Below are 42509 nucleotides of genomic sequence, written 5' to 3' on the forward strand. Positions count from 1 at the left end.
GGCTTGCTGCTGATGCACCAGTCCTGGTCCGCCGGCACCGAGCACCGGGCCGGTCTCCGCCGCGAGCAGGCGTGCACCGGACGGGTCCAGCACCAATCCCCGGCGAGCGGCCCGCCCACCCCGCCCCGAATCTCGAACAGGAGCACAGACCATGACCACACTTGTCGCCCAAGCCGTGTCCACACCGGCATCCGCTGTGCCCGCGCTGCTCCGACTGCCCTGCACAGTCCGACGACGTTCCTCCGGTGCCAGCCCACCCAGCCCGTGGTTCCCCGGCCCCTGGCGCCGATGGCTCCCCTGGTGGTGGTTCCGGTGAGTGCTCCGCCAACCGAGCCGCCAGCCCAACCTCCAACCACGCCACCAACTGCGTCTCCGGCCGAGCTGTCGACCCAGCCACCAACGGTGCCGCTAGCTGCGTCTCCGGCCGAGCTGGCGACCCAGCCACCAATGGCGGCGCCACCAACCACGTCGCCGGCGGAACTGGCCGAGCGGCCGACAAAGCCACCGGCCGAGCCACGGACGGAGCCACCGGCTGCGCCCTCTACGGAGCCGTCGGCCACATCCCGGACCGCGCCATCACCCGCAGCACTAACGGCCGCTTCTGAGACAGAGCCGCCGACCATGCCACCAACTGTGCCGCCAGCTACTTCATCGACCCAGCTGTCGACTCAGCCACCAATGGCGCGACCAGCGGAGCCACCAGTTGCGCCCTCGACGGAGCAGTCGACCGGACCCCGGACCGCATCACCACCGACAGCATCAACGGCCGGGTCTCCGACAGAGCAGCCGACCATGCCACCAACGGTGCCGATAGTTGCGTCGTCGACCCAGCAATCGACTCAGCCACGAATGGCGCCAACAACTACGCGGCCGACAGCCTCTCCGGCAGCGCCGCCCACGGAGCCGCCGGTCGAGCCACCAGTTGCGTCCTCTGCGGAGCCGTCGACCAAATCCCGGACCACGCCACCTGCGGCCGCGTCTCCGACGGATGCTGTTCGCCTGGCCAGGGCCTACCTCTCCCGCGTGGCCGAGCCCTATCCGGCGGCGCTCGCGGCACTGGTCGCCGAGGTCGGGCCGGTCGAAGCCGCGGAGATGGTGCGGGCCGGCGAAGTTTCGCCGTCCGTTGCGAGCCAGACCTCGGCTCGGCGCACCGAAGAGCGCGTGCACGAGGACCTTGAGCTCATCGGCAAGCGTGGTGGGCGCTTGCTGATTCCCGAGGACGACGAGTGGCCGCGGTGGCCGTTCGTGGCGCTGGGAAATGTGTCCGGGCAGCGGAGTGGGGGTGAGCCGCTGGCGTTGTGGGTGCGCGGGCCGCACGACCTTGCGGAGGCTGCGGAGAAGGCTGTGGCGATCGTCGGGTCGCGGGCGGCCAGCGGGTATGGCGAGCACGTGGCCGGTGAGTTCGCGTACGGGTTGGCCCAGGCCGGCGTGACTGTCGTGTCCGGTGCCGCGTACGGGATTGACGGCGCGGCTCACCGGGGTGTGCTCGCGGCCGGTGGGCTGACGGTCGCGGTGCTGGCGTGCGGCGTGGACTTCGCTTATCCCGCTGGGCATCAGGGGTTGCTCGGAAGGATCGCGCGGGAAGGGCTGATCGTCAGCGAGTACCCGCCTGGGGTCACACCCGCGCGGCATCGGTTTCTCACGCGCAACCGGCTCATCGCCGCGCTCGGTGGCGGCACCGTGGTCGTGGAGGCGGGACGGCGCAGTGGAGCCAAGAACACGGCTGCCATCACGAAAGCGTTGGGGCGGCCCTTGATGGTGGTGCCCGGGCCGGTGACGTCGGCCAGCTCGGTCGGGTGTCACGAGTTGCTGCGGGATCGGCAGGCCGATTCGGTCAGTTCGGTGGCCGAGATCATCGAGTCGGTGGGGCGCTTCGGCGACGACCTCGCCACCGAACCCGCCGAGAAGGAGAGCGAACTCGGTGCGCCGCAAGGAGAAGCCATGCGTGTGTACGAGGCGCTGGGCAAGCGGTGCGCGGTCGGTGACGAGGTCGTGTCGGTGGAGTCAGGCGTGCCGTTGGACCGGGTTCGGGCGCTGTTGCCCGAGCTGGAGCTCGCCGGTTTGGCGCGGCAGCTCGACGGCGGCTGGCAGAAGCTGGAGGTGAGGTGATCAGGTGCCGCGGATGGCGTCCGCGATCTTCCTGGCCTGGTCGAGGGTCGTGAACGGGCCCGGAAGCTGCGCCGAGCCGCCGGTCAGCGGCTGAGAGATCTCGGGCGCGGAGAGAAGTTCGTCGTTGACGAGGAAGGCGATGCGTTTGCCGACGTTCGCCCGAGTCAGCTCCTCCCAGCGTTGCCGGCCTTCGGAGGTGAACTCGATGCGAATGGCGTAACCCGTGGTGGTGTCCTCGGCCGTGGCGTCCGATATGTCCACTGTGGATAGAGAAGCTGGGGCCAGGGTCAGCTTCTCGCTTCCGTCGGCGGCGCACCTCACGTTGTCCGACAACGGTTTGGTGCAGTCGTCGGCGTGCACCGCGACCGAGTCCGTGACCACGCGGAACTCGGCGCGTGCACGGTTCAGCGGTGCGGTCGGACGCGTTGTCCACAGCGCCGCCAACGCGATCAGGATTGCCACCACGGCGAATGCTGCCGGCCGGAGCGTCCGAGTGCGGAGGTAGTGCGGGACGGCGAGCGTGGCCGTGACCACCAGGACGGTGAGAATCGACCAGAACGTGAAGCCGAAATCCGCGGCCACCTTGAGGGCGACGTCGGACTGCGGTGTGGCGGATTGGCAGATCGGCGCCGCCTTCGCCTCCTCCGTTGGGCAGGCGAGGTAGACGCCGCGCAGGCGGGCCGACCACGTCCACAGGACGGCGAACAGCCAGCCGCCGGCCAGGCAGGCCGACGGGACCGCGAACCGGAGGAAGGCAGGCACTCGGGCAGCACCTGGATCGGACTGCCGCCAGGAGGTGCTCAGCGCGTCGAGCCACCAGCACAGGCCAAGGCAACCAAGAGCCAGCGGAAGGAGGACGGACGGCGCGATCGGGATGCCGATCGGAGCCTGGTCGAAGATCCGGGTGTAGAGCGGCAGGTGGCTGCCGATCACCAGGCCGGACAGCAGCGCGGCAGCGGCCAGGAGCGGGCGCAAGCGGTTGCGGTCCTCCTGCCAGGCACCGCGCCACAGGTCGAAGGCGGCGAACAACGTCAGCGGAATGCCGATCACGACACCGGTGATGACCGGGGTCGCCTTGTCCTCGGTGCTGCCGCTGAGAAGGAGGTCCTGCAACGTGACGAAGGCGGCGCCCGCTGCGGCGGCGCCGAGGAAGGCCTGACCGATCGGCGAAGCCAGCAGGCGCATCGGGTTCGCCAGGGCCTGGGAGCGTTCGTCGGCGCCGGGGTGGCGGCGCAACCAGGTTCGGACGACCGAACGCGTCTGCGCGGTTTCGTGAACCTGGACGGCGGCCAGAAGGCCTTCCACGCCGTACTCGGCGGCGTGCAGGTCAGCCGAGTGTTCGCGGGCGCGCAGGAAGGCGCGCGCGATCAGTTCCGTGAGAAGGGTCAGTGCGACCAGGCGAAAGGTGCTCACCAGGAAGGAGGTGACGTCACCGCGGTCGAACAGGACGTTCAGCCACAGCACCAGCAGTGCGAAGAAACCCGTGCCGAGGTTCGAGAACCTCAGCACGGTGGCCAGCTGGTACCACCACAGGTCGCCTGCGTGCACATGTGCGAGCTCGTGGCGCACCACGGCGTCGAACACGGCCTTGCGTTCGCCGGGCATCGAGTGCAGCGCCAGGAGTTCCGGGCCGAGCACGACGATCGGCTTGCGGGGCGCACCGGTGACGTAAGCGCGGCTGCCCAGGCGTTTGCCGAGGCGGATGTCCACCTGGCGCGGAGGGTTGACCTGTGTGACGAGGTCCGTGACGGCCTTGCTGGCGTCGCGGAGGCCCGATTCGGCGAGAGGGACGGAACGGCGGACGCGGACCGCCGTGTAGATGCCGTAGACCGCGAGGCCCGGCGCCAGCAGCATCTGCAGTTTCTGCAGCAGGCCACCGGCGCCACCTCTTTCGAGGCCGGACAACCAGTTCGCGACGAAGAAGACGTTGAGCAGCACCGTCGCCGCGAGGAGGAGAAGCAGGAGGATCATCTCGGACGGGAACGCCCTGGGGTTGACCTGCGGCTTCGCTTCCGTCATCTGGAGGCGTCGCCGGACTCGTGACCGGTGTCCCGGTTGTTCTCGCGCAGCACGAGGGCGACGACGACGGCGTCAGCGAGTGCCTCGGCCTTCGGCTGCTCCATGCCGAGCGCGAGAGCGCGGTCCAGGGCGATCTGGCGCACTTCGGCCAGCTGGGACGTGGTGAGATCCGTCGACGGCAGTTCCAGCGGTTCTTCCGGCTTGCCGCGGACTTTGCGCCAGGCCTTGCGCACGGCGTTGGTGGTGCCGTCCTGCACCGCCTTGCCCACGCTGTCGGAGACCGCCGTGATCACGCTGCCCGAGACGAGGGCGATCACGGGCGTCGCCATCGCGACGATGTCGCCCAGGCCGAAGCCCAGCGGGTCGTCGTAGGCCCGGCGCAGCCTGCGTTCGGCCTGCTCCGGGGACTCCAGATAGGGAGCGGCGACGATGTCGAAGGAAGGCAGCTCCTCGGGAGCGATCTTCCGCACGACTCGGCGGGCTAGCTCGTCGGCTGTTCGGACGGTGGTGCTGGCTACCATCGCTACTCCGAAAGGTGATCTGTTCGTGCCACCAAACCCCTGGTCGTCACAGGGAGTTGAAACGTTATCGTGTTCCTGATCATGAGAGCGCTCTCAACTGGCGCGAGGGTGTGGCGATACTTGACCAAACGCCCCGACTGGCGCAGCGTCTTGGCCTATGTCCCCGCCGCCGCATGGTCGGACACGCCGTGTCGATCTCGTTCGCCTGCGCGAAAAACTGCCGGCATCCGTCGCGGACGTGGTGCGGCAGTACGAACGGCACCTGACTTTGGAGCGTGATCTGTCGCCGCACACCGTTCGCGCGTACATCGGCGATTCGGTGGCGCTGCTTGGACATGTCGCGGGGAATAACCCTGAACAGGCCGATGTCCAGCGCATCGACCTGACGAGCTTGCGCTCATGGCTTGCCGCACAACGCACAGCCGGTGCCAGCCGCACCACGCTCGCCCGACGTGCCGCCGCGGCGCGCACGTTCACCGCCTGGGCGCACCGTGCCGGGCATTTGCCGGCGGATCCCGGGCCGCGTCTCGCCGCGCCGCGACCACATCGGACGTTGCCGTCCGTGTTGCGCGAGGACCAGGCGAAGGACGCCATGGCAGCCGTATCCTCTGGCGCTTCCGAAGGCGATCCGGTTGCGCTGCGTGATCAGGCCGTGGTGGAGTTGCTGTACGCCACAGGTATCCGCGTGGCCGAACTCTGTGGTCTTGATCTCGACGACGTGGACTACTCCCTAAGGGTGATTCGAGTTCTGGGCAAAGGTGGACGCGAGCGCAGCACGCCGTTCGGCGTGCCGGCCGAGCGAGCGCTGCGACGGTGGCTGGACGAGGGCCGAAACGCCCTGGTGGCACCGGATTCGCCACCGGCGGTGTTCCTCGGCGCTCGTGGTGGCCGGCTGAACCAGCGGGCCGTTCGCACTCTGGTGCACGAGGTGGTCGCCGTGGTACCGGATGCGCCGGACATCGGGCCGCACGGGTTGCGCCACTCCGCTGCGACCCATTTGCTGGAAGGAGGAGCGGACCTGCGCACCGTCCAAGAACTGCTTGGTCACGCTACGCTCGCAACGACTCAGCTTTACACACACGTCACTGTCGAACGGCTGAAGGCGATCCATGACCGAACCCACCCCCGTTCCTGACGCCGCAGGGGGAGGATCGCGTACGGCGACCGTGCCCCCTGAACCCGTCGTGCCCGCACCAGCTACGAAGCAGGCGAGCAACGGGCACCGTCAGAACGGCGCGCCGCGCACCGAGGCGAGCACCGGGGAGACTTCAGAGCCCGGTGCGGACACGCATGTCAACGGCACGCCCGCGGCCGTTCCGACCGCTGCCGTGACGCGCGCGGACGCCCGGTCCGGTGACGACGTCGAGGCCGGCATCGTCGCGCTGTGGCGCAGCTACGGCGAGTCGCACGACCAGGGCCAGCGCGACCGCCTGGTGCTGCACTACGCACCGCTGGTCAAGTACGTCGCCGGCCGCGTCGGCACCGGCCTGCCCGCCCACGTGGACGTGGCCGACCTGATCCAGTCCGGCATCTTCGGCCTGGTCGACGCGATCGAGAAGTTCGAGCCGGAACGCGGCCTCAAGTTCGAGACCTACGCCATGCAGCGCATCCGCGGCGCGATCCTCGACGACCTCCGCTCCCAGGACTGGGTGCCGCGCTCGGTCCGCAGCCGGGCCCGCGACGTCGAGCGCGCCCTGGAACGCCTCGGCGCCAAGCTGCAGCGCACGCCCACCGACCGCGAGCTCGCCGCAGAGCTCAAGATCGGCCTGGCGGAGCTGCGCGAGCTGTACGGCCAGCTCCAGCTCACCAGCGTCGTCGCCCTGGACGAGCTGATCGCCCCGAACAAGGGCGGCTCCTCCCTCGCGGAGTCGCTGCCGGACGACGCCGCCGAAGACCCGGTGGCGAGCCTCGTCGACCAGGACAGCCGCCGTCAGCTGGCCGACGCGATAGCCCAGCTGGCCGAGCGCGACCGCGTGGTCGTGACCCTGTACTACTTCGAGAACCTGACCCTCGCCGAGATCGGCAAGGTCCTCGGCGTGACCGAGTCCAGGGTCTGCCAGCTGCACACCCGCGCTGTCCTGCGCCTGCGCACCAAGCTCAACGAGCAGTCCGAGGCCTGACCGCGCCTCCTCTCGCACCCGCAACCCGGCCGTAGCAGCCGGGCTGCCGCACGGCCGCACCGTCACGCCGCCGCACGTCGGGATCGCCCCCGCGCGGACGCGTTGAGAAGCCGTACGAGCCTCACACCACGTCTTCACACCTCTTTCCGCCCCTTGCCAGGGCTAATTCACTCGAACGGGTGGGTCTTGGAGCTGCTCCAAGCACGCCGTGTGCGCATCACAGCCAGTGCACACCAGCAGCCTCGGCAGAGCGTTCAGCACGTGCGGACGAGGTCAGGGCGGCTGGCGTGCCACGAGGGACACGGGTCGCGGTTGGAGGAAGACGGGTGTGGCGGGGGTTCGCTGGCTGAGCAGCAGGGCGAGGCGTTCCGGCACAAGCCGCTGGCGTGCGGCGAGGGACACGGGTCGGCGGCGAGCGCGCGCACTTGGGCGAGCGGTGCGGGTGGGGAACGGCGCGGGCGGCATCGTTGGCTGACGGTCGATTGGTGAGCGAGGGCGTGTGGTGGGACAGGGGCGCTGGAAGACGGCTGGTGGAGTGCTTGCGGGCTCGGCTGGGCATCTGATCACGTGCGGAGGCAAGAGCTGCTGGCGTGCGGCAACGGGTGCGGGTGGCGGCCGGTGATCGTGCTTGCGGGCTCGGCTGAGCCTTCGGCACGTGCTGGCGAGGCAAAGACCGCCGAGGGGTCGGAGTGGACAGGCCGGGCTGCGCGTTGGAGTCCGGACGGGGAGGGGCCGGAGCGGGGCGTTGGAGTCCGGACGGGGAAGGGCCGGGGCGGGGCGTGAGAGGCGCCGGGAGGCGGGCGGACGTCGGCGGACACAACCGCCTCCCGGCAACCTGACGGGCGCTCGCGGCGCGCAACGGGGACGCGCCGCTCAATCAACCGCCGACGGGAGCGGCGGGAAAGCGCCCCTCTCGGACCGCTGCGGGCGGGGTCGCGCCACCCTGCAGCGGAGGTTCTAGCTGCCGCGAGGAGGGCCTGTGGCGTTCAACGGCAGCAGGCGGACGCGGCCCCACATCACCAGGCGCAGCGGGTCGAGGTACTCGTCGCCCCGGCGGACGCCCCAGTGCAGGCACGGCGAGGGGCAGTGGCCCTCTTGCAGGTGCCCGATGACGTCGCCCCGCCGCACCGGACGACCGGCCGCCACCGTCGGCGTGACCGGTTCGTAGGTCGTCCGGAGGCCGTTGGCGTGCTGCAGCGACACCAACGTCCGAGCCGCGACGGCGCCCGCGTAGACCACCACGCCATCGCCTGCGGCCAGGACCGGCGAGCCCAGGGCCGCGGCCAGGTCGGCACCTCGGTGACCAGGCCCGAACGGGGACAACGGGGCCAGGAACGCGCGCACCACCGGGTGCGGTGGAGGCAGCGGCCAGGAGAAGCGGGCGGGGGAGGGGGCCAGCAGGGTCGTGAGCACCAGGGCGGTGGGCAGGAGGGGCATGGGTCAACGGTCTGGCAGATCGTGCCCTGGGACCAGCGGGTATCGGGGAACTGTGGACAACTCGCCGGTTGTGGATAACTCCCGGCGGGATGCAGGGGGCGATTCGAAGTTTGTCGGGGGTGGGGAGTAGACTTTTGGGCGCGTCCCGTCTGTCGCGGGACGACTTCGCGTGCCAACGCAGATCCGACCAGCTGATCCCAGCCGGGTCGAGTCACGACGTCCGACGGTCCTGACGGTGGAGAGATCCTCCGCGGGTGCGGGCGGCGGCATGGGCACCAGGGCTTCGAGCCACCGGCTCGGAGCGGCAACCGAACGACGCGCGAGCGTCCTACAGATGAGGTGCGAACCGGCCATGGCCGTCGTAACCATGAAGCAGCTGCTCGACAGCGGCGTGCACTTCGGGCACCAGACCAGGCGCTGGAACCCGAAGATGAAGCGCTACATCTTCACCGAGCGCAACGGCATCTACATCATCGACCTGCAGCAGACGCTGACCTACATTGACAGGGCTTTCGAGTTCGTCAAGGAGACGGTCGCGCACGGCGGGTCGATCCTGTTCATCGGCACCAAGAAGCAGGCGCAGGAGGCCATCGCCAACGAGGCCCTCCGCGTCGGCATGCCCTACGTGAACCAGCGCTGGCTGGGCGGCATGCTCACCAACTTCTCGACGGTCCACAAGAGGCTTCAGCGCCTCAAGGAGCTCGAGTCGATGGAGCAGACCGGCGGTTTCCAGGGTTTCACCAAGAAGGAAATCCTGATGATGAACCGCGAGAAGGACAAGCTGGAGCGCACGCTCGGCGGTATCCGCGACATGTCCAAGGTGCCCAGCGCCGTGTGGATCGTGGACACCAAGAAGGAGCACATCGCGGTCGGTGAGGCTCGCAAGCTGAACATCCCGATCGTCGCGATCCTCGACACCAACTGCGACCCGGACGAGGTCGACTACCCGATTCCGGGTAACGACGACGCGATCCGTTCCGCGGCTCTGCTGACCAAGGTCGTGGCCGAGGCCGCCGCCGCCGGTCTCATGCAGCGCTCCGGTGGCCGCCGCGACGCCGCGGACGGCCAGGACAAGCCCGAGGTCGCGAGCGACGAGCCGCTGGCGGAGTGGGAGCAGGAGCTCCTCACCACCAACGCCGCCGTCGCGACTGAGGCCCCGGCCGAGGCAGCCCCGGCCGAGCAGCCCGTCCAGTCCTGATTTCCCCCACGAGGTGCCCGCCGACAAGCGGGCACCTCGTGACCTAAGCGCGTACATCGCAGAAGGAAAACGATGGCGAACTACACCACCGCGGACGTCAAGAAGCTCCGCGAGCTGACCGCCGCCGGCATGATGGACTGCAAGAAGGCGCTGGACGAGGCTGACGGCGACTTCGAGAAGGCCGTCGAGATCCTGCGCATCAAGGGCGCCAAGGACGTCGGCAAGCGCGCCGAGCGCACCACGTCCAACGGCCTCGTCGCGGTCAAGGACGGCGCGATGGTCGAGCTGCGCTGCGAGACCGACTTCGTGGCCAAGAACGCCGACTTCATCGCGCTGGCCGACGACATCGTCGCGCTCGCCAAGGCCAACAAGGTCGCCGACGTCGACGCCCTCAAGGCCGTCGAGGTCGACGGCAAGACCGTGGACGCGCTGGTCCAGGAGTTCTCCGCCAAGATCGGCGAGAAGCTCGAGCTGGCGAAGGCCGTCGACTACGACGGCACCGTCTCGGTCTACCTGCACAAGCGTGCCGCTGACCTGCCGCCGGCCGTCGGCGTGCTGGTCGAGTACACCGGTGACAACGCCGAGGCCGCCAAGGGTGCCGCGATGCAGATCGCCGCCATGCGTCCGAAGTACGTCACCCGCGAGGACGTCCCCGAGGAGCTCGTCGCCAACGAGCGTCGCATCGCCGAGGAGACCGCTCGCGAGGAGGGCAAGCCGGAAGGCGCGCTCCCCAAGATCGTCGAGGGTCGCGTCAACGGCTTCTTCAAGGACGTCGTGCTCCTCGAGCAGGCTTCCGTGACCGACAGCAAGAAGACGGTCAAGGCTCTTCTGGACGAGGCCGGCGTGACGGTTACCCGTTTCGCTCGGTTCGAGGTCGGCCAGAGCTGATTCGCATGAGGGCGGGGTTGCGGACATCAAGCGACCCCGCCCTTAGCGTGTCCGACGGACTCTCTCAATGCCGCGAGGAGAAGGACCAGTGAGCGAAGAAGGTAGCCACGGCTACCACCGGGTGATGCTCAAGCTCGGTGGCGAGATGTTCGGCGGTGGTGGCGTCGGCGTTGACCCCGACGTCGTCCAGACAGTCGCCCGGCAGATCGCGGCCGTCCACGAGTCCGGCGTGCAGGTGGCCGTCGTGATCGGTGGTGGCAACTTCTTCCGCGGCTCCGAGCTCCAGCAACGCGGCATGGACCGTTCGCGCGCCGACTACATGGGGATGCTCGGCACGGTCATGAACTGCCTGGCCCTGCAGGACTTCCTCGAACGAGAGCACGGCATCGACACCCGCGTGCAGACCTCGATCCAGATGACGCAGGTCGCCGAGTCGTACATCCCCCGCCGCGCGATGCGTCACCTCGAGAAGGAACGCGTGGTGATCTTCGGTGGTGGCGCGGGCCTGCCGTACTTCTCCACCGACACGACCGCCGCCCAGCGCGCGTTGGAGATCGGCTGCGAGATCGTCCTGATGGCCAAGGCCGTCGACGGCGTCTACACCGCCGACCCCAAGACCGACCCCGACGCGTTGATGTTCGACAACATCACCCACCGCGAAGTGCTGGAACGCGGCCTCAACGTCGCCGACGCCACGGCCTTCAGCCTCTGCATGGACAACAACATGCCGATCCTCGTCTTCAACCTCCTCACCGAGGGGAACATCGCGCGCGCGGTGCGTGGTGAGAAGATCGGCACCCTGGTCAGCACCCCCGGTGGCCGCCCGGCGTTCTAGACCTGCTGGGATCTGATCAGGAACCGGGAAGAAGCACACGCAGAGCAAGGAGCAGTCGTGATCGACGAGACCCTCCTCGACGCCGAGGAGAAGATGGAAAAGGCGGTTTCGGTGGCGAAGGAGAACCTCTCCTCCGTCCGGACCGGTCGTGCGACTCCCTCGATGTTCAACCGCATTCACATCGACTACTACGGCTCGATGACGCCGCTGAACCAGATGGCCAGCATCACGGTTCCCGAGGCGCGCATGGCGGTCGTGAAGCCGTACGACGCGGGCCAGCTCAACGCCATCGAGAAGGCGATCCGGGACTCCGACCTGGGCGTCAACCCGAGCAACGACGGCAGCATCATCCGCATCGTCATCCCGCAGCTCTCCGAGGAGCGCCGCCGGGACATGGTGAAGGTCGCGAAGCAGAAGGGCGAGGACGCGCGCGTCTCCGTCCGCGGTGTCCGCCGCAAGGCGAAGGAAGAGATCGACAAGCTCGTCAAGGACGGCGAGGTCGGCGAGGACGACGGCGCTCGTGGCGAGAAGGAGCTCGACGCGCTGACCCACAAGTACACCGCGATGGTCGACGAGCTCGTGAAGCACAAGGAAGCCGAGCTTCTCGAAGTCTGATGTTCCTGATGGTTTCGCCCGGCCGAATCGCGCCGCAGGCGTGAGAGCCCTGGCCGGGCGGAGGTCGTGATGGGAGCACAGGTGGCAGGCAGTCCCGCGGACGTGCCCGCGTCGAAGCCTTCGCGGGCGGGACGCGACCTGAGGTCGGCGATCCTGGTCGGCGTCGGGCTCGGTGCCGTGATCATCGTGTCGCTGCTGACCGTGCGGCAGACCTTCATCGCCATCGTCGCGGCAGCCGCGGCGGTGGCGACGTGGGAGCTCGCGTCCGAGCTCAAGAAGAGCGGTATCAACGTCGCCCTGTGGCCGGCGCTGATCGGTGGCCAGGCGATCATCTGGTTGTCCTGGCCGTATGAACGCGCGGGCATCACGACCGCCTTCGTGATCACCGTCCTGGTGTGCATGGCGTGGCGGTTCCGCGGCGGCTCGGACGGCTATCTGCGCGATCTCAGCGCGTCCGTGTTCACCGTCGCCTACGTGCCGCTGATGGCGGCGTTCGCGGCGATGCTGGTCGTGCCCGAGAAAGACGGTGCGGGCCGCGCGTTCGCGTTCCTCATCGGTGTGGTGCTGTCGGACGTCGGCGGCTACGCGGCCGGTGTCTTCCTCGGCAAGCACCCGATGGCACCCACGATCAGCCCGAAGAAGTCCTGGGAGGGCTTCGGCGGTTCGCTCGTCGCGGGCATGGTCGGCGGGGCGCTCACGCTGACGCTGCTGCTCGACGGCCAGTGGTGGCACGGCGTGCTGTTCGGTGCCGCGCTCGTCGTCACGGCCACGGCGGGCGACCTGGTCGAGTCGCTGATCAAGCGCGACCTCGGGATCAAGGACATGGGCACGCTGCTGCCCGGTCACGGCGGGATCATGGACCGGATGGACTCGCTGCTGCCGTCCGCCGTCGCGTCCTGGCTGCTCCTGCACCTGTTCATCCAGTGACGTTTTCCGCGCAACGCCGCAACTAGTGGTTGTGAGAGATCACGAGGCACTGGCGGCGTTCGAGCGGATCTACCGCCGACAACGTCGGCGCGACCACCCGGTTCTTCGCGCGGCGGTGCGTGGATCCGCAGCTCGTCGGCGACCTGACCGCGGACACCTTCGTGCGTGCGATGACGTCGTTCGCCACGTTCGACGCGGCCAGGGGATCCGCGGCGAGCTGGTGCGCAGGGTCGGCGGACGGCGTGAGCTAGACCGCGACGAACTCGCCGAGCTCGAAGCCCGCATCGACGCCGAACGGCCTGGCCGCGCGCTGCACCGAACTCGCGGTAGCGGCCGGCCCACCGCTGCGCCGTGCTGACCGACACTTGAACCGCTCAGCGGCCCGCCGAACAGGCCATTCGTCCTCGACGACACACCGGGCCAGGCGCAGGCGGCACAGCTCGGTCAGTGGTGCGTTAGCGTGAGTGATCGAGGGCTTCCTGGCTAGCCGGTGCAGATGTCGCAATCCACACCGAACCCGGAGGCCCTCATTCCAAGATCATCCGATCACGTGTCGGACCGTTCGCAACCTCGCTGGGCAGTACAGCTAGTCGTCGTACGGGTCGTCCGCCTCGATGCGCGGCTCGGCCTCGATCACGCGGGACTGGTCGATCACCGAGAACGCCACTCCCGCGTGGTCCTCGACCACGGTGATGCGACCGTACGGGGTGTCGTAGGGCTCGACGGTCACCCGGCCGCCGAGCTCCAGCACCCGGTACGCCACCGAGTCGGTGCCGATCTCGGGCGCGGCGTTGAAGTACACCATCCAGTGCGACTGCTCCCCGTACGGGAACTCGCGCCCCATCTTCTGCCGGCCGATGACCTCGGTGCCTTCGACGGACCACGTCGCGTAGTCCAGCCGGTGCCCGTCGCCGATCTGCGTGATGTCGTAGTGGCAGAGTTCACCGAAGAACTCGTCGGCTGCCGCGCCGTCACGCGTGTTGAGCTCGGCCCACGCGTAGGAGCCGTGCCCGCCCATGCCGAACCGCCAGTCCGGTGGCACGTGCCGGAACCCGACGACCGCCCCGGACGGGTCGGCGATCACGGTGCTCTGCGTGTGGTCGGCGGCGTCCTCGGGGTTGCGCAGCACCGATCCGCCGAGGTGGAAGGCCTTCTCCGCGGTCGCCCGAGCATGGGGTGTGACCAGGTACAACCGCCACGGTTCCGGCTCGCCCTGCGGCAGTCCGGCGACGGGGATGCCGTCGACCATCGCCACGGTGTAGCCCGCGTCGTCGGCGTAGTGCCAGCCGAAGAGGCCTGTGTAGAACTCGATGGAGCCCTTGAGGTCGTCCACGGTCCTCTCGACCCAGCACGGGCTTCCTCCGAGCAACGGCGCGAGCTGGGGAGTGTTGGGCGCGATCGACACTGCCGCCTCCTGCTGGGGAGAGATGCGATCACGCTACGCCGTAGTTGGACGAATTCGAACGGTCACCGGCAAATCGAGGCCCTACAGTGTCTCCGTGAGGGGATTCGTGCGGGCGGCGCTGAACGCGGTGCGCCCGGTGGACGTCGTGCCAAGTCCGAACATCTGGCATTGGCCTGACGTCTACGAGGTCGAGAACCGCGCGCAGGACGTCCACGGCGCGCTCTGGTCCGCGTTGCAGTCGGAATGTCCGTTCGCCGGACTCGACGTCGTGGACATCGGCTGCGGCGACGGCTTCCACCTGCCTCTGTTCGCTTCGTCCGCGCGCTCGGTCGTGGGCGTCGAACCGCACCCGCCGCTGGTCGTGCGCGCGCGGAACCGTGTTGCATCGCTGTCCAATGTGCGTGTCGTTTCCGGTCCCGCGCAACGGTTGCCGCTCGACGACGGTTGTGCCGATCTGGTGCACGCCCGTACCGCCTACTTTTTCGGTCCGGGCTGTGAGCCGGGTCTGCGCGAGGCTGATCGCGTGCTGCGGCCGGGCGGTGCGTTGGCGATCATCGACCTGGATGGCGCTGCCTCGCCGTACGGACCCTGGCTGTGCGTCGACGAGCCGCGCTACGACCCGGCTGCGGTCGAGAAGTTCTTCGCGGACAACGGGTTTTCACTCACGCGCGTGGTCGCCGAGTGGCGCTTTGAGCGCCGCGAGGACCTGGAGTCCGTGCTGCGCATCGAGTTCTCCGCTCAGGTCGCCGAACGCGCGATCGCCTCCGTCGACGGGCTGAGCTTCCCGGTGGGCTACCGGCTGCACGTTCGCCGCAAGCCCACGGGGTTGATCGTGTGAAGCTGCGGTCGGGGTTGTGGTTCGGTGAGAATCTCGATGCCGTGCGCGCCGAGGCTGTGCGGTGCCACTACCCGTTGTACGAGCTGTCGATGAACGGGACGCCGGACCGGGAGTCGTTCTTCACGGCGGTGCGGTCGACGTTGCCCCAGGACCCGGTCTTGGTTTCGTCGCGCAGCTGGGACGCGCTGGTGGACAGCGTGCGGAACGGGATCGGGGATGCTCGCGGCAACCGGCACGTGGTGGTGTGGCCGGATCTGCGGGAGTTCGAGGATCCGCTCGGGGTGAGCGTGCTCGAACAGGTCATTTGGCACCTGGAAACGTGGCGTCCCGCCAACTACCTGTGCATTTATGCGGACTAGGCTTTGGTTCGTGGAGAAGCGAATCGCAGGCAGGTTGAACCGCCAGGTCGGCGTCGTGGGACTGGGCTGCTGGCAGCTCGGCGCCGACTGGGGCGAGGTGGACGAGTCCGAGGCGCTCGCACTGCTGCACGCCGCCGCCGACACGGGTGTCGACTTCTTCGACACCGCGGACGTGTACGGCGACGGGCGCAGCGAGTCGCTGGTCGGCCGCTTCCTCAAGGAGCGCGAGGACGACGGCATCTTCGTGGCCACGAAGATGGGGCGGCGGCTGCCGGCGCAGACCACGGAGGGGTACGACCGGGAGAACTTCCTCGCGTGGAACGACCGGAGCCGCCGCAATCTGGGTGTCGACACGCTGGACCTCGTGCAGCTGCACTGTCCGCCCACGCCGGTCTACAGCCGGGACGAGGTGTACGACACTCTGGACGAAATGGTTGAGCAGCAACGGATCGCTGCTTATGGCGTGTCGGTGGAGAAGGTCGAGGAGGCGCTCGCCGCGATCCAGAGGCCGCACGTGGCCAGCGTGCAGATCATCCTGAACGCGTTCCGGCTCAAGCCTCTGGAAGAGGTGCTCCCCAAGGCGGCTGAAGCGGGTGTCGCGATCATCGCGCGGGTGCCGCTGGCGTCCGGGATGTTGTCCGGGAAGTACACAGCGGCAACGACTTTTGGCGCGGACGACCACCGCAACTACAACCGCAACGGTGAGGCGTTCGACGTCGGCGAGACCTTCTCCGGGGTCCCGTACGAGGTCGGGCTGGAGGCGGTCGAGCGACTGAGGCCCTACGTGCCCGAAGGTGCCACGATGGCGCAGTTCGCGCTCAGGTGGATCGTGGACCAGCCCGGCGTCACGGTGGTGATTCCCGGTGCTCGCAACGTGGAGCAGGCACGGGCCAACTCACACGCCGCTGGTCTGCAGCCCGTGGACGGCAAGGCTGTCGCCGAGGTGTACGACGAGCTGATCCGGCCGCACGTGCACGACCGGTGGTAGGTCACTCCTCGGCGAGGATGGCGTAGAGCTTGCGCCGCAGGTCGTTGTAGAGCTCGACGGCGCGTGCCTTCTGCTCGGGCGTGCCGGCGTGGGAGATCTGCTCCATCGCGCTGCCGAGCAGCCGGACCGCGGAGCGCAGTTCGCCGTCGACCGGGTCGAGCTGGATGTCGATGTCGCGCCAGGGCGGGGCCGTGTGCTCCGTTCTGCCGTGTTCGGTGACCGTGAACAGCTTCTTGCCTCCTTCTTCCGCTGAGGAGATGAGGCCTTCGTCGGCCAGCATCTGCAGCGTCGGGTAGACCGAGCCGGGGCTCGGGCTCCACACGCCGCCGGTGCGCCTGGCGATCTCCTGGATGATCTCGTAGCCGTGCATCGGTCGTTCTGCCAGCAAGGACAGAACCGCCGCCCGGACGTTGCCGCGCCTCTGGCGGCCGCCCCTGCCACCGCCCCCGAAGGGACCGTGGCGATGCCTGTGGTGGTGCTCTCTGTGGTGTGGTCTCATCATCATGTCGCTAACGATATATCGGAACCTATCGCGATGCAACGGTCTTGTGCTGCCGAAGTTCGTGGGACACTAGATGTGCTATGACCTCGCTTCCCCTTGTCTTCGACGCGCCCAAGCGCGGCCTGCCGCCGCGCCACCTCGTCGACCTGTCGCCGTCCGAACGCGCCGAAGCCGTTGCGGCTCTTGGTGAAAAGCCGTTCCGCGCCAAGCAGCTGTCGAACCACTACTTCAGCCGCCTGACGGTCGACCCGGCCGAGATGACCGACATCCCGGCCGCCACGCGCGAGAAGCTGGTCGCCGACCTGATGCCGCCGTTGTTCACGGTCGTGCGCAAGGTCACAACCGACGAGGGCACCACGGCGAAGACGCTGCTGCGCGCCCACGACGGCACGCTCATCGAGTCGGTGCTGATGCGCTACCCGGACCGCGCGACGCTGTGCATCTCGTCGCAGGCCGGCTGCGGCATGGCGTGCCCGTTCTGCGCGACCGGCCAGGGCGGCCTGCAGCGCAACCTGTCGACCGCCGAGATCGTGGACCAGGTCCGCCTGGGCGCCGCGGCCATGCGCGACGGGGAGATTCCTGGCGGGCCGGGAAGGCTCTCCAACATCGTCTTCATGGGCATGGGCGAGCCGCTCGCGAACTACAAGCGCGTGATCGAGGCCGTCCACCGCATCACCGCTCCGGCGCCCGACGGGCTGGGCATCTCGCAGCGCACGGTCACCGTGTCGACGGTCGGCCTGGTGCCGGCGATCAAGAAGCTGACCGAGGAGAAGCTCCAGGTCCGGCTCGCGGTGTCGCTGCACACGCCGGACGACGAGCTGCGCAACACGCTGGTGCCGGTGAACACGCGCTGGGACGTTTCCGAGGTGCTGGAAGCGGCCCGCGGCTACGCGGACCAGACCGGGCGGCGGGTCTCGATCGAGTACGCGCTGATCCGCGACATCAACGACCAGGGCTGGCGCGCGGACCTGCTCGGCAAGAAGCTGCGCAAGCACCTCGGGCAGCTGGTGCACGTGAACCTGATTCCGCTGAACCCGACGCCGGGCAGCAAGTGGGACGCGTCGCCGAAGCCGGTGGAGCGGGAGTTCGTGCGGCGGGTTCGTGAGCAGGGTGTCGAGTGCACGGTGCGGGACACTCGTGGCCAGGAGATCGCGGCGGCCTGCGGTCAGCTCGCCGCTGAGGGCTGAAATCGGTCGCTGAGAGCGGCCACCACCTCTACCGTTTCCCGCGATGAAGCTCGAAGGGGAACGCTGGCGCACGCTCGTCAGCACGGTCAGGCTGGGGCGGGACGAGTACCGGGTGGTGCAGCCCGGCCGGCCGCTCAAGCACGCGCCGTTGTACGAGGGGTACCTGGGCGTGGAGGCGAGTGTGGACAAGGCGTCCGCGCGGGAGATCGCCATGGCCTGGGAGTTCGCGATGCGGTCGCCGCGGACGTTGGTGTACTTGCCGCTCAAGCAGAGCGATGCCGAGTGCCGCTGGAGTGATGGGCCGCTGCTGGATCTGGTGCTGGTGCACCACAGTCTCGGGTTTCGGCTGTCCCAGTGGAAGCAGGTGCGGGCCAAGCTCAGGAACGGGCGGCCGCACACCGTTGTGTGCCAAGGGTTTCCGAAGGAGCCTGACTACGAGCGGCTGCATCGCAAGGACAACAGGGATCTGCTGCGCGGGGAGATCGTGGCCGACACCGTGTTCGTGGTGGGGAGCAGGTTCGCGTTCGACGTCGGGGGACAGCAGCTGAAACGCCTCGTCGAGGATTGTCCGCGGCACATGCACGAGAGCCCAGGTACGCACTGTTGTGCGGAGATCACTGAGGATCGGCAGCACTGGAAATGGCTGCACGTCGTGTATTGCGACGAGCATCGGGTTCATGCCTGAGTGGCCCCCACTCTGGCATGAGTGGGGGCCGGGGCGGCTAGAGCTGCCAGTTCTGGTTGGCGCCGCCCGAGCAGGTCCAGATGATCAGGCGGGTGCCGTCGGCCGAGGAGCCCCCGGAGGCGTCGAGGCACTTGCCGGACTGGGGGTTGCGCAACGTGGTGCCCACGCGAGACCACACCTGGGCGCCGCTGCCGTTGCAGGACCACAGTTGCACAACGGTTCCGTTCGCGGTGCCGGAGCCGGCCACGTCAAGACACTTCCCCAAGGCCTGCAACGTGTCCCCGGAGCGCGACCACTGCTGGGCGCCGCTGCCGTTGCAACCCCACAGCTGGACAGCGGTGCCGTCAGCGGTGCCGGAACCGTTGACGTCAACGCACTTCCCGCCGATGCCCACGATCGAGCCACCACCGGAGGAGGACACCAGGAACTGGCTGCGGGCCACGTTCCAATGTGTTGCCAGGTAAGAACCCGCCGCCGGGTTGGTGTGGAAGTAGTCGTCGCCGTTGCAGTCGATCTGGTTCTCCGGCGCGCCGGGACAGACGTTCACCAGGCCACCGGGCGGCGACGGGATGCCGCCGTCGTCGTAACACATGATGTCCTGGTCGTCCCAGCAGTGACCGTAGGCCGTGGAGTGCGGGGCGGAACGTTGCACGGCGCCCAGCGTGTGCAGCAGCTCGTGCCCGCTGGCCTGCCACGTCCAGCAGCCCGTACCCACTGCGGCGTAAGAAGGTCCGGAGTTGTAGCCGTTGTCGGCACCTGGGCGGTCGTCGCCCGGTGCGCCCCACGCCACGCCGCAGCCGTCGGAGTCGTGCCAGAACAGGTACTTGCGATCGGTTCGGTTGTAGCCGCGCAGGGCGAGCTGGTCGGCGATGAGAGACGGCGAGGACATCGCGGACTGCGGCACGACAACGTTGTCCACGGACGCACGGCAGGCCGAGTTCGTCACGAAGCGCACATGTCGAACGCCGCCGCCCAGACGTGAGGACGCCTCGACGAACGTGTTGTCGATCTGGTCGGCGAACGTCTGGAACTGGCCCACGAACTGGGAATACCGGTCCGCGGACTGGTCGCCGCGCACATAAACAGTCTGTACGCGCTTACCGCTCACGCCGTCACCGTCGCAGACCACGGACTGGATCGACACCGCGGGCGCCGACGGCTCGCGGAACTCGGCCGGCAGGTCGTCGACCACGGGGGTGAGCAGCGCCAATGCGCTGAGCAGGGCAGCTAAAGGCATCACAGGACCGCCTTCGAGAGGTGAAGAACAGGGAAGCGGTCTAGACCAATGAAGACGGTAGCGAATCGGACACGCGCTGTCAGCGGACAGAACCGGACAGGAAACCGGTCGGCGCGGGCGTGCGGATACCATGCCGCGCGTGGGGGAACCAGCGAGGCTGGTCGCGGGCAGATACGCGACGATCAGAGAGCTCGGCCGGGGCGGCATGGGGGTCGTCTGGCTCGCGGAGGACCGGGTCATCGGCCGGCAGGTCGCGCTCAAGGAACTGCGGACCACCGAGACCGAGCGCGTGCTGCGCGAAGCCCGCACGGCAGGGCGCCTGAACAGCCCGAACGTCGTCGGCATCTACGACGTCATCGTCGAGGACGGCGTCACGTACCTGGTCATGGAGCTCGTCGAGGCCCCGACGCTCTCCGAGGTCATGACCCGCAAGAGCCTCACCGAGGACGAGGTCGCGGACATCGGGCTGCAGACCCTCAGCGCGCTCGAGGCGGCCCACGCGGCGGGCATCATCCACCGGGACGTCAAGCCCAGCAACATCATGGTGCTGCCGGACGGACGCGTGAAGCTCGCCGACTTCGGCATCGCACGGGCCATGGACGACCCCGGGCTGACGGCCACCGGCGGCATCATGGGTTCGCCCGGGTACATGGCGCCGGAGTTGTTCGCCGGCAAGGCTCCCTCGCCCGCGAGCGACCTGTGGGCGTTGGGCGCCACCATGTTCCACGCCGTCGAGGGCCGCGCACCGTTCCAGCGCGACACGACCGCGGCCACGATGCACGCGATCATGTACGAGGAGCCGGTGCTGCACCGCACCCAGGGCCCGCTCGCCGCCACGATCATGTCGCTGCTCACCCAGGACGACGCCCAGCGCCTCACCGCGCCCCAGCTGCGGGAACGGCTGAGCGACCGCACCAGAACGGTCAAGCCGCCCACGCAGTCCGAGCAGACCGTCGTCATCGAACCCGTCACCGCCTTCGTCGCGCCCCAGCCGACGCGCGATGACTGGGAAGACGACAAACCCAAGTCCCGCAAGAAGATCGGCATCTTCGCCGGTGCCACGGCGGCTGTTGTGGTGATCGCGCTCGCCGCCGTCTTCCTGCTCAAGCCGACCACGCCGGGCTCAGCCTCGGCGCAGCAGGGCCCCGGCTCCAGCGAGCAGCCGACGAGCCAGACCAGCAGCACCGCCTCCAGTGCGCCGTCCAGCAGCAGCGCGCCCCCGAGCAGCAGCAGTGCGGCGCCGTCGTCCAGCCAGGGCCCGAAGCCGACCCAGGGTCAGCCGCCGCCGAACCAGCCGCAGCCGACCACGGCGCCGCCGAAGCCACCGAGGGAGACGCTCGCGTTCTCCCGTTACCGCAACGGCGGTGGCTGGCACTACAGCGGCACCGCGCGCGTGCCGGTGCCGGCGGGCTTCAGCGTGGAGAACACCGGCGGCCTCGGCAAGCTGCTCGCGAAGTCCGAGCCGAACACCGTGGCGTTGTACGCCTGCCAGGTCAACAACTCCGAGGACCGCATGACCTCGGCCGCGTCCGACTGCGAGAAGCAGCAGATCTCCAACGCCACCCCGCTCGGCTACGTCTTCAAGAAGGACGCGAAGCCCGCGGACGTGAACGTGCTGCCGCTGTGGCGCTGCAACATGGGCGGCCACCACTTCGACTCCGTGACGGACAACTGCGAGGGCTACACGAAGGAGTTCCAGTTCGGGTGGGTCGTCGCGTGATCGCGGGCCGCTACGCCCAGATCCGCGAGCTCGGCCGGGGTGGCATGGGCGTGGTCTGGCTCGCCGAGGACCAGGTCATCGGCCGCAGGGTCGCGCTGAAGGAGCTCCGCACGACCGAGGTCGAGCGCGTGCTCAGCGAGGCCCGCACCGCCGGCCGCCTGAACAGCCCGAACGTCGTCGCCATCCACGACGTGATCACCGAGAACGGCGTCACGTACATCGTGATGGAACTGGTCGAGGCGCCGACGCTCACGGACCTCATGGCGCGTAAGACGTTCACCGAGGACGAGGTCGCGAGCATCGGCCTGCAGACCCTCAGCGCGCTCGAAGCGGCCCACTCGGCCGGCATCGTGCACCGGGACGTCAAGCCCAGCAACATCATGGTCGCGCCGGACGGCACGGTGAAGCTGGCCGACTTCGGCATCGCGCGGGCCGTGGACGACCCCGGGCTGACGGCCACCGGCGGCATCATGGGCTCGCCCGGCTACATGGCGCCGGAGCTGTTCGCGGGTCAGCCGCCGTCGCCCGCCAGCGACCTGTGGGCCTTGGGCGCCACCATGTTCCACGCGATCGAGGGCCACTCACCGTTCCAGCGCGACACGACCGCGGCCACGATGCACGCGATCATGTACGACGAACCGGTCCTCCGAAGGGCACGCGGTCCACTCGCGACCGTGATCATGGGGCTGCTGCACCAGGATCCCGCTCAGCGCCTCACCGCGGCCCAGACCAGGGCCCAGCTCGGCTCCCCGTCCGAACGCACCGTCGTCATCGAGCCCGTCACCACCTACGTGACGCCGCAGCAGCCGACCCGCGACGACTTCGGCGAACCGAAGAAGCGCCGCACGGGCCTGATCGTCAGCGGCGCGGTCGCGGCAGTCGCGGCGATCGCACTGGTCACGTTCCTGGTCGTGCGGCCGGGCAGCGAACCGGGCAACGCCGCCGCCCAGCAGAACATCGCCGCTACGACCACCACGGCCCCGCCCAGCGAGACGCCGAGCAGTGCGCCCAGCAGCAGTTCCGCGGCGCCGAGCAGCAGCCAGACGTCGAGCCAGGCGCAGGCGTCGAGCACGCCCAAGTCCACCCAGGCGCAGGCCCAGCCGAACCCCGCGCCCAAGCCGAAGCGCAAGACGCGGGCGCTCACCCGCTGGAACGACGGCAAGTGGTACTTCACGACCTCCGAAGGCTTCGCCGGCAAGCCCGCGCAGTTCAACGCGCTGGACGGGCCCGCGGGCTGGGTCGCGGCCGACCAGGAACCGGGCACCCGCGAGCTCTACGCCTGCCAGGTCGGCACCGCCGGCGACTACATGACGTCGGTCGCCTTCGACTGCGACAAGCAGCGCAAGCTCGGCTCGCTCGGCTACATCTTCGTCAACCCGCCCGCGGAAGGGCACGTCATCCCGCTCTACCGCTGCACCAGGGACAACGGCACCAGGCACTTCGACGCACTCGACAGCAGCTGCGAGAACGAGCACCTCGACGGTCAGCTCGGCTGGGTCCTCAGCGGGCCGTAGCGGGTTCGAGCCCGACCGGCTCGGCGCTGTCGAACGTCTCCCGCGCCTCGGCGACGGACTCGTAGTTCTGCTGCGCCCACAACCGCAACGCGGCCAGCGGCTCGGTGACGCTGCGACCGAGCGTCGTCAGCTCGTACTCGACGCGCAACGGCACCGAGGGGTAGACCGTCCGCGTGACGAGCCCATCGCGCTCCAACGTGCGCAACGTCTGCGTGAGCATCTTCTGGCTCACGCCGTCCAACCGGCGCTTGAGCTCGCCGAACCGCTTGGGCCCGTCCTCCAGAGCTCCGATGGCCAGCGCCGTCCACTTCGACGCGACCATGTCCAGCAGGTCGCGGCACGGGCACAGCTTGAGGTAAACGTCCCTGATCACGCCATAGTTTCTACCAGGTACCTAGTGCACAAGATAGTGCCTAATTGCCAGCAGAGACCTGGTCTCGCAAGCTAGTGCACATGCGAGCGATCATCCAGAACGAGCTGAACGGCCCTCTCACCCTCAGCGACGTCCCCAAGCCCGCGCCACTGCCGACGGAGGTGCTGGTCAGGGTGCACGCGGCAGGCGTGAACCCGGTCGACTGGAAGACCCGGGCGGGTGGCGGGATGGCCGGGATGCAGACGTTCCCGTTCATCAACGGCTGGGACGTCTCGGGTGTCGTCGAGGAGGTCGGCTTCGGTGTGACGACGCTCAAGCCCGGCGACGAGGTCTACGGCATGCCGCGCTTCCCGCACGCCGCGGGCGCCTACGCCGAGTACGTCACCGCGCCGAGCAGGCACTTCGCCAAGAAGCCGCAGAGCCTCACGCACGTCGAGGCGGGCGCACTCCCGCTGGCCGCGCTCACCGCGTGGCAGATCCTCAAGGACACCGCCGACGTGCAGCCGGGGCAGAAGGTGCTGATCACAGCTGCGGCGGGCGGCGTCGGCCACCTCGCGGTCCAGATCGCGAAGGACCTCGGCGCGTACGTCATCGGTACCGCGCGCGAGCCCAAGCACACGTTCCTGAAGGACCTCGGCGCTGACGAAGTGATCGACTACACGCTGGGCGACTACGCGGGCAACGACATCGACGTCTTCGTCGACCTGGTCGGCGGCGCGTCACCGGAAGCGGTGCGCAGCGGTGGGCTGTTCGTCGGCGTCCCGTCCGGAGTGGACAGCGTGAGCCGCGAGGACATCAGGATCAGCCCGATCCTGGTCGAACCGGACCGCGCGGGACTGGAAGCGATCGCCGCGCTGGTCGACCGAGGCGCGCTCAAGGTTCACGTCGACGCGACGTTCCCGCTGCAGGACGCCGGAAAAGCACATGCCCTGGGCGAGACGGGCCGCACCCAGGGCAAGATCGTGCTGGAAGTCTGACTACCGGCGCCAGGACGTGCGCTTGCGGGCCGCGTCCCACACCAGGCCGCCGACGATGACGACGATCGTGATGATCAGGTAGATGTTCTCGGTGTTGCCGTGGTGGTTGCGGAACACCAGCATCAGGAACAGGAAGACCGCGGAGAGGATGCCACCCCAGCGAACCGCGCCGGGGAGCGAGCCGTGCCAGCCCCACTCGTGCGACGGCTCCTCGTGCGGGTCGACCGCAGGACGCTTCTCCAGTTCCGAGGACGAAGCCACGGTTTCCTCCACTGCTCATCCGGATTACGCGGTCATCGTCGCACATGTTGATGAGCGCGGATGTGTGAGGTCGCGCGCGCTCGGCTGACGAGCGAGGTTGAGCGCCGTTACGCTCAGCGCGGCCCACCCGTCCGATCTTGCGAAGGCGCCTCGACTTGACCGGCTTCTCTCCCGCTGAGGCCTCCACCCCGGACACGTTCGCTCCCGTCGAGATCGGTCTGCACGGGGTGCGCAAACGCTTCTCCGACCAGGTGGCGGTGGACGGCATCTCACTGAACGTCCACGAAGGCGAGTTCTTCTCGGTTCTCGGCCCGTCCGGCTGCGGCAAGACCACGGTCCTGCGCATGATCGCGGGCTTCGTCGACCCCGACGAGGGTCGCATCGAGCTCGACGGCAACGACATGGTGGGCGTCCCTCCGTACCGGCGGGACGTCAACACCGTCTTCCAGTCCTACGCGCTGTTCCCGCACATGTCGGTGTGGGACAACGTGGCGTACGGGCTCAAGCGCAAGAAGATCCGCGGCGAGGAGCTGCGCAAGCGCGTCGGCGAGCACCTCGAACTGGTGCGGCTCTCCCAGTTCGCCAAGCGCAGGCCCACGCAGCTGTCCGGCGGGCAGCAGCAGCGCGTCGCCATCGCCCGTGCGCTCGCCGCTGGTCCACGACTGCTGCTGCTCGACGAGCCGCTCGGCGCGTTGGACGCCAAGCTGCGCAAGGAGCTGCAGATCGAGCTCATGCGCATCCAGCGCGAGGTGGGCACGACGTTCCTCTACGTCACCCACGACCAGGAAGAGGCGCTGGTCCTGTCGCACCGCATCGCCGTGATGAACGCGGGCAAGGTCGAGCAGGTCGGCTACCCGGAGGACGTCTACGAGCGGCCGGCCACCCGGTTCGTCGCGGGTTTCATCGGCACGTCCAACATCCTCGACGCCGAGGTGTCCGGTGTGGACGGTGAGTTCGCCGCGCTGACAGCTCCCGGCGCCACGAACCTGCGCGCCAGGTTCACCGGCGAAGTCAGCCACGGTGCCAAGGTCGCCGCGACCGTGCGTCCGGAGAAGGTGCATCTCTTCAACGAGACCGCCGAGCCGCCGACGGGCTGGTGCGTGCTGCGGGGCGTGGTCCAGGACGTCGTCTACACGGGCGTCTCCACGCAGTTCGTGGTGGACACGCCCGGCGGCGAGCTGGTCGCGTTCGTGCAGAACGCCCAGCGCATCGACGACGCTGGTGCGCCAGGTCAGCCGGTGCGGATGGCCTGGGATCCCGAGTTCACCGTGCTGCTGGACAAATCCGATGGCTGAGCTCCGGATCGCCCGGCTGTGGGACACCGACAGCCCGCGGGTGACCCGGCGCGCGATGCTGGGCTCGATGGCGTACTTCGCGCTCGCCGCGTGCGCTGTCGGTCCGGCGCCGACCAGCAGCGGTGGGGTGAACGCCGCCAAGGCGGTGAACCTGCAGGACGAGCCGAAGCTCAACTTCTACAACTGGACCGACTACATCGCGCCGGAGACGTTGCCGGGCTTCCGGACCGTCACGGGCATCGAAGTCACGTACGACAACTTCTCCACCAACGACGAGATGGAAGCCAAGATCGCGTCCGGTCAGGCCGGCTACGACCTGGTGGTGCCGTCGGACAACTTCCTGCGCCGGTTTCTCAGATCAGGTCTGCTGCAGCCGCTCGATCACGACGCGATCCCGAATCTCGCGAACCTGGAACCGCGCTTCGTCGAGGCGGACTACGACCCCGGCAACAAGTACTCGGTGCCGTGGGCCTGGGGCACCACGGGTCTGGCCTACTCGAAGTCGCAGATCGGCGGCGACGTCACCGGTTTCGACGCCTACGACCTGCCGAACGCCGAGAGTCGCAGCTCGATCCTCGACGAGGCCCGCGACGGCCTGGCGCTCGGCTTGCTCAAGCTCGGCCACGACCCGAACACCACGGACGCGAAGCAGATCGACGAGGCGGCGAACTTCCTGCTGTCGTTGAAGAAGAAGCTCGGGCAGATCACCTCCGACGTGATCGAACCGCTGACCTCGGGCCAGGTGCGGCTGGCGCAGGCGTACTCCGGTGACGCGTTCCAGGCGAAGGCGGCCAACGACGACATCGGTTACGCCATCCCGAAAGAAGGCGGGTTGTCCTATGTGGACCTCCTCGTCATCCCGAAGGACGCGCCGCACGCCGGGAACGCGCACCGGTTCATCGACTACGTCCTCGGTGCGGACACGGGTGCGGCGCTGTCCAACGCGGTGCGCTACGGCAGCCCCAACGCGGCCGCGAAACCGTTGATCGACAAGGATTTGCTCAACGACCCGGTGGTCTACCCGCCGGAGGAACAGCTGAAGAAGCTGCCGTTCACCAAGGACCTCGGCGGCGAGGCCGAAGCCCGGTACGCCGACGCCTGGACGAAGGTCAAGACCGGCTGACTGGAAAGCTCGCCAGGCCCCGGATCGTCACGGAACCGCGGAACGTCACCGGCCCGTTCTGGCGCAGCTCCGGCGCCCGGCGGGCCAGCGTGCGGAACGCCACCTCGCCCTCCATGCGCGCCAGCGTCGCGCCCAGGCAGTAGTGGATGCCGCTGGAGAACGCCAGGTGCTCCGGTTTCTGCACGCGCATGACGTCGAACCGGTGTGGCTCGGGGTAGACCTCCGGGTCGCGGTTCGCCGCCCCGATGATGATGTTGACCATCTGGTCGGTGCCGATCTCGCCGACCGGCTCCTGCGCGATGCGGCCGGTCAGCTGCACCGGCGGCGCCCAGCGCAGGGTCTCCTCGACGACGTCGGGCGCGAGCTGGGGATTGGCCTTGAACAGCGTCCACTGCGCCGGGTGGTCGAGAAGGGCTTTGGCGCCGTTGCCGATCAGGTTCACCGTGGTCTCGAACCCGGCGACGAGCAGCAGCACCAGCGTGCCCATCAGCTCCTGCGCGGTGAGCTTCCGCTCGGCCTCGGCCGCCACCAGCGAGCTGATCACGTCGTCGCCGGGCCGGGCGCGGCGTTCGGTGATGAGCCGCTCGAACAGCGCGAGCACCTGGTCGTTGGCGTGCGCCATCTCCGGCGTGACACCGCTGTCGAACGACGCGGCGACGAGCGCGCCGTAGCCGGCGAACTCGGCGGTGTCCGCGTCGGGGACGCCGAGCAGGTCGCTGATCACCGCGATCGGCAGTGGTGCGGCGAAGTCCCTGATCAGGTCGAACTCGTCGGCGTCGTCGAGCAGCGACTCCGCGACCTTCTCGACGCGGGTCCGGTACTCGTCGATCTTCTTCGGGCTGAACGCGGGCATGGCGAGCCGGCGCAGCCTGGTGTGGTCCGGTGGGTCCAGCTCCAGGAACGACTGCGGCAGCAGCCCGGCGAAACCCGGATAGGTGCCGTCGGTGTACCGCATGCCGAAACGCCGGTCGCGCAGGATCTTGTTCGACAACTTGTGGCTCGTCGTGACCCACTGGCCGCCCGCCTCCACCAGCGGCCCCAGCGCGCGCACCTGCTCGTAGATCGGGTGTGGGTCCTCATGGCCGGTCAACTGTTCGAACATCGCTTACCCCCTCGAACAACGTGGACAGCACGAACCGGGGAGCGTCGAGCGGCGCCAGCTGACCGGCGGCGATCGCCTCCCAGGAGTTGAATAGCCCGCCGTAAAGGGTGCGCAGGATCCACCACGCGGGCAGGTCGCGGCGCAGGCGGGAGCCCTGCAGCCGGGTGATCAGGTCGAGCACTCTCTGGTCCAGTGTGAGGATTCGGGCGTGCAGTGCCACGTCCTGTTCCATTCCGGGAAAGCGCATCAGGAACTCCACCCGCGGGCCGAGTGCGAGCAGCCGCGTGACGAGGTCCTCGACGGCGTCGTCCGCGTGGAAGTCCACTTGGGACAGCACGGACTCGGCGAGGTCCAGCGCGTCGTTCGCGAGCGCCCTGATCAGCGCCGATCGGGTGGGAAAACGCTTGTGGAGTGTGGTCCTGCCGACACCGGCCGCCTTCGCGACGTCGCCCAGCGACGCCGTCGGGTCTCTGAGCAGCACCGATGTGGCGACTTCGAGCAGGTGAACACTATGTTCACAACGGTACACGAATGTTCGCATGGCATGATCTGCGTCTGTGTTGCGACGCTGGCTGAAGGCCAACGCCCTGCTCACGCCCACCGGGCTGTGGCTGGGGATTTTCCTGATCGCGCCGCTCGTGGTCGTCGTCGAGTTCAGCTTCGCCACGCGGGACACGGGTGTCGCCCGTGCGGTGCTGCCGTGGACGACTCAGGCCTACCTGAGGGCGCTCGACCCGGCGTTCCTGCCGATCTTCGGCCGGACCCTGGTCTACGCGGTGGCGACGACGGCCGCCTGTCTGCTGCTGGGTTTCCCGCTGGCGTGGTTCATCGCGCGCTACGGCGGCCGGTATCGCACGGTGCTGCTCGCGGCGGTGCTGATCCCGTTCTGGTCGAGCTATCTCGCGCGGATCTACGCGTGGAAGGCGCTGCTGGACGGCGAGGGCCTGGTCAACACCGTGCTCGGTTGGGTCGGGCTGGGGCGCGACGGTGGCTTTCTGCTCACGCACGGCGCGGTGGTCCTGGGGCTCACGTACGGCTTCCTGCCGTTCATGGTGCTGCCGCTCTACGTGGCGTGCGAGCGGTTCGACTTCCGGCTCGTCGAGGCGTCGTTCGACCTCGGCCACGGGCGGATGTCCACGTTCTTCCGGGTGGTGCTGCCTGGCGTGTTCACGGGCGTGCTGGCCGGCTCGCTGCTGGTGCTGGTGCCCGCGGCGGGTGACTTCGTGACGCCGAAGCTGCTCGGCGGTGTCGACCAGTCGACGTTCGGGTCGGTGATCGACGACCAGTTCCGCGGCGGCAACAACTGGCCACTGGGTTCGGCGATGGCCGTGCTGCTACTCGTATTGGTGGTGCTCGTGCTGCTGCTGCGCGGGCGGCGAGGGGAGGAGGTGCTGTGAACCGTCGTCCGTGGGCGCTCGGGCTCGTCGTGACCTTCGTGTTCCTGTTCCTCTACGCGCCGATCGGGTGGCTGGGGCTCGCGTCGTTCAACTCCTCGCGGTCGCTCAGCAAGATCAGCGGGCTGTCGACGCGGTGGTACGCCGAACTGTTCGACGACGTGCGCGTGCTGGAGTCGTTGCAGCTGACCCTGCAGCTGGCGCTGGTGTCCGCGGTGATCTCGACCGTGATCGGGACGCTGGCGGCGTTCGGGCTGCGGCGGGCGTTCCCCGGCCGCGCGCTGTGGACGGTGCTGCTGTCGCTGCCGCTGGTGGTGCCCGAGGTCGTCATGGGCGTGGCGATGCTGGGGTTCTTCGTGAAGCTGGCCGGGATTCCACTCGGGTTCGGCGCGCTGCTGTTCGCGCACGTGGCGTTCTCGTTGAGCTTCGTGGTCGTCGTCGTGCGGTCGCGAGTGTCCGGAATGGACGTTCGGATGGAGGAGGCCGCGGCGGATCTCGGTGCGTCGCCCTTCGTGGCTTTCCGGACGGTCACGCTGCCGTTGGTGGCGCCCGCGGTGGTCGCGGGAGCGGCGTTCGCGTTCCTGCTGTCGTTCGACGACGTCGTGATCTCCTCGTACCTGACGGGTGTCGGGTCGACGACGCTGCCGGTGTTCGTCTACGCGCAGGCCTCGAAGCGCGGGATCTCGCCGGAGATCGTGGCGCTGTCGACGTTGATGGTGGCGGCGACGGCGGTGCTGCTGATCACCGGTGTGGTGATCGCGTCGTGGCGGGCCCGGAAGGCGGGATCGGCCGCGCGGCTGGTCTAACTCTTCCCGACAGGGCTGTATCTCCGCGCGGGTGCGGAAGACTTCTCCGGTGGTGACACCGGCAGCTCTTTGGGGGCGACGTGCCGCAGTTGCGTGTCCACTTCACCGATCGGGACCTCGCGCACACCCGGTTGAAGCTCGAGACCGACCTGCTGTGGGAGATCCTCAGCAGCGCGCAGATCCTGCAACAACGAGAAGACGACCTGTCGTTCGGTCCGTGGCGGCGGCACGTCCGCGAGCTCGCCGCCCGCGACCAGGACCTGCGGATGGCGTTGCACACCGTGGTGACGATGACGCCGCAGGACCTCGCGCTCGGGCCGCCGCGCCAGGCGTTGCTCGTCTACTACAGGTCCGTGATCGAGCCACATCTACCCGCGATCGAGCACGGGCTGTGCACCGAGGTGGCCGCGGGGATCCAGCAGCACCTGCACCACGGCGCGGAAGGGCTGCTGGGCGTGCTCGGGCCCGCGACCCGCTGGGAACCGCCGGTGCTGTCCGTCGACCACCCGCACGACGTCGACCTGCACCTCGGCGGACGGGGACTCGTGCTGGTGCCGTGCTACTTCGCCGTGCGCCACCAGGTGGTGCTGGGGGATCCGCGGGCGCTGGTGTGCCCGATCCGGCCCGAGTCCCGGCTGAGAGCCGGGCGGGCAGGTGACCACGTGACCGCGCTGCTCGGGGCCACCAGGGCGGCGATCCTGCGGTCGGTGGTCGGCGGGTGCACGACCAGCAGGCTGGCGAAGCAGGTGGGTGTCGCGCCCGCGACGGTGAGCCATCACACCGGAGTGCTGCGCGAGGCCGGGCTCATCGCGACCGAGCGCGAGGAGAACTTCGCCCGGCACGTCATCACACCGCTGGGACTGCGGGTGCTCACCGCGGGACGGTGAGCGCGGCGGTCAGGCGAAGCACTCGTTCATTCCCGAGAGGTGGAGGTGGCCGAGGGCCACCCCGCCGCGTTGAGCGCACTCACTCGACCCGGCGGGATGACCCTCCACGACGTCGGCTAGGAGTTGAAGCACTCGTTACCGGAACTCACCCAGCGGTGGGACCGGACGATGTACTGGGGTCCGGGCACGAACTGCTGGCCTTGGGGTACGTAGTACAGCCAGTGGGTGTAGTTCGCGTTGGCGTACAGGCAGACACCGCTGAAACTCGTGCTGGTGCCCCTGTTGTAGATGGCTTTCACCGTCTGGCTGGACGCCCAGCTGCACACGACGGGCGTGTTCCACCAGTCGTTGTCCCTGTTCAGCCAACTGCAGCGGTTGCGGCTGCCATCGGTGACCGGCCAGACGCAGAGGTTGCTGACGGTGCAGCTCAGAGCCTGCGCCCCGACGCCGGAGCCGGACGTCTGCGCCAAGCCCGTTGCGCCGGGCCGGGCCGCGGCCGTGGAGCTGGTGTCGGCGGTGGCGTTGCCCACCAGGCCGGCCAAGGCCCCGACAACGACCAACAGCACACACAATGCTTTTCTCATCTTTCCCCCTGTGAGAAGTGATGTGCGGGACGCGGAGCATGCCGAGGCCGGCGTCTGCCGGGAGCGTCCTTCGAACCTGGTCGAAGGGCTTCCACGCGGCGCGTCAACTTTCGTCGCGCGAATTCGATACTCCAGCGTGCCGCGCGGACATGGGACGTCTCGTAGCTTGAGGGCGTGATTACTGCTGTGCGGACCAGGGCCGAGGCGTTGCGCGCCGACACCCTGGCCCGGCTCAAGGCGCTGACCCCGGTGCGGGTCCTCGGCGACGCGATCGTGATCCTCGCCGCGGTACTGCTGGACCTGTGGCCAGGACCGTGGGGCGAGCACAAGGCGACCGGCTGGCTGCTCGCCGGGTACATCGCCTGCTACCTGGTGCTGTTGCCGCTGCGGCACGTGTTCCCGGCGGCGGTCATGATCGGCGGCGCGGCGATTCCGTTCCTCGGGCCCGCGTTGATGGTCGTGCTGAGCTACACGGCCGGCCGTCGGATCGAGTCGTGGGTCAAGGCGGTGGTGTCGACCGCGATCACGTTCGTCGTCGTGATCCTGGTGTGGGACTGGGACGCGCGGCCCGTCGACATCGAGCCCGTCTACGGCATGCTCATCCTGATCACGATCTTCGGCGTGGGCGTGGCGCTGCCGTTCCTCGTGGGGCGCTACCTGGCGCAACGCGAGGCGCTGGTGCAGGCGATGCGGGACCGCGAGGCGCGGATGGCGATCGAGCACCGGATGCTCTCCCGGCAGGTGCGCCTGCGGGAGCGCAGCCGCATCGCCCAGGACATGCACGACAGCCTCGGCCACCGGCTGTCGTTGATCTCCGTGCACGCGGGCGCGCTGGCACTCGACCCGTCGCTGGGGGACAAGCAGCGCGAGGCGATCGGCGTGCTGCGCTCGGCGGCGTTGACCGGGATGGAAGAACTCCGGGCGATCATCGGCGTGCTGCGGGCAGAGGACGGCCCTGACGACGACCCCGCCACACGCACCGTGGAGTCCATCGACTCGTTGGTGGGCGACGCGCGCAAGGCCGGCGTCCTGGTGTCGTTGGTGCGTGGTGGGCAGGCGCATCCGTTGCCGTCACGCGTGTCGCACGCGGCGTATCGCGTGGCACAAGAGGGCTTGACCAACGCCGCCAAGCACGCGCCGGGGGCGGCGGTGCAGGTGACGGTGAAGTACGAGCCGGACGCGCTCGTGGTGGAGGTGCGCAACAACCCGTCGCGCAACGACTCATCGGTCCGTGAACCAGGCGTCGGGTTGATCGGGCTCACCGAACGAGTGCGCGTGGCGGGCGGCATCCTGCACGTGGGTGCGCTGCCGTCGGGTGGCTTCCGCATCGCCGCCGTGCTGCCGTACGAGGAGACCGCGCTCCCGGACGAGCCGGAGGACGAGCACGACGAGACGGAGTCGCCGCGGTCGATCCGCAAGTGGGCGGGCGTCGGCTCGATCGCGGGCGCCTCGATCGTGCTGGCCGTCATCATCGGCGGCTTCACCTACCTCGGCGCGCAACCGGTGACCAAGGTGGTGAAGCAGGAGGACCTCGACAAGATCCACGAGGGCCAGTCGGAGGCAGAGGTGATGGCGCTGCTGCCGTCCGGCGACGAACCCCTGATCGGCAACGGCGAGCGCCAGTCGCAGGCCTCGCCCGAACCGCCGGGCGCACGGTGCGTCTACCACGTCACGGACGAGCAGTCGTATCTCGCCAAAGGCACCCGAGTGGTGCGTTTCTGCTTCCGAGACGGCAAGCTGGTGGAGAAGAAGATCCACGTGCAGAGGACTGGTTCATGATCCGGGTGCTCATCGCCGACGACGAGCCGCTGATGCGCGCCGGCATCAAGGCCATCCTCGGCACCGCCGACGACATCGAGCTGGTGGCGGAGGCGGGCGACGGCCGCGAGGCGGTGCAGATCGTCCGCGAGCGCCGCGTCGACGTGGCGGTGCTCGACATCCGCATGCCGCGGATGGACGGCCTGGCGTGCGCGCGCGAGCTGCGGACCGTCGCACCTTCCGTGCGGGTCGTGATGCTGACGACGTTCGGCGAGGACGAGAACATCGTCCGCGCCCTGTCCGACGGCGCCGCGGGCTTCCTGCTGAAGGACTCGGCGCCCGAGGAACTGCTGCGAGCCGTCCGCGCGGTGCACAACGGCGAGGCGTACCTGTCGCCGATGGTCACCTCGCGCGTGGTCGGCATGGTGGCCACGTCCGGGCAGCCGAAGCGGCAGGAGGCGCAGAAGGCCGTCGCCGGGCTGACCGAGCGCGAGGTCGAGGTGCTGGCGCTGCTCGGGCAGGGGATGTCGAACGCGGACGTCGGGGCGAAGCTGCACATGTCCGAGGCGACCGTGAAGACGTACGTGTCGCGGCTGCTCGCGAAGCTGGGGCTGACGAACCGGGTGCAGGCCGCGCTGCTGGCGCGGGACGCGGGGCTCGCGAGCTGATGGTTCCCGCCGATCTGCTGGAAATCGCCGAGGCACTCGTCCCCGGCGCTCGTCTCGGCACCGCACGCCTCGCCGAGAAGGGGAACATGCACCACGTCGTGCTGCTGCCCGGTGTCGCCGCCGTCCGCGTCAGCAAGCGGCCCAGCGGCGCCGCCGAGATGCCGCGCCGGGTCGAGAAGCTCCGCGCCGTCGCGGCGGCAGGGCTGCCGTTCGCCGTGCCGGAAGTGCTCACCCCGGTGACGACGTTCGGCGAACGCACGGCCGTCGCGATCTCGTGGATCGACGGCGACGGACTGCCGGAGGGCATCGGGGATCCGGCGGCGTTCGGCCCGCTCTTCGAGGCACTGCGCGAGGCCGAGATCACGCCGGAGCTCGCGGCCGTGCTGCACGTGCCGCGCCGGTACGCCGACGGCGTGGGATGGGCCGAGATCCTGAACGACGTCGTGCCGCACCTGCCCGCGAAGTGGCGTGACCGGGTCCGGCGCGGGGTAGATGCGCTGCTGGCGTTCGAGGACGTCCCGCCGAGGCTCGTCCACGGCGACCTCGGCGGCCCGAACGTCCACTTCGGCGAGGACGGCAAGCTGGCCGGCGTCCTCGACTGGGACCTGGCGACCCTGTCCGACCCCGCGATCGACGCGGCACTGGTCGCGAGCTGGCACGGCTGGGACGTCCTGCGCGGTGCCACCGATGACGAGACCTACCGGCGTGCGCTGGCCTGGCACAACTCGGTCGGGGCAGAGCACCTGCACGCGGTGCTCGCCGGCAGGCCCTTGGCGCACGGAGCCGGGTTCGTCAGCTCCGTCGTCGCCTGGCTTGAGGAGAGCGAATAGGACGAGAGGCCGTCCGGGGGTCACCCGAACGGCCTCAAACGTCTCGTACGGCTACACGCGGCTTCGCCTACCCGTTACCAGGCGGTAGATGCCGAGCAGGATCAACGACCCGACGATGGCCAGCAGCCACGTACGGAGATCGAAGAACGTGCCGAGGTCGGTCCCGAAGAGCGCGGATCCGATGAATCCGCCGAGGATCGCCCCGACGATGCCGATCAGCATCGTGATGATGATTCCGCCGGGGTCACGGCCAGGCATGATCGCCTTGGCGATGGCGCCGGCCAGCAGACCGAGCACGATCCATCCGAGGATGCCCACGGAGAGTCTCCTTCCATCCGCTTGTCGCGGGAGGAATGCCCCCGAACTGGCGACTTCACGCCTCCAAAACCACTCCGTTATCAAAGTAACGGGCTGTGCCGGGCTCTCAGGCACTCTCCGGAACAATGAGGGGCGATGAGTACTCCACGCACTGTCCTGATCCTGGGCTCGACCGGCTCCATCGGCACCCAGGCGCTCGACGTCATCCGGCGCAACCGCGACCGCTTCCAGGTCGTCGGGCTCGGCGCGGGCGGACGTCAGCTCGACCTGCTGAAAGAGCAGGCAGCCGAGTTCGGCGTCGGCACGGTCGCCGTCGCGAACGGCGCTGACGTACCCGGCGTCAAGACGTTGACCAGCATGGTCGACCTGATCGAGGCCTGCCCCGCGGACGTCGTGCTCAACGGCATGGACGGCTCGCGCGGGCTCGAGCCGTCGCTGAAGGCTCTCGAAACCGGCGCCACCCTCGCGCTCGCCAACAAGGAGTCGCTCATCGCGGGCGGGCCGCTCGTGCTGAAGGCGGCCAAGCCGGACCAGATCGTGCCGGTCGACTCGGAGCACTCGGCGCTCGCCCAGTGCCTGCGCGGTGGCACGGCGCACGAGGTGCACAAGCTGGTGCTGACGGCGTCCGGCGGGCCGTTCCGCGGCAAGACTCGCGCCGAACTGAATGACGTCACGGTGCAGCAGGCCATGGCGCACCCGACGTGGTCGATGGGCCAGGTCGTCACGATCAACTCGGCGAACCTGGTGAACAAGGGGCTCGAACTGATCGAGGCGCACCTGCTGTTCGGCGTGCCCTACGACCGCGTCGACGTCGTGGTGCACCCGCAGTCCATCATTCACTCGATGGTGACCTTCACGGACGGTTCGACGCTGGCCCAGGCGTCGCCGCCGGACATGCGCCTGCCGATCTCACTCGGTCTCTCATGGCCCGAGCGCGTCGCCGGTGCCGCGCCCGCCTGTACCTTTGACACCGCCACCTCGTGGACGTTCGAACCGCTGGACAGCGTCACGTTCCCGGCGGTCGAGCTGGCGCGGCAGGCGGGAACCGCGGGCGGATGCCTGCCCGCGATCTACAACGCCGCGAACGAAGAGGCTCTGGCCGGTTTCGTCGCGGGCAAGACGTCGTTCCTGTCGATCGTGGACACCATCGGCCAGGTTCTCGGCGAGGCGAATGACTGGCACAACGACCCCGCGGACGTCGCGGAGGTCCTGGCCGCCGAGGACTGGGCACGCGCACGTGCCCGCGAGCTGGTTGGAAGGAACTGAACTCTCGTGGCGACATTCATCAACTTCCTCGGGGTGCTGCTGTTCGCGTTCGGCATCGCGGTGTCCATCGCGCTGCACGAGTTCGGGCACCTGCTGACCGCCAAGGCCTTCGGCATGAAGGTCACCCGCTACTTCATCGGCTTCGGCCCGAAGCTCTTCTCGTTCCGCAAGGGTGAGACGGAGTACGGCCTGAAGGCGATCCCGGCCGGCGGCTTCTGCGAGATCACCGGCATGACCGCTCTGGAAGAGGTCCACCCGGACGACCAGCCGCGCGCGTTCTACAAGCAGAAGGTCTGGAAGCGCGTCATCGTCCTGAGCGCGGGCTCGATCACGCACTTCCTGCTCGGCTTCATCATCCTGCTGATCCTCGCGATGTCGCTGGGCCTGCCGAACAACAAGGACGTGCCGGTCCTCGCCCAGGTCTCCGACTGCGTGCAGGACTACACGGTGCCGTTCGACGCGCCGTGCCCCGCCGGCGCCCCGTCCCCGGCCAAGAACGCGGGCCTCAAGGCAGGCGACCCAGATCGTCTCGATCGCGGGCAAGCCGATCGCGACGTGGTCGGACATGCAGAAGGTCACCCGCGACCTCACCGGCCCGAACGAGTTCAAGGTGCTCCGCGACGACAAGGAGATCACCCTCACCGTCGACGTGCCGCGGGTCACCCGGCAGATCTCCGACGGCAAGGGCGGCGTCGAGGTCAAGCAGGTCGGCGCCATCGGCGTGATCGTCCAGCAGGCCTTCACCTACGGCCCGATCGACGCGGTCCCGGCCGCGCTCTCGTTCACCGGCGACATGTTCGTGAACACCTGGAAGGGCCTCATGCGCTTCCCGGAGCGCATCCCGGCGGTGGTCAAGGCCATCGGCGGCGGCGAACGCGACCTGGACACCCCGATCTCGGTGGTCGGCGCCTCCCGCCTGGGCGGCGACGCGGCCGAGCGCGGCCTCTGGGCGTTCTTCATCCTGATGCTCGCGGGCCTGAACTTCTTCGTGGGTGTGTTCAACCTCCTGCCGCTTCTCCCGCTTGACGGTGGTCACATCGCCGTCAACCTCTACGAACGGGTGCGAGACTGGATTCGGAAGCTGCGCGGGAAGCCCGCCGGCGCCCCGGTCAACTACATGCGCCTGTTGCCGCTCACCTACGTGGTCATCTTCATCGGCGGCGCCATCACGCTGCTGACCGTGACCGCCGACATCGTCAACCCGATCAGGTTGCAGTGATTTACGAAAGGTGCAAAACCCATGAGTGACGGCGTGATGCTCGGAATGCCGGCACTGCCGCCGCCGGTGCTGTCGGAACGTCGCAAGACCAGGCAGCTGATGGTGGGCAACGTCGGTGTCGGCAGCGAGTTCCCCGTCTCCGTCCAGTCGATGACGACGACCCTGACGTCGGACGTCAACGCGACGCTGCAGCAGATCGCGGAACTCACCGCGTCCGGCTGCGACATCGTCCGGGTCGCCTGCCCCTCGCAGGACGACGCGGACGCGCTGCCCGCGATCGCCCGCAAGTCGCAGATCCCGGTGATCGCGGACATCCACTTCCAGCCGAAGTACGTCTTCGCCGCCATCGAGGCCGGTTGTGCCGCGGTTCGGGTGAACCCCGGCAACATCCGGAAGTTCGACGACCAGGTCAAGGAGATCGCGGCCGCCGCGAAGGACCACGGCACCCCGATTCGAATCGGGGTGAACGCCGGTTCGCTCGACCCGCGTCTGCTGAAGAAGTACGGCAAGGCCACTCCGGAGGCCCTGGCCGAGTCGGCGATGTGGGAGGCCTCGCTCTTCGCGGAGCACGACTTCCACGACATCAAGATCTCGGTCAAGCACAACGACCCGGTGGTCATGGTGCGCGCGTACGAGCTCCTCGCCGAGCAGTGCGACTACCCGCTGCACCTGGGCGTCACGGAGGCCGGCCCGGCCTTCCAGGGCACCATCAAGTCCGCCGTGGCCTTCGGTGCGCTCTTGCGGCAGGGCATCGGCGACACGATCCGCGTCTCGCTGTCCGCCCCGCCGGTGGAGGAGATCAAGGTCGGCCACCAGATCCTCCAGTCGCTCAACCTGCGCCCGCGCAAGCTGGAGATCGTGTCCTGCCCGTCCTGCGGCCGCGCCCAGGTGGACGTGTACACGCTCGCCGAGCAGGTCACCGCGGGCCTGGAGGGCATGGAGGTGCCGCTGCGCGTCGCCGTCATGGGCTGCGTCGTCAACGGTCCCGGCGAGGCCCGCGAGGCCGACCTGGGTGTGGCGTCCGGCAACGGCAAGGGCCAGATCTTCGTGAAGGGCAAGGTCATCAAGACCGTGCCCGAGCACGCGATCGTGGAGACCCTCATCGAAGAGGCGATGCGCATCGCCGAGGAGATGGAGCCGGTCGAGGGCGAGTCCCCGGCCGTCACCGTCGGCTGAGCCGCAGTTCCTCAAATGCAGTCAGAACTGGGAAAATTCCCGGTTCTGACTGCATTTGCCGTAATTTCGGATCTTCTCGTTGAGAGAATCGTCGTTACCGTAAAGACCTTCCGGCCGTCGCGAAGAACGTGCGCATCGGTTCACCGGGAGGTCCCTGTTGAAACATCGCCGATCCAGGTTGTCCGCAGCGGTACTGGCATTCGCCGTGATCGCGGGGTCGGCGGCGGCCCCCGCGCTCGCGGCGCCCGCTGCCGGACCCACACCGGACACCGCGAACACCGTCACCCTGATCACCGGTGACCAGGTCACCCTCGCGCCCGACGGCCGGGTCGCGCGCGTCCAGCCCGGCGAGGGCCGCAAGAGCGCCCGGTTCTCCGTCTACCGGGGCACCGGCAGGCACACGGTCGTCCTGCCGCACGACGCCATCGCGTTGCTGCGCGCGGACAAGCTCGACCAGAGGCTGTTCGACGTCACGCAACTGCTGGAGTTCGGCTACCGCGACCGGTTGCCGTTGATCATCGGCGGGCACGGCGTGCTCGCGGCGCGAACGGCCCAGAGCTGGGCGGCCCTGCGCACCACGACGGACAAGATCTGGCTGAACGGGCTGCGCAAGCCGACACTCGACCACAGCGTTCCGCAGATCGGCGCCCCCGCCGCGTGGCAGGCGGGCTTCACCGGCAAGGGCGTCAAGGTCGCCGTGCTGGACACGGGCGTCGACGAGAACCACCCCGACCTCAAGGGCAGGCAGCTGGCGGAGCGGAACTTCACCGAAGACCCGGACAACACCGACAACGAGGGGCACGGCACGCACGTCGCCTCCACCATCGCGAGCACCGACGCCAAATACCGCGGTGTCGCGCCGGACGCGCAGATCCTCGACGGCAAGGTCTGCATGGAGACCGGGTGCGAGGAGTCCTGGATCCTCGAAGGCATGCGGTGGGCCGTGGAGAACGGCGCGGACGTCGTGAACATGAGCCTCGGCGGCACCGACGGCCCGGAGATCGACCCGCTGGAGGAAGCGGTCAACCGGCTGTCCGCCCAGTACGGCACGTTGTTCGTGATCGCGGCGGGCAACAGCGGCCGTCCGGAGACCATCGGTTCCCCCGGTTCGGCGGACGCGGCGCTGACCGTCGGCGCCGTCGACCGCGACGACAAGATCGCCTGGTTCTCCAGCCGCGGCCCGCGTACCGGTGACGGCGGGATGAAGCCGGAGATCACGGCACCCGGCGTCGGCATCGTCGCGGCCGAGGCGGGCACGACCGGGCACGTCGCCTACTCCGGCACGTCGATGGCCACCCCGCACGTCGCGGGCGCGGTCGCGTTGCTCAAGCAGCAGCACCCGGAGTGGAAGGGCGCGCAGCTCAAGGCCGCGCTCGCCGGGACGGCGAAACCCGCCCCGAACCAGACGATCTTCGACCAGGGCCTGGGCCGGGTCGATCTGACCAAGGCGATCAAGGCGCAGGTGTTCGCGGACCAGATCACGATCAACTTCGGCACGCAGCAGTGGCCGCACGGTGACGACAAGCCGGTGACGAAGGACATCACCTACGTCAACCCGACCGACCAGGCCGTGACAGCCGACGTGCGGATCGACTCGGACGCGCCGGCCGGCCTGTTCTCGTTGAGCGCCACCAAGATCACCGTGCCCGCCAAGGGCAAGGCGTCGGTGACGGTCACCGGCGACACCAGGGTCGGCACGAAGGACGCGGCGTTCAGCGGGCAGGTCACCGCGACCGCCGACGGGCAGTCCGTGCGCACGCTCGTGAGCATCGACCGCGAGGTCGAGAGCTACGACGTGACGCTGTCGTACATCGAACGCAACGGTGGCGGGCCCGGCACCTACGTCACGTCCGTCGAAGGGCTCGACACCGGGAAGTACCTGCTCCTGTTCGGCCCGGACGGGCCGGGGAAGGTGCGCGTGCCGAAGGGCACCTACGTGACGGAGACCGAGTTCTCCGACGAGGTGGCGCAGAGCGCGGATCTCATCGTCCAGCCGAAGCTCGTGGTCAACGGGGACACCTCGGTCACGTTCGACGCGCGGACGGCGAAGCCGGTCTCGATGACCGCCCCCGAACCCACGACCGACACCGTCGGCGAGGCGACCTTCCGGCGGGTCCTGGGGAACTACGAGGTCGAGCGCACCTCGCTGTCGTCGCCGGCGTTCGGGGACTTCCGCACGGCGCAGATCGGTGGCCCGTTGCCCGCCGACCAGCTGTCGACGCTCTTCATCACGCACAGCGTGGCCGCGGCCGACGACACCACGTTCTACCGCCTGGCGCTGACGGTCGACGGCCGCGTGCCGACCGGCTTCGCGGGGGCGCCGCGCAAGCAGGACCTCGCGCGCGTCGAGCACAAGTTCGGCCCGTTCGCGAAGGACGCCTGGGCCATGGTCGGCGAGTACCCGACGACGGACCGCGGCCTGCGCACCGGCACGGTGATCTACCCGGTGCCGCCGGACAGGACCGCGGTCGAGTTCGTCACCACCAGGAACGTCAGGTGGGAGTCGTACCTGACGGTGCAACCTCCGCCGAACGGCTTCACCACCGTGATGATCTCGAACCTGCGCCGCTACCAGCCGGACCGGTCCTACACCGAACGCGAGTTCTTCGGGGTCTTCGGGCCGTCGCTGTCCAAGATCGTCCCGGACGCCACGCGGACGGGCGGTCACATGTCGTTCATGACGTCCATGACGGCCGACTCGAACGGCGGCTGGGGTGGCGGTCCGGTCGACTCCATCAGGACGACGCTGCACCGCGACGGCGTGCTGGTCGGCGAGTCGCCTGCCCGGATCGCCGATTTCGACGACCTGCCCGCCGCACCCGCCGACTACCGCGCCGAGGTCACCGTCGACCGCTCGGGCTACGCCGATCTCAGCACCAAGGTGTCGGCGGCCTGGACGTTCCGCTCCGGTGCCGGCGCGGGTGACGTCCGCGCCGCCCTGCCGATCTCGGTGGTCAGGTTCACGCCGAAGCTCGACGACAACGACTCGCTGCCCGGCGGCAGGACGCACCGGATCGCGCTGTCGGTGCAGCAGCAGGAGGGCGCCGGCAGGATCCGGCACGTCGACGTCGACTACTCGCTCGACGAGGGCAAGACGTGGCGCCGAGCCCTGGTGATCGGGGACAACGCGTTCATCGACCACCCGGCGGGCGCGGGCACCATGTCCCTGCGCGCCAAGGCCGCGGACTCGCGGGGCAACACCGTCGAGCAATCGGTGATCCGGGCTTACAAGGTCACCTGACGGAACGGTCGTGACGGTGCGGGTGCGCACCGAGTCGGACGGGTTCCCGACGGTGATCGTGACCGTGACGAGCTCGCCGTCCTCCGCCCGGTCCTTCGACCAGAGCGCGGTGATCGTCAGCCTCGGA

General features: G+C 68.8%; 40 protein-coding genes and 2 pseudogenes. 29 read left to right on the top strand and 13 right to left on the bottom strand.

The window, feature by feature from the left end:
- The first annotated feature begins 1023 nt into the window (after positions 1 to 1023).
- Entirely contained in the window at positions 1024 to 2109 is a 1086-nt protein-coding gene (gene dprA / locus ABZX92_RS23985) for a DNA-processing protein DprA (protein WP_355563325.1), read from the top strand.
- Here dprA and ABZX92_RS23990 read toward each other — a convergent pair whose 3' ends face one another.
- Complete coding sequence (locus tag ABZX92_RS23990) at positions 2110 to 4128, bottom strand: M48 family metalloprotease (protein WP_355563328.1); 2019 nt, start codon at positions 4126 to 4128, stop codon at positions 2110 to 2112.
- Positions 4125 to 4598, bottom strand: coding sequence for a hypothetical protein (locus ABZX92_RS23995; RefSeq protein ID WP_355563331.1), 474 nt, complete (start codon positions 4596 to 4598; stop codon positions 4125 to 4127). The genes ABZX92_RS23990 and ABZX92_RS23995 overlap by 4 nt, the downstream gene beginning before the upstream one ends.
- 208 nt (positions 4599 to 4806) lie before the next feature.
- On the opposite strand from ABZX92_RS23995, the gene ABZX92_RS24000 reads away from it, so the two are divergent.
- Together ABZX92_RS24000 and ABZX92_RS24005 are read left to right on the top strand one after the other, a co-directional pair.
- Positions 4807 to 5784 carry a tyrosine recombinase XerC gene (locus tag ABZX92_RS24000; protein WP_355563334.1) on the top strand — a complete coding sequence of 326 codons (978 nt, stop codon included), beginning with the start codon at positions 4807 to 4809 and terminating at the stop codon, positions 5782 to 5784.
- Positions 5759 to 6769 (top strand): FliA/WhiG family RNA polymerase sigma factor, encoded by a 1011-nt coding sequence (locus ABZX92_RS24005; protein ID WP_355563337.1) that lies wholly within the window; start codon positions 5759 to 5761, stop codon positions 6767 to 6769. Before ABZX92_RS24000 ends, ABZX92_RS24005 begins: the two co-directional genes overlap by 26 nt.
- A 957-nt stretch (positions 6770 to 7726) precedes the next feature.
- Here ABZX92_RS24005 and ABZX92_RS24010 read toward each other — a convergent pair.
- Positions 7727 to 8206 (bottom strand): peptidoglycan DD-metalloendopeptidase family protein, encoded by a 480-nt coding sequence (locus tag ABZX92_RS24010; RefSeq protein WP_355563340.1) that lies wholly within the window; start codon positions 8204 to 8206, stop codon positions 7727 to 7729.
- Positions 8207 to 8558: 352 nt separating this feature from the next.
- On the opposite strand from ABZX92_RS24010, the gene rpsB reads away from it, so the two are divergent.
- From rpsB to ABZX92_RS24040, 6 genes are all read left to right on the top strand, one after another.
- Complete coding sequence (gene rpsB, locus ABZX92_RS24015) at positions 8559 to 9404, top strand: 30S ribosomal protein S2 (RefSeq protein WP_355563343.1); 846 nt, start codon at positions 8559 to 8561, stop codon at positions 9402 to 9404.
- A gap of 72 nt (positions 9405 to 9476) precedes the next feature.
- Positions 9477 to 10292: a translation elongation factor Ts gene (tsf, locus tag ABZX92_RS24020; protein WP_355563346.1), complete on the top strand. Its 816-nt coding sequence runs from the start codon at positions 9477 to 9479 to the stop codon at positions 10290 to 10292.
- 88 nt (positions 10293 to 10380) lie between these two features.
- Positions 10381 to 11127 (top strand): UMP kinase, encoded by a 747-nt coding sequence (gene pyrH, locus ABZX92_RS24025; RefSeq protein ID WP_355563349.1) that lies wholly within the window; start codon positions 10381 to 10383, stop codon positions 11125 to 11127.
- Between the two features lie 57 nt (positions 11128 to 11184).
- The gene (gene frr / locus ABZX92_RS24030; RefSeq protein ID WP_355563352.1) at positions 11185 to 11742 is read left to right on the top strand and encodes a ribosome recycling factor; all 558 of its coding nucleotides are present in this window, start codon (positions 11185 to 11187) and stop codon (positions 11740 to 11742) included.
- Positions 11743 to 11823: 81 nt separating this feature from the next.
- On the top strand, positions 11824 to 12669 hold the full coding sequence (locus ABZX92_RS24035) for a phosphatidate cytidylyltransferase (protein WP_355563355.1): 846 nt from the start codon (positions 11824 to 11826) through the stop codon (positions 12667 to 12669).
- A gap of 38 nt (positions 12670 to 12707) precedes the next feature.
- Positions 12708 to 12920, top strand: a complete 213-nt coding sequence (locus tag ABZX92_RS24040) for a sigma factor (protein ID WP_355563435.1) — start codon at positions 12708 to 12710, stop codon at positions 12918 to 12920.
- A 63-nt stretch (positions 12921 to 12983) separates the two neighbouring features.
- Here ABZX92_RS24040 and ABZX92_RS24045 read toward each other — a convergent pair.
- Both ABZX92_RS24045 and ABZX92_RS24050 read right to left on the bottom strand, forming a co-directional pair.
- Positions 12984 to 13138, bottom strand: a pseudogene (locus tag ABZX92_RS24045) (leucine zipper domain-containing protein); the annotation flags it as partial.
- A gap of 117 nt (positions 13139 to 13255) precedes the next feature.
- The gene (locus tag ABZX92_RS24050) at positions 13256 to 14074 is read right to left on the bottom strand and encodes a VOC family protein (protein ID WP_355563358.1); all 819 of its coding nucleotides are present in this window, start codon (positions 14072 to 14074) and stop codon (positions 13256 to 13258) included.
- Positions 14075 to 14168: 94 nt separating this feature from the next.
- On the opposite strand from ABZX92_RS24050, the gene ABZX92_RS24055 reads away from it, so the two are divergent.
- From ABZX92_RS24055 to ABZX92_RS24065, 3 genes are read left to right on the top strand one after another with little or no spacing between them, the layout of a single operon-like run.
- Positions 14169 to 14912 (top strand): class I SAM-dependent methyltransferase, encoded by a 744-nt coding sequence (locus ABZX92_RS24055; RefSeq protein WP_355563361.1) that lies wholly within the window; start codon positions 14169 to 14171, stop codon positions 14910 to 14912.
- The gene (locus tag ABZX92_RS24060; protein WP_355563364.1) at positions 14909 to 15271 is read left to right on the top strand and encodes a hypothetical protein; all 363 of its coding nucleotides are present in this window, start codon (positions 14909 to 14911) and stop codon (positions 15269 to 15271) included. The genes ABZX92_RS24055 and ABZX92_RS24060 overlap by 4 nt, the downstream gene beginning before the upstream one ends.
- Positions 15261 to 16259 carry an aldo/keto reductase gene (locus tag ABZX92_RS24065; RefSeq protein ID WP_355563367.1) on the top strand — a complete coding sequence of 333 codons (999 nt, stop codon included), beginning with the start codon at positions 15261 to 15263 and terminating at the stop codon, positions 16257 to 16259. Before ABZX92_RS24060 ends, ABZX92_RS24065 begins: the two co-directional genes overlap by 11 nt.
- Before the next feature lies 1 nt (position 16260).
- Here ABZX92_RS24065 and ABZX92_RS24070 read toward each other — a convergent pair whose 3' ends face one another.
- A complete protein-coding gene (locus ABZX92_RS24070; protein ID WP_355563370.1) occupies positions 16261 to 16647 on the bottom strand; it encodes a PadR family transcriptional regulator in 387 nt (128 codons plus the stop codon).
- 194 nt (positions 16648 to 16841) lie between these two features.
- On the opposite strand from ABZX92_RS24070, the gene rlmN reads away from it, so the two are divergent.
- Together rlmN and ABZX92_RS24080 are read left to right on the top strand one after the other, a co-directional pair.
- On the top strand, positions 16842 to 17948 hold the full coding sequence (gene rlmN, locus ABZX92_RS24075) for a 23S rRNA (adenine(2503)-C(2))-methyltransferase RlmN (protein ID WP_355563373.1): 1107 nt from the start codon (positions 16842 to 16844) through the stop codon (positions 17946 to 17948).
- 43 nt (positions 17949 to 17991) lie between these two features.
- Entirely contained in the window at positions 17992 to 18633 is a 642-nt protein-coding gene (locus ABZX92_RS24080; protein ID WP_355563376.1) for a hypothetical protein, read from the top strand.
- A 37-nt stretch (positions 18634 to 18670) separates the two neighbouring features.
- On the opposite strand, the gene ABZX92_RS24085 is transcribed toward ABZX92_RS24080, so the two are convergent.
- On the bottom strand, positions 18671 to 19870 hold the full coding sequence (locus ABZX92_RS24085) for a ricin-type beta-trefoil lectin domain protein (protein WP_355563379.1): 1200 nt from the start codon (positions 19868 to 19870) through the stop codon (positions 18671 to 18673).
- 130 nt (positions 19871 to 20000) lie between these two features.
- On the opposite strand from ABZX92_RS24085, the gene ABZX92_RS24090 reads away from it, so the two are divergent.
- On the top strand, positions 20001 to 21590 hold the full coding sequence (locus ABZX92_RS24090) for a serine/threonine-protein kinase (RefSeq protein WP_355563382.1): 1590 nt from the start codon (positions 20001 to 20003) through the stop codon (positions 21588 to 21590).
- On the top strand, positions 21575 to 23104 hold the full coding sequence (locus tag ABZX92_RS24095; protein ID WP_355563385.1) for a serine/threonine-protein kinase: 1530 nt from the start codon (positions 21575 to 21577) through the stop codon (positions 23102 to 23104). The genes ABZX92_RS24090 and ABZX92_RS24095 overlap by 16 nt, the downstream gene beginning before the upstream one ends.
- On the opposite strand, the gene ABZX92_RS24100 is transcribed toward ABZX92_RS24095, so the two are convergent.
- The gene (locus ABZX92_RS24100; protein ID WP_355563438.1) at positions 23091 to 23426 is read right to left on the bottom strand and encodes a helix-turn-helix domain-containing protein; all 336 of its coding nucleotides are present in this window, start codon (positions 23424 to 23426) and stop codon (positions 23091 to 23093) included. The two genes, ABZX92_RS24095 and ABZX92_RS24100, sit on opposite strands and share 14 nt — an antisense overlap.
- A gap of 131 nt (positions 23427 to 23557) precedes the next feature.
- Here ABZX92_RS24100 and ABZX92_RS24105 point away from each other — a divergent pair, with 131 nt between their 5' ends.
- Positions 23558 to 24454 (top strand): NADP-dependent oxidoreductase, encoded by an 897-nt coding sequence (locus tag ABZX92_RS24105; protein ID WP_355563388.1) that lies wholly within the window; start codon positions 23558 to 23560, stop codon positions 24452 to 24454.
- Here the strand turns inward: ABZX92_RS24105 and ABZX92_RS24110 are convergent, their stop codons facing one another.
- Positions 24455 to 24715 carry a DUF2631 domain-containing protein gene (locus tag ABZX92_RS24110; protein WP_355563391.1) on the bottom strand — a complete coding sequence of 87 codons (261 nt, stop codon included), beginning with the start codon at positions 24713 to 24715 and terminating at the stop codon, positions 24455 to 24457. It lies immediately after the preceding gene.
- A 137-nt stretch (positions 24716 to 24852) separates the two neighbouring features.
- Between ABZX92_RS24110 and ABZX92_RS24115 the strand changes: the two genes are divergently transcribed.
- Entirely contained in the window at positions 24853 to 26010 is a 1158-nt protein-coding gene (locus ABZX92_RS24115; protein WP_355563394.1) for an ABC transporter ATP-binding protein, read from the top strand.
- The gene (locus ABZX92_RS24120; RefSeq protein ID WP_355563397.1) at positions 26003 to 27133 is read left to right on the top strand and encodes a spermidine/putrescine ABC transporter substrate-binding protein; all 1131 of its coding nucleotides are present in this window, start codon (positions 26003 to 26005) and stop codon (positions 27131 to 27133) included. The genes ABZX92_RS24115 and ABZX92_RS24120 overlap by 8 nt, the downstream gene beginning before the upstream one ends.
- Here ABZX92_RS24120 and ABZX92_RS24125 read toward each other — a convergent pair.
- Together ABZX92_RS24125 and ABZX92_RS24130 are read right to left on the bottom strand one after the other, a co-directional pair.
- Positions 27120 to 28235: a cytochrome P450 gene (locus tag ABZX92_RS24125; protein WP_355563400.1), complete on the bottom strand. Its 1116-nt coding sequence runs from the start codon at positions 28233 to 28235 to the stop codon at positions 27120 to 27122. The two genes, ABZX92_RS24120 and ABZX92_RS24125, sit on opposite strands and share 14 nt — an antisense overlap.
- The gene (locus ABZX92_RS24130; protein WP_355563402.1) at positions 28210 to 28716 is read right to left on the bottom strand and encodes a TetR/AcrR family transcriptional regulator; all 507 of its coding nucleotides are present in this window, start codon (positions 28714 to 28716) and stop codon (positions 28210 to 28212) included. Before ABZX92_RS24130 ends, ABZX92_RS24125 begins: the two co-directional genes overlap by 26 nt.
- 76 nt (positions 28717 to 28792) lie before the next feature.
- Between ABZX92_RS24130 and ABZX92_RS24135 the strand changes: the two genes are divergently transcribed.
- From ABZX92_RS24135 to ABZX92_RS24145, 3 genes are all read left to right on the top strand, one after another.
- Positions 28793 to 29632 carry an ABC transporter permease gene (locus ABZX92_RS24135; protein ID WP_355563405.1) on the top strand — a complete coding sequence of 280 codons (840 nt, stop codon included), beginning with the start codon at positions 28793 to 28795 and terminating at the stop codon, positions 29630 to 29632.
- Entirely contained in the window at positions 29629 to 30435 is an 807-nt protein-coding gene (locus ABZX92_RS24140; protein WP_355563408.1) for an ABC transporter permease, read from the top strand. Before ABZX92_RS24135 ends, ABZX92_RS24140 begins: the two co-directional genes overlap by 4 nt.
- Positions 30436 to 30515: 80 nt before the next feature.
- Positions 30516 to 31322, top strand: coding sequence for a winged helix-turn-helix domain-containing protein (locus tag ABZX92_RS24145; protein WP_355563411.1), 807 nt, complete (start codon positions 30516 to 30518; stop codon positions 31320 to 31322).
- A gap of 116 nt (positions 31323 to 31438) precedes the next feature.
- On the opposite strand, the gene ABZX92_RS24150 is transcribed toward ABZX92_RS24145, so the two are convergent.
- The gene (locus ABZX92_RS24150; protein ID WP_355563414.1) at positions 31439 to 31888 is read right to left on the bottom strand and encodes a hypothetical protein; all 450 of its coding nucleotides are present in this window, start codon (positions 31886 to 31888) and stop codon (positions 31439 to 31441) included.
- A gap of 192 nt (positions 31889 to 32080) precedes the next feature.
- Here ABZX92_RS24150 and ABZX92_RS24155 point away from each other — a divergent pair, with 192 nt between their 5' ends.
- Genes ABZX92_RS24155 through ABZX92_RS24165 form a run of 3 tightly spaced genes read left to right on the top strand, consistent with a single transcriptional unit; the run spans position 32081 to position 35162 of the window.
- The gene (locus tag ABZX92_RS24155) at positions 32081 to 33685 is read left to right on the top strand and encodes a histidine kinase (protein ID WP_355563417.1); all 1605 of its coding nucleotides are present in this window, start codon (positions 32081 to 32083) and stop codon (positions 33683 to 33685) included.
- Complete coding sequence (locus ABZX92_RS24160; protein WP_355563420.1) at positions 33682 to 34332, top strand: response regulator transcription factor; 651 nt, start codon at positions 33682 to 33684, stop codon at positions 34330 to 34332. The genes ABZX92_RS24155 and ABZX92_RS24160 overlap by 4 nt, the downstream gene beginning before the upstream one ends.
- On the top strand, positions 34332 to 35162 hold the full coding sequence (locus tag ABZX92_RS24165; RefSeq protein ID WP_355563423.1) for an aminoglycoside phosphotransferase family protein: 831 nt from the start codon (positions 34332 to 34334) through the stop codon (positions 35160 to 35162). The genes ABZX92_RS24160 and ABZX92_RS24165 overlap by 1 nt, the downstream gene beginning before the upstream one ends.
- 51 nt (positions 35163 to 35213) lie before the next feature.
- Here the strand turns inward: ABZX92_RS24165 and ABZX92_RS24170 are convergent, their stop codons facing one another.
- The gene (locus ABZX92_RS24170; RefSeq protein WP_355563426.1) at positions 35214 to 35480 is read right to left on the bottom strand and encodes a GlsB/YeaQ/YmgE family stress response membrane protein; all 267 of its coding nucleotides are present in this window, start codon (positions 35478 to 35480) and stop codon (positions 35214 to 35216) included.
- 135 nt (positions 35481 to 35615) lie between these two features.
- Here ABZX92_RS24170 and dxr point away from each other — a divergent pair, with 135 nt between their 5' ends.
- From dxr to ABZX92_RS24190, 4 genes and pseudogenes are all read left to right on the top strand, one after another.
- The gene (gene dxr, locus ABZX92_RS24175; RefSeq protein ID WP_355563429.1) at positions 35616 to 36746 is read left to right on the top strand and encodes a 1-deoxy-D-xylulose-5-phosphate reductoisomerase; all 1131 of its coding nucleotides are present in this window, start codon (positions 35616 to 35618) and stop codon (positions 36744 to 36746) included.
- 6 nt (positions 36747 to 36752) lie between these two features.
- Positions 36753 to 37965: pseudogene (locus ABZX92_RS24180) on the top strand (site-2 protease family protein).
- A 45-nt stretch (positions 37966 to 38010) separates the two neighbouring features.
- Positions 38011 to 39141 carry a flavodoxin-dependent (E)-4-hydroxy-3-methylbut-2-enyl-diphosphate synthase gene (ispG, locus tag ABZX92_RS24185; protein WP_355563441.1) on the top strand — a complete coding sequence of 377 codons (1131 nt, stop codon included), beginning with the start codon at positions 38011 to 38013 and terminating at the stop codon, positions 39139 to 39141.
- Between the two features lie 205 nt (positions 39142 to 39346).
- The gene (locus ABZX92_RS24190; RefSeq protein ID WP_355563432.1) at positions 39347 to 42382 is read left to right on the top strand and encodes a S8 family serine peptidase; all 3036 of its coding nucleotides are present in this window, start codon (positions 39347 to 39349) and stop codon (positions 42380 to 42382) included.
- Positions 42383 to 42509 lie beyond the last annotated feature (127 nt).

The sequence above is a fragment of the Lentzea sp. NPDC006480 genome (assembly GCF_040611995.1).
Lineage (GTDB): Bacteria > Actinomycetota > Actinomycetes > Mycobacteriales > Pseudonocardiaceae > Lentzea.

What these genes read in the sequence shown, in the direction of transcription:
- ABZX92_RS23990 (WP_355563328.1), bottom strand. Translation starts at nt 4,128, where the DNA reads ATGACGGAAGCGAAGCCGCAGGTCAACCCCAGGGCGTTCCCGTCCGAG.
- ABZX92_RS24000 (WP_355563334.1), top strand. Translation starts at nt 4,807, where the DNA reads ATGTCCCCGCCGCCGCATGGTCGGACACGCCGTGTCGATCTCGTTCGC.
- ABZX92_RS24005 (WP_355563337.1), top strand. Translation starts at nt 5,759, where the DNA reads ATGACCGAACCCACCCCCGTTCCTGACGCCGCAGGGGGAGGATCGCGT.
- ABZX92_RS24010 (WP_355563340.1), bottom strand. Translation starts at nt 8,206, where the DNA reads ATGCCCCTCCTGCCCACCGCCCTGGTGCTCACGACCCTGCTGGCCCCC.
- rpsB (WP_355563343.1), top strand. Translation starts at nt 8,559, where the DNA reads ATGGCCGTCGTAACCATGAAGCAGCTGCTCGACAGCGGCGTGCACTTC.
- tsf (WP_355563346.1), top strand. Translation starts at nt 9,477, where the DNA reads ATGGCGAACTACACCACCGCGGACGTCAAGAAGCTCCGCGAGCTGACC.
- ABZX92_RS24065 (WP_355563367.1), top strand. Translation starts at nt 15,261, where the DNA reads ATGCGGACTAGGCTTTGGTTCGTGGAGAAGCGAATCGCAGGCAGGTTG.
- rlmN (WP_355563373.1), top strand. Translation starts at nt 16,842, where the DNA reads ATGACCTCGCTTCCCCTTGTCTTCGACGCGCCCAAGCGCGGCCTGCCG.
- ABZX92_RS24080 (WP_355563376.1), top strand. Translation starts at nt 17,992, where the DNA reads ATGAAGCTCGAAGGGGAACGCTGGCGCACGCTCGTCAGCACGGTCAGG.
- ABZX92_RS24085 (WP_355563379.1), bottom strand. Translation starts at nt 19,870, where the DNA reads ATGCCTTTAGCTGCCCTGCTCAGCGCATTGGCGCTGCTCACCCCCGTG.
- ABZX92_RS24090 (WP_355563382.1), top strand. Translation starts at nt 20,001, where the DNA reads ATGCCGCGCGTGGGGGAACCAGCGAGGCTGGTCGCGGGCAGATACGCG.
- ABZX92_RS24100 (WP_355563438.1), bottom strand. Translation starts at nt 23,426, where the DNA reads ATGGTCGCGTCGAAGTGGACGGCGCTGGCCATCGGAGCTCTGGAGGAC.
- ABZX92_RS24105 (WP_355563388.1), top strand. Translation starts at nt 23,558, where the DNA reads ATGCGAGCGATCATCCAGAACGAGCTGAACGGCCCTCTCACCCTCAGC.
- ABZX92_RS24120 (WP_355563397.1), top strand. Translation starts at nt 26,003, where the DNA reads ATGGCTGAGCTCCGGATCGCCCGGCTGTGGGACACCGACAGCCCGCGG.
- ABZX92_RS24125 (WP_355563400.1), bottom strand. Translation starts at nt 28,235, where the DNA reads ATGTTCGAACAGTTGACCGGCCATGAGGACCCACACCCGATCTACGAG.
- ABZX92_RS24160 (WP_355563420.1), top strand. Translation starts at nt 33,682, where the DNA reads ATGATCCGGGTGCTCATCGCCGACGACGAGCCGCTGATGCGCGCCGGC.
- ABZX92_RS24165 (WP_355563423.1), top strand. Translation starts at nt 34,332, where the DNA reads ATGGTTCCCGCCGATCTGCTGGAAATCGCCGAGGCACTCGTCCCCGGC.
- dxr (WP_355563429.1), top strand. Translation starts at nt 35,616, where the DNA reads ATGAGTACTCCACGCACTGTCCTGATCCTGGGCTCGACCGGCTCCATC.
- ispG (WP_355563441.1), top strand. Translation starts at nt 38,011, where the DNA reads ATGCCGGCACTGCCGCCGCCGGTGCTGTCGGAACGTCGCAAGACCAGG.